Origin of the sequence: Aeromonas sp. QDB11 (genome assembly GCF_027705265.1) — a bacterium.
Taxonomy (GTDB): domain Bacteria; phylum Pseudomonadota; class Gammaproteobacteria; order Enterobacterales; family Aeromonadaceae; genus Aeromonas; species Aeromonas allosaccharophila.
On sequence record NZ_JAPDBM010000001.1, the window covers coordinates 1 to 56,554 of the forward strand.

Annotated in this window: 54 protein-coding genes and 3 tRNA genes (1 of these 57 cut by a window edge); 13 read left to right on the forward strand and 44 right to left on the reverse strand. The window is 59.0% G+C overall.

Going from position 1 to position 56,554, the window contains the following annotated elements; translation table 11 throughout:
* Positions 1–211, forward strand: a 211-nt coding sequence (locus OKC40_RS00005) for a hypothetical protein (protein ID WP_270793780.1), incomplete at its 5' end; no start/stop codon positions are given.
* Between the two features lie 10 nt (positions 212–221).
* Here the strand turns inward: OKC40_RS00005 and gmhB are convergent.
* From gmhB to OKC40_RS00115, 22 genes are all read right to left on the reverse strand, one after another.
* The gene (gene gmhB, locus OKC40_RS00010; RefSeq protein ID WP_234604637.1) at positions 222–764 is read right to left on the reverse strand and encodes a D-glycero-beta-D-manno-heptose 1,7-bisphosphate 7-phosphatase; all 543 of its coding nucleotides are present in this window, start codon (positions 762–764) and stop codon (positions 222–224) included.
* 113 nt (positions 765–877) lie between these two features.
* A complete protein-coding gene (tuf, locus tag OKC40_RS00015) occupies positions 878–2,062 on the reverse strand; it encodes an elongation factor Tu (protein ID WP_042657281.1) in 1,185 nt (394 codons plus the stop codon).
* A 54-nt stretch (positions 2,063–2,116) separates the two neighbouring features.
* Positions 2,117–4,222 (reverse strand): elongation factor G, encoded by a 2,106-nt coding sequence (gene fusA, locus OKC40_RS00020; protein ID WP_042058265.1) that lies wholly within the window; start codon positions 4,220–4,222, stop codon positions 2,117–2,119.
* A gap of 75 nt (positions 4,223–4,297) precedes the next feature.
* Positions 4,298–4,768 carry a 30S ribosomal protein S7 gene (rpsG, locus tag OKC40_RS00025; protein ID WP_010675949.1) on the reverse strand — a complete coding sequence of 157 codons (471 nt, stop codon included), beginning with the start codon at positions 4,766–4,768 and terminating at the stop codon, positions 4,298–4,300.
* Between the two features lie 93 nt (positions 4,769–4,861).
* The gene (gene rpsL, locus OKC40_RS00030) at positions 4,862–5,236 is read right to left on the reverse strand and encodes a 30S ribosomal protein S12 (protein ID WP_005306278.1); all 375 of its coding nucleotides are present in this window, start codon (positions 5,234–5,236) and stop codon (positions 4,862–4,864) included.
* 182 nt (positions 5,237–5,418) lie between these two features.
* Positions 5,419–5,697 (reverse strand): sulfurtransferase complex subunit TusB, encoded by a 279-nt coding sequence (gene tusB / locus OKC40_RS00035; RefSeq protein WP_270793781.1) that lies wholly within the window; start codon positions 5,695–5,697, stop codon positions 5,419–5,421.
* A gap of 7 nt (positions 5,698–5,704) precedes the next feature.
* Positions 5,705–6,064 (reverse strand): sulfurtransferase complex subunit TusC, encoded by a 360-nt coding sequence (gene tusC, locus OKC40_RS00040; protein WP_042058261.1) that lies wholly within the window; start codon positions 6,062–6,064, stop codon positions 5,705–5,707.
* 8 nt (positions 6,065–6,072) lie between these two features.
* Entirely contained in the window at positions 6,073–6,465 is a 393-nt protein-coding gene (gene tusD, locus OKC40_RS00045; protein ID WP_021229315.1) for a sulfurtransferase complex subunit TusD, read from the reverse strand.
* Between the two features lie 84 nt (positions 6,466–6,549).
* Positions 6,550–6,930 carry a RidA family protein gene (locus OKC40_RS00050; protein WP_042019309.1) on the reverse strand — a complete coding sequence of 127 codons (381 nt, stop codon included), beginning with the start codon at positions 6,928–6,930 and terminating at the stop codon, positions 6,550–6,552.
* Positions 6,931–6,954: 24 nt separating this feature from the next.
* A complete protein-coding gene (locus OKC40_RS00055) occupies positions 6,955–7,671 on the reverse strand; it encodes a helix-turn-helix transcriptional regulator (RefSeq protein WP_005339902.1) in 717 nt (238 codons plus the stop codon).
* A gap of 194 nt (positions 7,672–7,865) precedes the next feature.
* Positions 7,866–12,170, reverse strand: a complete 4,305-nt coding sequence (rpoC, locus tag OKC40_RS00060) for a DNA-directed RNA polymerase subunit beta' (RefSeq protein WP_042058256.1) — start codon at positions 12,168–12,170, stop codon at positions 7,866–7,868.
* 91 nt (positions 12,171–12,261) lie between these two features.
* The gene (gene rpoB, locus OKC40_RS00065) at positions 12,262–16,290 is read right to left on the reverse strand and encodes a DNA-directed RNA polymerase subunit beta (protein ID WP_075112886.1); all 4,029 of its coding nucleotides are present in this window, start codon (positions 16,288–16,290) and stop codon (positions 12,262–12,264) included.
* A 224-nt stretch (positions 16,291–16,514) separates the two neighbouring features.
* Complete coding sequence (rplL, locus tag OKC40_RS00070) at positions 16,515–16,877, reverse strand: 50S ribosomal protein L7/L12 (RefSeq protein ID WP_033135318.1); 363 nt, start codon at positions 16,875–16,877, stop codon at positions 16,515–16,517.
* A 51-nt stretch (positions 16,878–16,928) separates the two neighbouring features.
* Positions 16,929–17,429: a 50S ribosomal protein L10 gene (rplJ, locus tag OKC40_RS00075; RefSeq protein WP_033135317.1), complete on the reverse strand. Its 501-nt coding sequence runs from the start codon at positions 17,427–17,429 to the stop codon at positions 16,929–16,931.
* A 256-nt stretch (positions 17,430–17,685) separates the two neighbouring features.
* On the reverse strand, positions 17,686–18,387 hold the full coding sequence (rplA, locus tag OKC40_RS00080) for a 50S ribosomal protein L1 (protein ID WP_042058253.1): 702 nt from the start codon (positions 18,385–18,387) through the stop codon (positions 17,686–17,688).
* Between the two features lie 4 nt (positions 18,388–18,391).
* Complete coding sequence (rplK, locus tag OKC40_RS00085; RefSeq protein ID WP_026456244.1) at positions 18,392–18,820, reverse strand: 50S ribosomal protein L11; 429 nt, start codon at positions 18,818–18,820, stop codon at positions 18,392–18,394.
* 134 nt (positions 18,821–18,954) lie between these two features.
* Positions 18,955–19,506, reverse strand: coding sequence for a transcription termination/antitermination protein NusG (nusG, locus tag OKC40_RS00090; RefSeq protein ID WP_042058251.1), 552 nt, complete (start codon positions 19,504–19,506; stop codon positions 18,955–18,957).
* A gap of 9 nt (positions 19,507–19,515) precedes the next feature.
* Positions 19,516–19,887, reverse strand: a complete 372-nt coding sequence (gene secE, locus OKC40_RS00095) for a preprotein translocase subunit SecE (RefSeq protein WP_005306322.1) — start codon at positions 19,885–19,887, stop codon at positions 19,516–19,518.
* A 60-nt stretch (positions 19,888–19,947) separates the two neighbouring features.
* Positions 19,948–20,024, reverse strand: a tRNA-Trp gene (locus OKC40_RS00100).
* Between the two features lie 53 nt (positions 20,025–20,077).
* Complete coding sequence (tuf, locus tag OKC40_RS00105) at positions 20,078–21,262, reverse strand: elongation factor Tu (protein WP_042657281.1); 1,185 nt, start codon at positions 21,260–21,262, stop codon at positions 20,078–20,080.
* Between the two features lie 172 nt (positions 21,263–21,434).
* A tRNA-Gly gene (locus OKC40_RS00110) sits at positions 21,435–21,509 on the reverse strand.
* A 38-nt stretch (positions 21,510–21,547) separates the two neighbouring features.
* Positions 21,548–21,632: transfer RNA gene (locus OKC40_RS00115), tRNA-Tyr, on the reverse strand.
* 263 nt (positions 21,633–21,895) lie between these two features.
* On the opposite strand from OKC40_RS00115, the gene coaA reads away from it, so the two are divergent.
* A complete protein-coding gene (gene coaA, locus OKC40_RS00120; RefSeq protein WP_042063823.1) occupies positions 21,896–22,834 on the forward strand; it encodes a type I pantothenate kinase in 939 nt (312 codons plus the stop codon).
* An 80-nt stretch (positions 22,835–22,914) separates the two neighbouring features.
* Here the strand turns inward: coaA and birA are convergent, their stop codons facing one another.
* Positions 22,915–23,880 carry a bifunctional biotin--[acetyl-CoA-carboxylase] ligase/biotin operon repressor BirA gene (gene birA, locus OKC40_RS00125; RefSeq protein ID WP_270793782.1) on the reverse strand — a complete coding sequence of 322 codons (966 nt, stop codon included), beginning with the start codon at positions 23,878–23,880 and terminating at the stop codon, positions 22,915–22,917.
* Positions 23,877–24,914 (reverse strand): UDP-N-acetylmuramate dehydrogenase, encoded by a 1,038-nt coding sequence (gene murB, locus OKC40_RS00130; protein WP_270793783.1) that lies wholly within the window; start codon positions 24,912–24,914, stop codon positions 23,877–23,879. The genes birA and murB overlap by 4 nt, the downstream gene beginning before the upstream one ends.
* Positions 24,915–25,041: 127 nt before the next feature.
* Here murB and OKC40_RS00135 point away from each other — a divergent pair, with 127 nt between their 5' ends.
* The gene (locus OKC40_RS00135; RefSeq protein WP_042657286.1) at positions 25,042–25,695 is read left to right on the forward strand and encodes a potassium channel family protein; all 654 of its coding nucleotides are present in this window, start codon (positions 25,042–25,044) and stop codon (positions 25,693–25,695) included.
* Positions 25,692–27,047, forward strand: a complete 1,356-nt coding sequence (locus OKC40_RS00140) for a TrkH family potassium uptake protein (RefSeq protein WP_270793784.1) — start codon at positions 25,692–25,694, stop codon at positions 27,045–27,047. Before OKC40_RS00135 ends, OKC40_RS00140 begins: the two co-directional genes overlap by 4 nt.
* Before the next feature lie 106 nt (positions 27,048–27,153).
* On the opposite strand, the gene OKC40_RS00145 is transcribed toward OKC40_RS00140, so the two are convergent.
* From OKC40_RS00145 to OKC40_RS00155, 3 genes are all read right to left on the reverse strand, one after another.
* Complete coding sequence (locus OKC40_RS00145; protein WP_270793785.1) at positions 27,154–29,130, reverse strand: DNA topoisomerase III; 1,977 nt, start codon at positions 29,128–29,130, stop codon at positions 27,154–27,156.
* A 67-nt stretch (positions 29,131–29,197) separates the two neighbouring features.
* Entirely contained in the window at positions 29,198–29,695 is a 498-nt protein-coding gene (locus OKC40_RS00150; RefSeq protein WP_013724182.1) for a response regulator, read from the reverse strand.
* A 55-nt stretch (positions 29,696–29,750) separates the two neighbouring features.
* Positions 29,751–31,718 (reverse strand): ATP-binding protein, encoded by a 1,968-nt coding sequence (locus OKC40_RS00155; RefSeq protein WP_270793786.1) that lies wholly within the window; start codon positions 31,716–31,718, stop codon positions 29,751–29,753.
* A 277-nt stretch (positions 31,719–31,995) separates the two neighbouring features.
* Between OKC40_RS00155 and OKC40_RS00160 the strand changes: the two genes are divergently transcribed.
* Both OKC40_RS00160 and torA read left to right on the forward strand, forming a co-directional pair.
* Positions 31,996–33,126, forward strand: coding sequence for a NapC/NirT family cytochrome c (locus tag OKC40_RS00160; RefSeq protein ID WP_270793787.1), 1,131 nt, complete (start codon positions 31,996–31,998; stop codon positions 33,124–33,126).
* Between the two features lie 23 nt (positions 33,127–33,149).
* Positions 33,150–35,630, forward strand: a complete 2,481-nt coding sequence (torA, locus tag OKC40_RS00165) for a trimethylamine-N-oxide reductase TorA (protein WP_270793788.1) — start codon at positions 33,150–33,152, stop codon at positions 35,628–35,630.
* A 96-nt stretch (positions 35,631–35,726) separates the two neighbouring features.
* Here the strand turns inward: torA and OKC40_RS00170 are convergent, their stop codons facing one another.
* Genes OKC40_RS00170 through OKC40_RS00185 form a run of 4 tightly spaced genes read right to left on the reverse strand, consistent with a single transcriptional unit; the run spans position 35,727 to position 38,592 of the window.
* Positions 35,727–36,188: a hypothetical protein gene (locus OKC40_RS00170; protein ID WP_033114845.1), complete on the reverse strand. Its 462-nt coding sequence runs from the start codon at positions 36,186–36,188 to the stop codon at positions 35,727–35,729.
* Between the two features lie 41 nt (positions 36,189–36,229).
* The gene (locus OKC40_RS00175; protein WP_042063812.1) at positions 36,230–37,579 is read right to left on the reverse strand and encodes a sensor histidine kinase; all 1,350 of its coding nucleotides are present in this window, start codon (positions 37,577–37,579) and stop codon (positions 36,230–36,232) included.
* On the reverse strand, positions 37,576–38,232 hold the full coding sequence (locus OKC40_RS00180; RefSeq protein ID WP_005339826.1) for a response regulator transcription factor: 657 nt from the start codon (positions 38,230–38,232) through the stop codon (positions 37,576–37,578). The genes OKC40_RS00175 and OKC40_RS00180 overlap by 4 nt, the downstream gene beginning before the upstream one ends.
* Positions 38,233–38,253: 21 nt before the next feature.
* The gene (locus OKC40_RS00185) at positions 38,254–38,592 is read right to left on the reverse strand and encodes a PepSY domain-containing protein (protein WP_194494704.1); all 339 of its coding nucleotides are present in this window, start codon (positions 38,590–38,592) and stop codon (positions 38,254–38,256) included.
* 63 nt (positions 38,593–38,655) lie between these two features.
* Here OKC40_RS00185 and OKC40_RS00190 point away from each other — a divergent pair, with 63 nt between their 5' ends.
* Entirely contained in the window at positions 38,656–38,904 is a 249-nt protein-coding gene (locus OKC40_RS00190; protein WP_058051998.1) for a PepSY domain-containing protein, read from the forward strand.
* Here the strand turns inward: OKC40_RS00190 and msrQ are convergent.
* Both msrQ and msrP read right to left on the reverse strand, forming a co-directional pair.
* Positions 38,901–39,527 (reverse strand): protein-methionine-sulfoxide reductase heme-binding subunit MsrQ, encoded by a 627-nt coding sequence (gene msrQ / locus OKC40_RS00195; protein ID WP_270793789.1) that lies wholly within the window; start codon positions 39,525–39,527, stop codon positions 38,901–38,903. The genes OKC40_RS00190 and msrQ overlap by 4 nt on opposite strands.
* Complete coding sequence (msrP, locus tag OKC40_RS00200; protein WP_270793790.1) at positions 39,518–40,519, reverse strand: protein-methionine-sulfoxide reductase catalytic subunit MsrP; 1,002 nt, start codon at positions 40,517–40,519, stop codon at positions 39,518–39,520. The genes msrQ and msrP overlap by 10 nt, the downstream gene beginning before the upstream one ends.
* A gap of 368 nt (positions 40,520–40,887) precedes the next feature.
* Here msrP and OKC40_RS00205 point away from each other — a divergent pair, with 368 nt between their 5' ends.
* The gene (locus OKC40_RS00205) at positions 40,888–41,370 is read left to right on the forward strand and encodes a DUF1097 domain-containing protein (RefSeq protein WP_042063807.1); all 483 of its coding nucleotides are present in this window, start codon (positions 40,888–40,890) and stop codon (positions 41,368–41,370) included.
* Between the two features lie 128 nt (positions 41,371–41,498).
* Here OKC40_RS00205 and OKC40_RS00210 read toward each other — a convergent pair whose 3' ends face one another.
* The 4 genes from OKC40_RS00210 to cydH all read right to left on the reverse strand — a co-directional run bounded on the left by OKC40_RS00210 (position 41,499) and on the right by cydH (position 44,896).
* Entirely contained in the window at positions 41,499–42,779 is a 1,281-nt protein-coding gene (locus tag OKC40_RS00210) for a sigma 54-interacting transcriptional regulator (RefSeq protein ID WP_005339807.1), read from the reverse strand.
* Complete coding sequence (locus OKC40_RS00215; RefSeq protein WP_410487654.1) at positions 42,776–43,303, reverse strand: hypothetical protein; 528 nt, start codon at positions 43,301–43,303, stop codon at positions 42,776–42,778. The genes OKC40_RS00210 and OKC40_RS00215 overlap by 4 nt, the downstream gene beginning before the upstream one ends.
* Positions 43,300–44,700 carry a sensor histidine kinase gene (locus tag OKC40_RS00220; RefSeq protein ID WP_270793842.1) on the reverse strand — a complete coding sequence of 467 codons (1,401 nt, stop codon included), beginning with the start codon at positions 44,698–44,700 and terminating at the stop codon, positions 43,300–43,302. Before OKC40_RS00220 ends, OKC40_RS00215 begins: the two co-directional genes overlap by 4 nt.
* Positions 44,701–44,803: 103 nt before the next feature.
* A complete protein-coding gene (cydH, locus tag OKC40_RS00225) occupies positions 44,804–44,896 on the reverse strand; it encodes a cytochrome bd-I oxidase subunit CydH (protein ID WP_111807323.1) in 93 nt (30 codons plus the stop codon).
* 124 nt (positions 44,897–45,020) lie between these two features.
* Between cydH and OKC40_RS00230 the strand changes: the two genes are divergently transcribed.
* Positions 45,021–45,590: a 2-amino-4-hydroxy-6-hydroxymethyldihydropteridine diphosphokinase gene (locus OKC40_RS00230; RefSeq protein ID WP_270793792.1), complete on the forward strand. Its 570-nt coding sequence runs from the start codon at positions 45,021–45,023 to the stop codon at positions 45,588–45,590.
* Here OKC40_RS00230 and OKC40_RS00235 read toward each other — a convergent pair.
* The gene (locus OKC40_RS00235; protein ID WP_270793793.1) at positions 45,516–46,220 is read right to left on the reverse strand and encodes an SDR family oxidoreductase; all 705 of its coding nucleotides are present in this window, start codon (positions 46,218–46,220) and stop codon (positions 45,516–45,518) included. The two genes, OKC40_RS00230 and OKC40_RS00235, sit on opposite strands and share 75 nt — an antisense overlap.
* Before the next feature lie 161 nt (positions 46,221–46,381).
* On the opposite strand from OKC40_RS00235, the gene OKC40_RS00240 reads away from it, so the two are divergent.
* The gene (locus OKC40_RS00240; protein WP_005341894.1) at positions 46,382–46,786 is read left to right on the forward strand and encodes a CBS domain-containing protein; all 405 of its coding nucleotides are present in this window, start codon (positions 46,382–46,384) and stop codon (positions 46,784–46,786) included.
* On the opposite strand, the gene OKC40_RS00245 is transcribed toward OKC40_RS00240, so the two are convergent.
* Positions 46,783–47,319: a DUF2301 domain-containing membrane protein gene (locus OKC40_RS00245; protein ID WP_005357578.1), complete on the reverse strand. Its 537-nt coding sequence runs from the start codon at positions 47,317–47,319 to the stop codon at positions 46,783–46,785. The genes OKC40_RS00240 and OKC40_RS00245 overlap by 4 nt on opposite strands.
* A 93-nt stretch (positions 47,320–47,412) precedes the next feature.
* Here OKC40_RS00245 and OKC40_RS00250 point away from each other — a divergent pair, with 93 nt between their 5' ends.
* Complete coding sequence (locus OKC40_RS00250; protein ID WP_111807318.1) at positions 47,413–48,177, forward strand: substrate-binding periplasmic protein; 765 nt, start codon at positions 47,413–47,415, stop codon at positions 48,175–48,177.
* Positions 48,178–48,185: 8 nt separating this feature from the next.
* On the opposite strand, the gene asnC is transcribed toward OKC40_RS00250, so the two are convergent.
* Positions 48,186–48,647, reverse strand: a complete 462-nt coding sequence (asnC, locus tag OKC40_RS00255; protein ID WP_033135290.1) for a transcriptional regulator AsnC — start codon at positions 48,645–48,647, stop codon at positions 48,186–48,188.
* Positions 48,648–48,801: 154 nt separating this feature from the next.
* Here asnC and asnA point away from each other — a divergent pair, with 154 nt between their 5' ends.
* Positions 48,802–49,794 (forward strand): aspartate--ammonia ligase, encoded by a 993-nt coding sequence (gene asnA, locus OKC40_RS00260; RefSeq protein ID WP_075114223.1) that lies wholly within the window; start codon positions 48,802–48,804, stop codon positions 49,792–49,794.
* 393 nt (positions 49,795–50,187) lie between these two features.
* On the opposite strand, the gene clpB is transcribed toward asnA, so the two are convergent.
* From clpB to rluD, 3 genes are all read right to left on the reverse strand, one after another.
* Entirely contained in the window at positions 50,188–52,761 is a 2,574-nt protein-coding gene (gene clpB / locus OKC40_RS00265; RefSeq protein WP_270793794.1) for an ATP-dependent chaperone ClpB, read from the reverse strand.
* 200 nt (positions 52,762–52,961) lie between these two features.
* On the reverse strand, positions 52,962–53,699 hold the full coding sequence (pgeF, locus tag OKC40_RS00270) for a peptidoglycan editing factor PgeF (protein ID WP_270793795.1): 738 nt from the start codon (positions 53,697–53,699) through the stop codon (positions 52,962–52,964).
* 110 nt (positions 53,700–53,809) lie between these two features.
* Positions 53,810–54,790 carry a 23S rRNA pseudouridine(1911/1915/1917) synthase RluD gene (gene rluD, locus OKC40_RS00275; RefSeq protein WP_042657303.1) on the reverse strand — a complete coding sequence of 327 codons (981 nt, stop codon included), beginning with the start codon at positions 54,788–54,790 and terminating at the stop codon, positions 53,810–53,812.
* A gap of 117 nt (positions 54,791–54,907) precedes the next feature.
* On the opposite strand from rluD, the gene OKC40_RS00280 reads away from it, so the two are divergent.
* On the forward strand, positions 54,908–55,663 hold the full coding sequence (locus OKC40_RS00280; RefSeq protein WP_042063791.1) for an outer membrane protein assembly factor BamD: 756 nt from the start codon (positions 54,908–54,910) through the stop codon (positions 55,661–55,663).
* Positions 55,664–55,808: 145 nt separating this feature from the next.
* Here the strand turns inward: OKC40_RS00280 and OKC40_RS00285 are convergent, their stop codons facing one another.
* Positions 55,809–56,554, reverse strand: the 3' portion of a protein-coding gene (locus OKC40_RS00285; RefSeq protein WP_182970199.1) for a CoA-disulfide reductase. The gene runs 583 nt beyond the window's last position; the window shows 746 of its 1,329 coding nt (coding positions 584–1,329); its start codon lies off the right edge, out of view; the stop codon is at positions 55,809–55,811.

Genomic DNA, 56,554 nt, shown 5'->3' on the forward strand with positions numbered 1-56,554 from the left:
GCTGCGGGAGTGGAATTCTACTCAACCGCCTTCTCGAGTCAAGCCTTATTTTCAAAGGCTTTTCGAGGTTATCGACTCAGGCTTTGCGTTTCCGCTTGCCCTGTCGATGGAGGCGCATTATAGGGAGCTGAATCTTTCTGGCAAGCAGATAATTGCAAAAAGATGGCTTTCATCGCTCGTTCGCTCACAAAGCCACCGATACGCATGTTAAGCGAACAAAATCAGCCCGCAACGGGCACTGAAATGGCGAAATCATGCAGGTTGTCATAGGTGGCATCAGCCAATGCGATACCGGCATCGGTCACCGGTTTGCCCGTTTTGACCAACACTTTATGCCCGACTTTAGCATTGGCGGCCGCTTTCAGATCAGAAGGCTTGTCACCCACCATATAGGAACGGCTCATGTCGATCCCCAGCTCTTGTTGTGCCAACAGCAGCATGCCGGGTTCCGGTTTGCGGCAGTCACAGGGGGCTCCGTGATCCGGGTGATGGGGGCAGAAGTAGATGCCATCGAGATCCACATCCCGATCCGCCAGTGACCAATCCATCCATTCTGTCAGATTCATAAAGTCATCTTCACTGAAGTAACCGCGGGCGATTCCGGACTGGTTGGTGACGACAACCAACAGATACCCTTTCTTCTTTAACAGCTGCAGGGCGTCGATCACCCCAGGCAGAAAATGGAAATCATCGACCTGACTCACATAACCAGTGTCTTCATTGATGACACCGTCACGATCCAGAAAAATGGCGGCTTTGCTCACGGAAACTACCTCTATCAATGGTTTCGCCCAGTATCTCACAGGGCATAAATAGCCCCAAAAATAAAAGGGGTGGCCGAAGCCACCCCTTTTCATGTTTGTATATAACGAATCGATTAGGCGATTACGCTAGCTACAACACCAGCACCTACGGTACGGCCACCTTCACGGATAGCGAAACGCAGGCCGTCGTCCATTGCGATCGGCGCAATCAGGGTAACAACCATTTTGATGTTGTCGCCTGGCATTACCATTTCAACGCCTTCCGGCAGCTCGATGGTACCGGTCACGTCGGTAGTACGGAAGTAGAACTGCGGACGGTAGCCTTTGAAGAACGGGGTATGACGACCACCTTCTTCTTTGGACAGGACGTACACTTCAGATTCAAACTTGGTGTGCGGCTTGATTGAACCCGGCTTGGCCAGGACCTGACCACGCTCTACGTCTTCACGCTTCACGCCACGCAGCAGTGCGCCGATGTTCTCGCCTGCACGACCTTCGTCCAGCAGTTTGCGGAACATTTCAACACCGGTACAGGTGGTAGAAACGGTATCTTTGATACCAACGATTTCTACAGTCTCACCCACTTTAACGATACCGCGCTCTACACGACCGGTAACTACGGTACCACGGCCAGCGATAGAGAATACGTCTTCGATAGGCATCAGGAACGGCAGGTCAATTGCGCGCTCCGGCTCCGGGATGTAGGTATCCAGGTGGTGAGCCAGCTCGATGATCTTCTCTTCCCATGCAGCATCGCCTTCCAGCGCTTTCAGCGCGGAACCACGAACTACCGGCAGGTCATCACCCGGGAAGTCATATTCGGTCAGCAGTTCACGAACTTCCATCTCAACCAGTTCGAGCAGCTCTTCGTCATCAACCATGTCACACTTGTTCATGAACACGATCATGTACGGGATACCAACCTGACGACCCAGCAGGATGTGCTCACGAGTCTGCGGCATCGGGCCGTCAGTCGCTGCTACTACCAGGATCGCGCCGTCCATCTGGGCAGCACCGGTGATCATGTTTTTAACGTAGTCGGCGTGACCCGGGCAATCTACGTGTGCGTAGTGACGGGTAGCGGTGTCGTATTCTACGTGGGAGGTGTTGATGGTGATACCACGCTCACGCTCTTCCGGTGCCTTGTCGATCTGGTCGAAGGCGAAAGCTTTACCACCGAAGTGCTTGGCCAGCACGTTGGTGATAGCTGCAGTCAGGGTGGTTTTACCGTGGTCAACGTGGCCGATGGTGCCGACGTTTACGTGCGGTTTGTTACGCTCAAATTTTTCTTTAGACACGACGTAGTCCTTCTAGGTTAAACCCGCCTACCGTCGTAGGCGGGGAATCTTAAATTACTTGGATTTGCGCTCTTCGATCACGGCTTGTGCAACGTTGGTCGGTGCATCGTGATACTTGGCGAATTCCATGGCGTAGGAAGCACGACCTTGGGTAGCGGAACGCAGTGCAGTTGCATAACCGAACATTTCGGCCAGCGGCACCAGAGCACGTACGATCTTGCCGGACGGGCCATCTTCCATACCTTCGATCAGGCCACGACGACGGTTCAGGTCACCGATAACGTCGCCCATGTAATCTTCCGGAGTTTCAACTTCTACTTTCATGATCGGTTCAAGCAGAACCGGGTTGGCTTTCATGAAGCCAGCCTTAAAGGCCATGGAAGCAGCGATTTTGAACGCCAGTTCGGAAGAGTCGACATCGTGGTAAGAACCGAAGTGCAGACGCACACCCAGATCCATAACCGGGTAACCAGCCAGCGGACCAGATTTGAGCTGCTCGCGGATACCTTTATCAACACCCGGGATGAATTCACCAGGAATGACACCACCTTTGATGTCGTTGACGAATTCGTAGGCTTTGCCTTCTTCCAGCGGGTACATGTCGATCACAACGTGACCGTACTGACCACGACCACCAGACTGCTTGGCGTGCTTACCTTCGATATCCTTGACGGTGTTACGAATGGTTTCACGGTAGGCAACCTGCGGCTTACCTACGTTCGCTTCAACCTTGAACTCGCGACGCATACGGTCAACGATGATATCCAGGTGCAGCTCACCCATACCGGCGATGATGGTTTGACCTGACTCTTCGTCAGTCCATACGCGGAAGGACGGATCTTCCTGAGCCAGACGGCCCAGTGCCAGACCCATCTTCTCTTGGTCAGCCTTGGTTTTCGGCTCAACCGCGATAGAAATTACCGGCTCCGGGAATTCCATACGCTCGAGGATGATCGGTGCGTTCTGGTCACACAGGGTGTCACCAGTGGTCACGTCTTTCAGACCGATAGCAGCAGCGATGTCACCAGCGCGTACTTCTTTGATCTCTTCGCGCTTGTTGGCGTGCATCTGAACGATACGGCCAAAACGCTCGCGCTTGTCCTTGACGGAGTTCAGCACGGTGTCACCGGAGTTAACAACACCGGAGTAGACGCGGAAGAAGGTCAGGTTACCAACGAACGGGTCGGTAGCGATCTTGAACGCCAGAGCAGAGAACGGCTCGTCATCAGAAGCGTGACGCTCGTCTTTGGTCTCGCCGTCCATTTTCAGGCCGTCGATAGCAGCTACGTCGGTCGGAGCCGGCAGATAGTCAACAACGGCATCCAGCATTGCCTGTACGCCCTTGTTCTTGAACGCGGAGCCACAGGTTACCAGGATGATTTCGTTGTTCAGCACACGCTGACGCAGAGCTTTCTTGATCTCTTCCTCGGTCAGCTCTTCGCCGCCCAGGTATTTTTCCATCAGGTCTTCAGACGCTTCAGCAGCGGCTTCAACCAGATTCATGCGCATTTCTTGCGCCTGTTCCAGCAGCTCAGCCGGGACGTCTTCGTAATCGAAGGATACGCCCTGGTCAGCTTCGCTCCAGTTGATGGCTTTCATCTTGACCAGGTCAACAACGCCCTTGAAGTTCTCTTCGGCGCCGATGTTCAGCTGAAGGGGAACCGGAACGCCTTTCAGACGGGTCTTGATGTGCTCAACGCAGCGCAGGAAGTTAGCACCGGTACGGTCCATCTTGTTGACGAACGCGATACGGGGAACCTTGTACTTGTTAGCCTGACGCCATACGGTTTCAGACTGTGGCTGTACGCCACCTACGGCACAGTACACCATCACGGCACCGTCCAGAACACGCATTGAACGCTCTACTTCGATAGTAAAGTCAACGTGGCCCGGGGTATCGATGATGTTGATACGGTGCGGTTGGAACTGTTTACCCATACCGGACCAGAAAGCGGTGGTCGCGGCGGAGGTGATGGTAATACCACGCTCTTGTTCCTGTTCCATCCAGTCCATGGTGGCAGCGCCATCGTGAACTTCACCGATCTTGTGACTTACACCGGTATAAAACAGTACGCGCTCGGTAGTAGTAGTCTTACCGGCGTCAATGTGAGCGGAGATACCGATGTTACGATAACGCTCAATGGGGGTTGTACGAGCCATTGTCATCCTCTTACTAAGGCGCTTGTCCCTAGATAATTAAAGGTGCGCAGAGCCAAAAGACCCTGCGCAAGCGGATTACCAGCGGAAGTGAGCGAAGGCTTTGTTCGCTTCAGCCATACGGTGAACGTCTTCACGTTTCTTGACAGACGAACCCTTATTGTCAGCGGCATCCAGCAGCTCGCCAGCCAGACGCTGAGCCATTGATTTTTCACCACGTTTACGAGCGGCATCAACCAACCAGCGCATTGCCAGGGCATTGCGACGTACCGGACGAACTTCTACCGGCACCTGATAGGTTGCACCACCGACGCGACGAGATTTAACCTCGACCGCCGGACGAATGTTATCCAGAGCGACTTCGAACAGGGCCAGGTGCTCTTTGCCAGATTTGGTGGCAATGATGTCCAGGGCGCCATAAACGATGGCTTCTGCAACAGATTTCTTACCGTCAACCATTACTACGTTGACAAATTTAGCCAGCAGCTCTGATCCGAACTTGGGATCTGGCAGGATTTTACGCTGACCAACAACACGACGTCTTGGCATTTCAAATTCTCCGTAACTTCAGGGATTACCCAAAACTAGAAAGCTATCTAACTAGAAACGAATTAACGTTTGGCCTTACTTAACGGAGAACCATTAAGCTTTAGGACGCTTCACGCCATACTTGGAGCGAGCCTGCTTACGGTCTTTAACACCGGCACAGTCCAACGCACCACGAACGGTGTGATAACGAACACCTGGCAAATCTTTTACACGACCGCCACGGATCAGAACAACAGAGTGCTCTTGCAGGTTGTGACCTTCACCACCGATGTAGGAGGTGACTTCGAAGCCGTTGGTCAGACGTACACGGCATACTTTACGCAGTGCAGAGTTAGGCTTCTTCGGGGTGGTGGTATATACACGGGTGCATACGCCACGCTTCTGAGGGCACGCTTCCAGCGCCGGCACGTTGCTTTTCACAACGAGCTTGATGCGTGGCTTGCGAACCAACTGGTTAATAGTTGCCATCAAAAGGCTCCTGATAATGACTTCATAAACGTGTGGAAAATCCTCCCCGCAGATACGGGGACGCGAAATTTTATGCCCTGTTGTCTGGGGAGTCAAGATTTATACAATTTGCGTCACAAAAGGGCAATTCGGATCCGTTGAATTTCATGACACGACCTTGAATTCTCTTGAAAATGTGCTTCTCAACCGCCCCAGGTGCGCGGGGAACCTTTTTGCGCAATCAGTGCCACCAGACCCGCCATATCGAGCACATTGCCCACCCGATGCTGCAAACCGCGAGCTTGCAGGTCTTCCTGCATCACATAAAGCGGGATACCCGCCAACTGCTCGCTCCACTGGGGAGCCGATGCCGCTATCACGGCATCCTGCATCAGTACCAGCTCATCCTCGGGCTGGAGGTATGAGAGCGCCTGTGCCAAAGCCTGACTCTGAAAGGGGGAGTTCAATATCAGATGCAACATGGAGACCTCAAAAGCTGATGTGAGTCGAACATTGTGCCCAGCGCCGAGCCAGTTCCTGGCGCGGCAGACTCTCGACCGGGATCAGCAGATCATCCACTGTCAGGCCACGTTCTGCCAGCGAGTCAGCACAAACATAGACCTCTTCGATGTCGTAGAGTTCCAGCATTTTGAAGGTGGGCGCGTAGTGGCGCTGCAAAATGGCGGCCGGCTGCTGCTCCTTGAGCAGTTGCAGCACACCGTCCCCAATCAGGAAGAGGGCCAGCTCATCGGTCATAGCCGAGGTGGCCAGCAGGGCATCCAACCCTTCCCGACCGGCGGCATGGCCATGGGGGCCACGACTGCAGATAAAGGCGATTTTCTTGCTCATGACTCCCCCTAGAACTGAACCAGCCGATCGGCAGTAAGTGCCGCCTCGGCCAACTGGCCCAGACCGCTCAGGCAAAATGGCGCTTGCAGATTGAAGTGCACCTGCCCTGCCCCCTTGGCCTCCTGCTCATCGAGCACACCGCGCCGCATGGCGGCGGCAACGCAGACGTCGATACGGATCCCCTGCTCTTCTGCCAGCTCTCGCCACAGACGCACCAGGTCGGTCTCATCGGATGCAGGTAGATGCAGACCGTTGCCGTTGCAGACCCCATCCTGATAGAAGAACAGGTGGGACAAGGTATGCCCCTGCGCCAACAGTGTGCGGGCAAAGCGATAGGCTGTGCTGGCCGACTGGGTGCCATAGGCGGGCCCCGTGACCAGGATGGCAAAACTCAGACTCATAGCAGGACTCCTGTGCTGACCCGGTCCATTTTACGCCAAAAACAAAAAAGCCCCTGCCAGGAGGGGCTTGCTGCGATCTGTTGATCAGAGATGGGCAATCGCCTCAACCTCGACCAGCACATCTTTCGGCAGACGGGCCACTTCCACGCAGGAGCGGGCTGGCGCTGCATCACCAAAGTAGCGGGCATAGACCTGGTTGAAGGCAACGAAGTTGTTCATGTCGCTCAGGAAGCAGGTGGTTTTGACCACGTTGCTGGCATCGGCACCGGCAGCATGCAACACAGCAACCAGATTCTTCATCACCCGTTCGGCCTGCTCTTCGATGCCGCCAGCCACGATTTCCATGGTGGCAGGATCGAGCGGGATCTGCCCGGAGGTGAAGATCATCTCGCCAACCTTAGTAGCCTGAACATACGGACCAATCGCGGCAGGCGCCTTGTCGGTTGCAATCACTTCTTTAGCCATTCATCTATCCCCTTCTGGAATGAGTTACTCGTTTTCGTCTTCACCCTGCTTGCGCTGTCGGATGTAAAGATAAACGGTATGTTTTGAAATATTGAGTTTGTCCGCCACCAGATTGATCGAATCCTTGATGTCGAAAATGCCCTTCTCGAACAGCTGGGTCACGATGAAGCGGTTCTTGGCATTGTTGGCCACGGTGGGATCGCGGTTGATCTCGTCGATGGTGTTATCCACCGTCTGGGCAACCAGCTCTTCCACACTGTTGGCGAAGGTCTCTGGTGACTGACGAGCCGCCTGCTGGGGCGTCGGGAAAAATTCGGCCACGAACTCGTGGAAAGGCGCGTTGATGTGCAGGTTGATGCAGATAAGCCCCACTACTTGCCGCTCGCTGTTGCGAATGGCAATGGTGCTCGACTTCATCAGAGCGCCGGTGCGGCTGCGCGCAAAATAGCTCTGGGTGTAATCCTGGCCGGTGCTCTCGATATCCTTGAGCATGCGCAGGGCGAGATCGGTGATGGGCGCCCCGAGGGTGCGTCCGGTATTGAAGCCGTTGGCGATCTTGATCACCGACTCGTGCAGATTTTCCAGGGAGTGGAGGACCACTTCACAATGCTTGCCGAACAGCTCGGCCAAGCCATCGATGAGCCCATCGTATGAGCGCAACAATTCCCTGTCTTCATCTGTAAAAGTGCGGCTGATCAGCTGTTCTTCGGGAAGCATCGCTTCCTCGATACCGACAGTCATGTTCTACCCCTGTAATAACCATTCAACTTTCCCGAGTTTTAAATTGCAGGGGAGTAAAGTCAACTTTTTTTGATTTTTTACTCTACAACTTTGCTCTGGATCATCCTGAAACCCGCGTGGCGTCTACCTTTGCCGAGGAATTGGCCAACAAAAAGGGCTCCTTGAAGGAGCCCTTTTCAATCACGGATGACGAGTTACTCTTCGTCGAAGCTACCGGCTGCGTTCAGCAGATCCGCCAGGTTCTGTTGAGCTTCATCAGCGGTCACCTGCGGGGTACCAACAGCACGAGCTGCGGCTGCACGCTGGTTGATCCGGCTATGGTGGTAGGCAAAGCCGGTACCAGCCGGGATCAGACGACCCACGATGACGTTCTCTTTCAGACCACGCAGTTCATCACGCTTGCCACCAACAGCGGCTTCGGTCAGAACGCGAGTGGTTTCCTGGAAGGAAGCCGCAGAGATGAAGGACTCGGTGCTCAGAGATGCCTTGGTAATCCCCATCAGTACATGACGGAAGGTCGCAGGGGTCTTGCCCTCGGCAACCAGCTTACGGTTGGCAATCTTCACACGAGCAACTTCAACCTGTTCGCCTTCGATCAGATCGGTATCGCCAGCGCTCAGGATCTCGCACTTGCGCAGCATCTGACGAACGATGACTTCGATGTGCTTGTCGTTGATCTTAACGCCTTGCAGACGGTAAACGTCTTGCACTTCGTTGGCGATGTAGTTGGCGACCGGGCTGATACCGCGCAGACGCAGGATGTCGTGAGCAGACTCAGGACCGTCCGCCAGCACTTCACCCTTCTCAACTTTTTCACCTTCGAACACGTTCAGGTTACGCCACTTCGGAATCATCTCTTCGTAGACGTTGCCACCATCGGTCGGGGTGATGACCAGACGGCGTTTGCCCTTGGTCTCTTTCCCGAAGGAGATGGTACCGGAGATCTCGGCCAGAATTGCCGGTTCCTTCGGTTGACGTGCTTCGAACAGATCCGCAACGCGCGGCAGACCACCGGTGATGTCCTTGGTACCGCCGGATTCTTGCGGGATACGCGCTACCGCGTCACCCACACCCACGTTGGCACCATCTTCCAGGTTCACGATCGCCTTGCCCGGCAGGAAGTACTGGGCGGCTACATCGGTACCCGGGATCATCACGTCTTTGCCGTTCAGGTCGACCAGTTTAACGGTCGGACGCATCTCTTTACCGGCACTCGGACGCTCGTTGACATCCAGTACGACGATAGAAGAGAGACCGGTCAGCTCGTCGGTCTGACGAGTGATGGTCACGCCATCGATCATGTGTTCGAACTGCAGGCGACCTGCCACTTCGGTGATGATCGGGTGGGTGTGCGGATCCCAGTTGGCAACGGTCTCGCCAGCGTTCACGGCCTGGCCGTCCTTCACTTCCAGCACGGAACCGTAAGGCAGCTTGTGGCTTTCCTTGGTACGGCCCATGTCGTCCATGATGGTCAGTTCGGTAGAACGGGAGGTGATAACCAGTTTGTCATCGCTGTTGTGAACGAACTTGGCGTTCTGCAGCTTGATGGTACCGGTGTTCTTGACCTGGATGCTGTTCTCGGCAGCAGCACGGGATGCCGCACCACCGATGTGGAACGTACGCATCGTCAGCTGGGTACCCGGTTCACCGATGGACTGGGCGGCGATAACACCGACAGCCTCACCTTTGTTAACCAGATGACCACGGGCCAGATCACGGCCGTAGCAGTGAGCACAGTTACCGAAGTCAGTTTCACAGGTGATGGCAGAACGTACCTTCACGCGGTCAACCGAGTTTTGCTCCAGCAGGTCACACAGCTGCTCGTCGAGCAGGGTGTTACGTGCTACCAGCACCTCATCTTCAGTACCCGGCTTGATCACGTCATCGGCAACCACACGGCCCAGCACGCGCTCACGCAGCGGCTCGACGACGTCGCCACCTTCGATCAGCGGAGTCATCCACAGACCTTCGGTAGTGCCGCAATCGTCCTCGGTGATCACCATGTCTTGTGCCACGTCTACCAGACGACGAGTCAGGTAACCGGAGTTCGCAGTCTTCAGTGCGGTATCCGCCAGACCCTTACGAGCACCGTGAGTGGAGATAAAGTACTGCAATACGTTCAGACCTTCGCGGAAGTTCGCGACGATCGGCGTCTCGATGATGGAGCCATCCGGCTTGGCCATCAGGCCACGCATACCGGCCAGCTGACGGATCTGGGCGGCGGAACCACGCGCACCAGAGTCGGCCATCATAAAGATGCTGTTGAACGATGCCTGCTCTTCTTCTTCACCCAGCGAGTTAACGTTACGCTCTTTGGACAAGTTCTCCATCATGGCCTTGGAGACGCGCTCGTTGGCGCTGGCCCAGATATCGATAACCTTGTTGTAACGTTCGCCCGCAGTCACCAGACCGGACAGGAACTGGTCCTGGATCTCGGCAACTTCGGCTTCGGCTGCCGCAATGATGTCTTTCTTGGCATCCGGGATGACCATGTCATCGATACCAACGGAAGCACCGGACAGGGCCGCGTAGTGGAAACCGGTATACATCAGCTGGTCAGCGAAGATAACGGTATCCTTCAGGCCCTGCTTGCGATAGCAGGTGTTCAGCAGACGGGAGATGAGCTTTTTGCCCAGCGCCTTGTTGGATACGGATTTGATCCAGTTCTGCGGATTGGCATCCAGGTCAGCCTGCTCTGCAGCAGTCAGCACCTTCGGCTCGTCGATCAGGGCGTATTCCATGCCTTTCGGCAGGATCAGGCTCAGGATCGCACGACCAACGGTGGTGTTCTTCATCTCGGTGTGTTCACGCAGAGAACCGTCTTCCTGACGCAGGTATTCGGTAATGCGTACTTTCACACGAGCATGCAGATCGGCCAGACCGGCGCGATATACTTTCTCGGCTTCTTTCGGGCCGGCCAGCACCATACCTTCGCCTTTGGCGTTGATACGGGCACGGGTCATGTAGTACAGACCCAAGACCACGTCCTGAGAAGGAACGATGATCGGCTCACCGGAGGCAGGCGACAGGATGTTGTTGGTAGACATCATCAGCGCACGCGCTTCCAGCTGGGCTTCCAGAGTCAACGGTACGTGGACCGCCATCTGGTCACCATCGAAGTCCGCGTTATACGCAGCACAAACCAGCGGGTGCAGCTGGATTGCCTTGCCTTCGACCAGCGTCGGTTCGAATGCCTGGATACCCAGACGGTGCAGGGTCGGTGCACGGTTCAGCAGCACCGGGTGTTCGCGGATCACTTCGTCCAGGATATCCCAAACGACAGCTTCCTCGCGCTCCACCATCTTCTTGGCGGCCTTGATAGTGGTCGCCAGACCGCGGGTTTCCAGCTTGCCATAGATGAACGGCTTGAACAGTTCCAGCGCCATTTTCTTCGGCAGACCGCACTGATGCAGGCGCAGGGTCGGGCCTACGGTGATAACGGAACGACCAGAGTAGTCGACACGTTTACCCAGCAGGTTTTGACGGAAACGACCTTGCTTACCCTTGATCATGTCGGCCAGGGATTTCAGCGGGCGCTTGTTGGAACCGGTGATGGCACGACCGCGACGGCCGTTATCCAGCAGCGCATCGACGGACTCTTGCAGCATACGCTTTTCGTTGCGCACGATGATGTCCGGAGCAGCCAGATCCAGCAGACGCTTCAAGCGGTTGTTACGGTTGATCACGCGACGGTACAGATCGTTCAGATCGGAAGTCGCGAAACGGCCGCCGTCCAGCGGTACCAGCGGACGCAGGTCCGGCGGCAGCACAGGCAGCACTGTCATGATCATCCACTCCGGCTTGTTGCCGGACTGCAGGAAAGCTTCCATCAGCTTCAGACGCTTGGTGGTCTTCTTGCGCTTGGTCTCGGAGTTGGTTTGATCCAGCTCCTCGCGCATGGTTTTGACTTCACCTTCCAGATCGATAGCGCGCAGCAATGCCAGGATTGCTTCGGCACCCATCTTGGCGTCAAATTCGTCGCCCCACTCTTCCAGCGCATCCAGGTACTGCTCTTCAGAGAGCATCTGGCTGCGTTCGAGGTTGGTCATGCCCGGCTCGATTACCACGAAAGATTCGAAGTAAAGCACGCGCTCGATGTCGCGCAGGGTCATGTCCAGCAGCAGACCGATACGGGACGGCAGGGACTTCAGGAACCAGATGTGGGCAGTCGGGCTGGCCAGCTCGATGTGGCCCATACGCTCACGACGGACCTTGGTCTGGGTCACTTCAACGCCGCACTTCTCACAGATCACACCACGGTGTTTCAGGCGCTTGTACTTGCCGCACAGACACTCGTAGTCCTTCACCGGTCCGAAGATGCGGGCGCAGAACAGACCATCACGTTCCGGCTTGAAAGTCCGGTAGTTGATGGTCTCAGGCTTTTTGACCTCACCGAATGACCAGGAGCGGATCATGTCAGGAGAGGCCAGACCGATCTTGATACTGTCAAACTCTTCGGTCTTGGTCTGAGCCTTCAAAAACTTGAGTAAGTCTTTCACGTGTTTCCCCTGTCAGGAGTCTAACCTCGGCGCCCCGGCTGCCAAAACAGCGGGGCGCCCACGTCAATTCTCGAACAATAAGAGCGAGCTCTTACTCTTCGTCCAGCTCGATGTTGATACCCAGAGAGCGGATTTCCTTCAGCAATACGTTGAAGGATTCGGGCATGCCCGGCTCCATACGGTGGTCGCCATCCACGATGTTCTTATACATCTTGGTACGGCCATTCACATCGTCAGACTTGACGGTCAGCATTTCCTGCAGGGTATATGCCGCACCGTAAGCCTCCAGGGCCCACACTTCCATCTCACCGAAACGCTGACCACCGAACTGAGCCTTACCACCCAGCGGCTGCTGGGTAACCAGGCTGTAAGAACCGGTAGAACGCGCGTGCATCTTGTCGTCGACCAAGTGGTTCAGCTTGAGCATGTACATGTAACCAACGGTTACTTTACGCTCGAAGCGGTTACCGGTACGGCCATCGAACAGATCAATCTGACCGGATTCCGGCAGATCGGCCAGCTTCAGCAGGGCTTTGATTTCGCGCTCTTTGGCACCATCAAACACTGGAGTAGCGACCGGCAGACCCTTACGCAGGTTACCCACCAGGATACGTACGTCGTCGTCAGACAGTTCGGCGATGTTCACTTGCTGGGTGTCCTTCTCGCCCAGGTCATAGACCTGTTGCAGGAAGTTGCGCATCTCGTGCAGCTCGCGCTGCTCTTTGACCATGCGATCGATCTTCTCGCCGATACCCTTGGCTGCAAGGCCCAGGTGCACTTCGAGGATCTGACCGATGTTCATACGGGATGGTACGCCCAACGGGTTCAGTACGATGTCGACCGGACGGCCGAACTCGTCATGGGGCATATCCTCGACCGGACAGATCTTGGAGATAACACCCTTGTTACCGTGACGGCCCGCCATCTTGTCACCCGGCTGGATGCGACGCTTGACTGCCAGATAAACCTTGACGATTTTCAGTACGCCCGGTGCCAGATCATCACCCTGGATAATCTTGCGACGCTTGTTCTCGAATTTCTTGTCGAACTCGGCTTTCAGCTCAACGTGCTGTTCAGCGATCTGTTCCAGTTCAGTCTGCTTGCCTTCGTCTTCGATGGCCAGTTCAAACCACTTGGAGCGATCGAGCTTGTTCAGACGATCTTCGCTGTAACCGGCGGCCAGCAGCAGGTTGCGGGAGCGGCCGAAAATGCCGTCTTCCAGGATCTTGAACTCTTCAGTCAAGTCCTTCTTCGCTTCCTTCAGCTGCATCTCTTCGATTTCTTTGGCACGCTTGTCTTTTTCCACGCCATCGCGGGTAAAGACTTGCACGTCAACCACGGTACCGTACACACCGTTCGGTACACGCAGGGAGGAGTCCTTCACATCGGAGGCCTTCTCACCGAAGATGGCGCGCAGCAGCTTCTCTTCCGGCGTCAGCTGGGTCTCACCTTTCGGGGTTACCTTACCGACCAGAATGTCGCCGCCCTTCACTTCGGCACCCACGTAGACGATACCGGACTCGTCCAGCTTGGACAGAGCGGCTTCACCCACGTTCGGGATGTCAGCAGTGATCTCTTCCGGACCCAGCTTGGTGTCACGGGAGATACAGGCCAGTTCCTGGATATGGATGGTGGTCAGGCGATCTTCCTGAACAACACGCTCGTTCACCAGGATCGAGTCTTCAAAGTTGTAACCGTTCCACGGCATGAACGCGACGCGCATGTTCTGACCCAGCGCCAGTTCACCCAGATCGGTGGACGGGCCGTCAGCCAGTACGTCGCCAGCCATAACCGGCTCACCCAACATCACGCAAGGACGCTGGTTGATACAGGTGTTCTGGTTGGAACGGGTGTATTTGGTCAGGTTGTAGATGTCGATACCGGCTTCGCCTGGCATCAGCTCATCTTCATTGACCTTCAGGACGATACGGGAGGCATCGACATAGTCGATTACGCCGCCACGCTTGGCCACTACGGTTACACCGGAGTCAACGGCCACAGCGCGTTCCATACCGGTACCTACCAGCGGCTTGTCAGCACGCAGAGTCGGTACAGCCTGACGTTGCATGTTTGAACCCATCAATGCGCGGTTCGCGTCATCGTGTTCCAGGAACGGGATCAGAGCCGCTGCCACAGATACGATCTGCTGCGGGCTCACGTCCATATACTGGATCTGGTCGGCGTTCATAAAGGTGGATTCACCTTTGTGACGGCACGGGATCAATTCATCTTTCAGACGGCCATCTTCGGTGGTCGCGGCGTTAGCCTGTGCGATCACGTACTTGCCTTCTTCAATAGCAGACAGGTAGTCCACTTCGTCGGTGATCACACCGTCAATGACCTTACGGTACGGGGTCTCGAGGAAACCGTACTCGTTGGTACGAGAGTACACGGACAGAGAGTTGATCAGACCGATGTTCGGACCTTCAGGAGTCTCGATAGGGCACAGACGACCGTAGTGAGTCGGGTGTACGTCTCGGACTTCAAAGCCGGCACGCTCACGCGTCAAACCGCCCGGGCCCAGCGCGGAAATACGACGCTTGTGGGTCACTTCGGAGAGCGGGTTGTTCTGGTCCATAAACTGGGACAGCTGGCTGGAACCAAAGAACTCTTTGACTGCGGCGGAGATCGGCTTGGCGTTGATCAGATCCTGCGGCATCAGGGTGTCCAGGTCGCCCAGGGAGAGACGCTCCTTGACCGCACGCTCGACACGCACCAGACCGACGCGGAACTGGTTCTCGGCCATTTCACCGACAGAACGGATACGACGGTTACCCAGGTGGTCGATATCGTCCACTTCGTCGTTGCCGTTACGGATGTCGATCAGGCGCTTCATGACTTCAACGATGTCGTCTTTGGTCAGTACGCCAGCGCCAGTCTCGTCTTCACGACCCAGACGGCGGTTGAACTTCATCCGACCTACGGTAGACAGGTCGTAACGCTCGGCGGAGAAGAACAGGTTTTCGAACAGCTGTTCTGCAGCTTCGCGAGTAGGCGGCTCGCCCGGACGCATCATGCGATAGATCTCGACCAGCGCTTCCAAACGGTTGGAGCTGGAGTCGACACGCAGGGTCTCGGACATGTAGGCACCGTGATCCAGTTCGTTGGTGAACAGAACCTCGAAGTGCTTGAAGCCGGCTTGGGACAGGTTGGCGATCGCTTCCAGGCTCAGTGCCTGGTTGGCGGTCACGACCATCTCGCCAGTTTGCGGATGTGCGTAGTCCTTGGCAGCAACTTTGCCAACAACATACTCAACCGGTACCTCAATCTGGGTAACGGCGTCTTTTTCCAACTGACGGATGTGACGCGCAGTCACACGACGACCGGTCTCAACCACCACGGCGCCATTGGCCACGATGTCAAAGGTCGCAGTTTCACCACGCAGACGCTCCGGCACCAGATCCATCATCAACTTGCCATCTTTTACTTCAAAACCGATGGTCTCGAAGAAGGTGGCCAGGATCTGTTCGGAAGTGAAGTCCAGAGCGCGCAGAATAATGGATGCTGGCAGTTTGCGACGACGGTCGATACGGACAAACAGGTTGTCTTTTGCATCGAACTCGAAGTCCAGCCAGGAGCCACGGTAGGGGATAACGCGAGCGTTATACAGTACCTTACCGGATGAATGAGTTTTGCCTTTATCGTGGTCGAAGAAGACGCCCGGGCTGCGGTGCAGCTGGGAGACGATAACCCGCTCGGTACCATTGATAACAAAGGTGCCGTTCTCGGTCATGAGCGGAATTTCGCCCATGTATACTTCTTGTTCCTTGATGTCTTTGACGGTGCCGGCAGCTGCTTCACGATCGTACAGAACCATACGAAGCTTGACACGCAGCGGCGCGGAGTAGGTCACTCCACGGATCTGGCATTCTTTTACGTCAAATACCGGCTCACCCAGGCGATAGCTGACATACTGAAGCTCAGCACTACCGGAGTAACTGGTGATCGGGAAAACGCTACGGAAAGCGGCCTCTAGGCCATATTCACCTTCCGGGTCAGCCTCGATGAACTGCTTGAAGGAGTCCAGCTGAATGGACAACAGATAAGGCGTGTCCAGTACCTGGTCTCGCTTACCGAAGTCCTTACGAATGCGTTTTTTTTCGGTATAAGAGTAAACCATAGGGTTCCTCAGCTCGCTGATAAGTGACCCACTCTGTCCCGCAGGACAGCTCTGTCTCAACACCGTTTTGTGTTGGCCCGGACGAATGGAAACAGTCCGGATTGCTGGTGCACCGAGAGTCGTAAACGGTGTGAAATGCTCTCAGTCTACAGCGCAAAAAGGCTGGTGAACAAATATTCACCAGCCCTAGCCTGTTTTATCAGGCTAATCTACATAAATGCAGATTATTTGATCTCAACAGAAGCACCAGCTTCTTCAAGCTGCTTCTTCAGAGCTTCAGCTTCGTCCTTGGACACGCCTTCTTTCAGGTTAGCCGGGGCAGCTTCAACCAGATCTTTGGCTTCTTTCAGGCCCAGACCGGTAGCGCCACGAACGGCTTTGATGACGGCAACTTTGTTGGCGCCAGCAGCGGTCAGAACTACGTCGAACTCGGTTTTCTCTTCTACTGCTTCAGCAGCCGGACCGGCAGCAACAGCAACAGCGGCAGAAACACCGAACTTCTCTTCCATAGCTTCGATCAGCTCAACAACTTCCATTACAGACATGGAAGCAACGGCTTCGATGATTTGGTCTTTAGTGATAGACATGACAAAAATTCCTGATGTTGAATAAACTCAAACAGCCTAGATAGGCGAGAATCAAGCAGCAGCTTGCTTCTGATCACGCACAGCAGCGATGGTACGAACCAGCTTGCCAGCAGAGGCTTCTTTCATAGTCGCCATCAACTTCGCAATCGCTTCGTCGTAGGTCGGCAGCGTGGCCAGACGATCAATTTGTGCTGCGGCGATAAACTCACCGTTAAAAGCGCCAGCCTTGATTTCGAACTTTTGGTTCGCTTTGGCAAACTCTTTGAACAGACGAGCGGCAGCGCCCGGGTGTTCGTTAGAGAAAGCAATCAAGGTAGGACCGGTAAATGCGTTGTTCAGGCACTCGAATTCGGTACCTTCAACTGCACGACGCAGCAGGGTGTTACGCACAACGCGCATGTACACACCAGCTTCGCGAGCGGTTTTACGCAGGACGGTCATCTTATCTACAGTCACACCGCGAGAATCGGCTACAACTGCAGACAGAGCGCCTTTGGCAGCTTCGTTGACTTCAGCAACAATTGCCTTTTTGTCTTCGAGTCCCAATGCCATTGGCTTAACTCCTGGATTGAATCCGGGTCTATTGACCCAGTACAGACACATCCCCCCTACCTTTACAACAGAGGGGAACGATGCGGTAGCAGGATTCCAGAAGAGAAAGAAACTTTCTCGCTGGGTTTCCGGCACCGTCTACGCAGGAAACATTAAGGCTTTTCAGCCTCCTGCGGTCTTGGACGGAGGTCGAAACCCCCAACCAATCAAGGCGCAAAATTATAGATTAAATTTTGCGCCTTGTAAAACCCATCAATTAGGCCTGAGCTTCCAGAGAAGCTTGGTCTACGGCAACACCGGCACCCATGGTGGTGGAGATGCTGACTTTCTTGATGAAGATACCTTTGGCGGAAGAGGGTTTGCCTTTTTTCAGGGCAACCAGCAGAGCTTCCAAGTTTTCTTTCAGCTGAACTTCGTCGAAAGAAACCTTACCCAGAGTGGTATGGATGATACCATTCTTGTCGTTACGGTAACGAACCTGACCGGCTTTGGCGTTCTTGACCGCTTCAGCAACGTTAGGGGTTACAGTACCGACTTTCGGGTTCGGCATCAGGCCGCGCGGGCCCAGGATTTGACCCAGTTGACCAACAACGCGCATGGCATCCGGGGATGCGATCACGACGTCGAAGTTCATCTCGCCTTTCTTAACCAGATCGGCCAGGTCATCCATACCTACCAGGTCAGCACCGGCAGCTTTAGCTGCTTCGGCGTTGGCACCTTGAGTAAATACGGCAACGCGTACATCACGACCGGTACCGTGCGGCAGTACAGTAGCACCACGTACGTTCTGGTCAGATTTACGAGCGTCGATACCCAGGTTGACAGCAACGTCAACGCTTTCAACGAACTTGGCGGTAGCCAGTTCTTTCAGCAGGGCAATGGCTTCGTTGATGGAGTACTCTTTGGTACCGTCAACTTTTTCGCGAATAACGCGCATACGCTTGGAAAGTTTAGCCATTGTCTTAATCCTCCACTACCAGACCCATGGAACGAGCGGAGCCTGCGATGCAACGTACTTTTGCATCCAGATCGGCACCGGTCATATCCGGTTCTTTGGTCTTGGCGATTTCTTGCAGCTGGGCTACGGTCACCTTACCAACCTTGTCTTTGTTCGGCTTGGCAGAACCAGACTTGATACCAGCAGCTTTCTTCAGCAGGAAGGAAGCAGGCGGAGTCTTGGTTTCGAAGGTGAAGGAACGGTCACTGTAAACGGTGATCACGACCGGAGTCGGTGAACCTTTTTCCAGCTTCTCTGTACGAGCGTTGAACGCCTTACAGAATTCCATGATGTTCACACCGTGTTGACCCAGTGCAGGACCAACGGGAGGAGACGGGTTGGCTGCACCAGCAGCAACCTGCAGCTTGATATAAGCTGTGACTTTCTTAGCCATTAGGAAATTACCTCAAAAATGGGTTCTAGCGCCTCGGAGACTTGCTCCTGCAAACGGCTCCCCAACTAATAAAGGGGCAGCGAATTATAGAGATAATCGCTGCCCCTGACAACCGTTAAACGTACAGAATTCAATCAGCCCTTTTCGACCTGACCAAAATCCAGTTCAACAGGAGTAGAACGACCGAAGATCAGTACAGAGACCTTCACGCGGCTCTTCTCATAATCGACCTCTTCAACGGTACCGTTGAAGTCGGCAAACGGACCATCAGCAACCCGCACCATTTCACCCGGTTCAAACAGGGTTTTCGGACGCGGCTTGTCGTGGGCATCCTGCAGACGGTTCAGGATGGCATCGGCCTCTTTGTCGGAGATCGGTGCCGGACGGTCGGAAGTACCGCCGATGAAGCCCATTACGCGCGGTACGTTACGCACCAGGTGCCATGTAGTTTCATCCATCATCATCTGGACCAGGACATAACCCGGGAAAAACTTGCGCTCACTCTTGCGCTTCTGGCCAGCACGCATCTCGACCACTTCTTCGGTCGGGACCAGTACTTCACCGAACATGTCTTCCATGCCATGCATCTTGATATGTTCGCGCAGGGACTTGGCTACACGGCCTTCATAGCCGGAAAAAGCCTGCACGACATACCATCTCATACGTTGTTCACGTTGTTCAGTCATGGCTTATCCTTACACACCGGTAATCAGGTTGACCAACCAGACCAAGGCACCGTCCAGAACGAACAGCAGCAGCCCCATCACGGCGGTCACCGCCAGCACAATCAGGGTTGTCTGAATGGCTTCCTGACGGGTCGGCCATACGACCTTGCGGACTTCCAGGCGAGACTCACGGGCAAATGCCAGTGTTGCCTTTCCCTTGGTGGTTTGCAGGGCTACTGCACCGGCAGCAGCAATGACAACGACCACACCCAGGGCGCGGACGGCAGCGACAACATCGTTGAGCAGGTAATTACCCACTACAGCGGCCGCCAGGATAATGAAAACCAGGCCCCAAAGCAGGGTATCCTTGCTTCCGCCCTGGCTCTCAGAACTAACACTCATACAACCCACCTGTATCTGACGTAACCAAAGACACAAAAGCCCCGTACGAGACGAGGTATATGGCAGGGGCGGCAGGACTCGAACCCGCAACCATCGGTTTTGGAGACCGCTGTTCTACCAATTCGAACTACGCCCCTACACAAGAAAGCCCCTATTATAGGGGCTTTGCTTTATTTATGTAAGCCAAAGATTAAGCGATTACGCTAGCTACAACACCGGCACCTACGGTACGGCCACCTTCACGGATAGCGAAACGCAGGCCGTCATCCATTGCGATCGGCGCAATCAGGGTAACAACCATTTTGATGTTGTCGCCTGGCATTACCATTTCAACGCCTTCCGGCAGTTCGATGGTACCGGTCACGTCGGTAGTACGGAAGTAGAACTGCGGACGGTAGCCCTTGAAGAACGGGGTATGACGACCACCTTCTTCTTTGGACAGGACGTACACTTCAGATTCAAACTTGGTGTGCGGCTTGATTGAACCCGGCTTGGCCAGGACCTGACCACGCTCTACGTCTTCACGCTTCACGCCACGCAGCAGTGCGCCGATGTTCTCGCCTGCACGACCTTCGTCCAGCAGTTTGCGGAACATTTCAACACCGGTACAGGTGGTAGAAACGGTATCTTTGATACCAACGATTTCTACAGTCTCACCCACTTTAACGATACCGCGCTCTACACGACCGGTAACTACGGTACCACGGCCAGCGATAGAGAATACGTCTTCGATAGGCATCAGGAACGGCAGGTCAATTGCGCGCTCCGGCTCCGGGATGTAGGTATCCAGGTGGTGAGCCAGCTCGATGATCTTCTCTTCCCATGCAGCGTCGCCTTCCAGCGCTTTCAGCGCGGAACCACGGACTACCGGCAGGTCATCACCCGGGAAGTCATATTCGGTCAGCAGTTCACGAACTTCCATCTCGACCAGTTCGAGCAGCTCTTCGTCATCTACCATGTCACACTTGTTCATGAACACGATCATGTACGGAATACCAACCTGACGACCCAGCAGGATGTGCTCACGAGTCTGCGGCATCGGGCCGTCAGTCGCTGCTACTACCAGGATCGCGCCGTCCATCTGGGCAGCACCGGTGATCATGTTTTTAACGTAGTCGGCGTGACCCGGGCAATCTACGTGTGCGTAGTGACGGGTAGCGGTGTCGTATTCTACGTGGGAGGTGTTGATGGTGATACCACGCTCACGCTCTTCTGGTGCCTTGTCGATCTGGTCGAAGGCGAAAGCTTTACCACCGAAGTGCTTGGCCAGCACGTTGGTGATAGCTGCAGTCAGGGTGGTTTTACCGTGGTCAACGTGGCCGATGGTACCCACGTTAACGTGCGGTTTATTACGCTCAAATTTTTCTTTAGACATGATCGTCCCTCTAAACTAACGCTGAGTACGCGGTGGCAAGCTAACCACAGAACAGTTTATATGATGGATTTGAATCTGGTGGGGAAGAGAGGCTGGTGCTGACAGGCAGATTCGACTGCCGACCTCACCCGAGGGTGTAGCTCTTGGTATCGCTTGAGCCATATCAGCATCTTGGAGCGGGCAGCGGGAATCGAACCCGCATCATCAGCTTGGAAGGCTGAGGTAATAGCCATTATACGATGCCCGCATTTCTCTAACCCAAAGAACTCAAACCGCAGAGAAATATGGTGGAGGGAGAAGGATTCGAACCTTCGAAGGCAGAGCCGTCAGATTTACAGTCTGATCCCTTTGGCCGCTCGGGAACCCCTCCAGATGCCAGATTGTCACAACGGTAATTCTGCTTGCACCCGTTGTTTTTATCGCTTTTGCACGGCAAATAGACGACAGACAGTCAAGCGTCGCGCATTTTATTGTAAGGTTTTGGGGGATGCAACCATTGAACCCGGCAAAATATGCTTTATTGCCGGGAAGTTTGCAAAAAAGCGGGGGCAAACAAGCCAATCCTGCTGCGTCCCTTGTCGCTCCCCCCCCCTTGGTGTATGGTCGCCGTGCCCAAGAAACAGTGATGACACCATGACGACAGAGCATAACCCCTATCTGCAATTCACCCGCGATCAATGGGCGTTATTGCGCGATTCGGTCCCCCTGACCCTGACCGAACACGATCTGCAGACCCTGCGCGGGATCAACGAGAAGGTGTCATTGCGGGAAGTGGAAGAGATCTACCTGCCCCTCTCCCGCCTGCTCAATCTCTATGTCAAAGCCAAGCAGCGTCGCAGCCGGGTACTGGAGCAGTTCCTCGGCCAGTCCCGCGGCAAGGGTACCTATATCATCAGCATTGCCGGCAGCGTGGCGGGGGGCAAAAGCACCACGGCCCGTATTCTGCAGGCGCTGCTGGAGCGCTGGCCGGAACATCCGCGGGTAGAGCTGGTCACCACCGACGGCTTCCTCTATCCCAACAAGGTACTGGAAGAGCGCGGCCTGATGCGCCGCAAGGGGTTCCCGGAATCCTACGACATCCGCCATCTGGTGGAGTTTGTCGCCAATATCCGCGCCGGCCACGAGAAGGTAGAAGCACCGGTCTACTCCCACCTTATCTACGACATCATTCCCGATGAGAAGAAGGTGGTGGAGCAGCCGGACATCCTGATCCTGGAAGGACTCAATGTGCTGCAAAGCGGCATGGACTACCCCCAGGAGCCCCATCGGGTCTTCGTGTCGGACTTCGTCGACTTCTCCATCTATGTGGATGCCGATGCCGAACTGCTGCGCACCTGGTATATCGAACGCTTCCTCAAGTTCAGAAGCGGTGCCTTCTCGGATCCCGACTCCTACTTCCATAACTACGCCAAACTGGCGGAGAGTGAGGCGACCCGGATTGCCAGCAATATCTGGCAAGATATCAACTATCTGAATTTGCAGGAAAATATCCTGCCAACTCGTGAGCGTGCCAACCTGATCATGACCAAGGGCCATGAGCACGCCATCGAGCAGATCAAGCTGCGCAAATGATGACAGCGGTTGCCGGATAACGAAGAGGGGGCCCGCAGGCTCCCTCTTCTATTTGGCATCATCAGCGGCCTTGCTGTCCCTCAGTCGCCCCGGCGCAGGGAGAGCTCGCCCCCCAGATAGAATTTGACCCCTTCACCCGTCTCCAGTCGCAGGGCGCCGCGATCATCGATGCCACGGGCGATGCCGCGGATCTCCTGATCTCCCATCAACAGACGCACCGGGCGACCGGCAAAGTGATCGAGCCGGTTCCAGTCATCGACAAAGCTTGCCAACCCATGCTGCTCAAAGGTGTGCAGCGCCTGCTGCAGATGGACGAGCATTCGGGCCGCCAGCTGATTGCGATCCACCAGTTCCGGATTGATGTGGCGCAGCTCGGCCCAGGCCTGATCGATCTTCTCCCCTTCGCGGGCAGGCATTGCCAGATTGAGACCGATGCCGATCACCAGATGACAGCTGGCGCCGGCACTACCGCTCATCTCCACCAGTATCCCCGCCAGCTTGCGGCCCTGATAGTAGAGGTCGTTCGGCCACTTGAGCTCGACGCCCTGATAGCCAAGGGATTCCAGCGCCTCGACCACAGCAACACCGACCGCCAGACTCAGCCCCATGGCTGCCGCCATGCCTTGTTCGAGTCGCCAGTACATGCTGAGGATCAGCTGGCAACCGAACGGCGAAATCCAGGGTTTGCCACGGCGACCGCGCCCGGCTGTCTGGCACTCGGCCAGACAACTCTCGCCGGAGCGCAGCTCATTGACCCGATCCAGCAGAAACTGGTTGGTCGAGCCAATGACCGGAAAACAGTGCACCGGCGCCATCGGAGCCAGCGCTTGCAAGGTGGCCTGATCATAAAGCGCCATCGGCACCGCCAGCCGATAGCCCTTGCCGGTCAGGCTGAACAGATCCAACCCCAGCTCCTTGAGCGCCGCCATGTGTTTGCTCACCGCCGCCCGGCTGATGCCCAGCTGCTCGCCCAGCTGTTCGCCGGAGTGAAACTGGCCGTCGCTGAGCAGAGTGATCAGGGTCTGTCTGATGGGAGTCAACGTCATGAGAGCACCTCGTCGAGCCAGGTTTCACCGTGCGCGCCCATAAAGCGCACCTCGTGCTCCAGTACCACGCCAAACTTTTGTTCCACGCTATCACGGACATGGGCCGCCAGCGCGATCAGCTCCATGGCGCTGGCGCCCCCCAGATTGACCAGCACCAGCGCCTGCTCCTGATGAACGGCGGCGCGGCCGATGGCGAAGCCTTTCAGGCCGCACTGATCGATGAGCCAGCCCGCCGCCAGCTTGGCCTGCCCTTCTCCGGCCGGATAGCAGGGCATCTGCGGATAGCGCGCCTTGAGATTCTCCGCCAGCGCCGCAGGCACCACCGGATTCTTGAAGAAACTGCCCGCATTGCCGAGCACGGCGGGATCCGGCAGTTTGGCCATGCGGGTGGCACAGACGGTATCGAAGATGGCCTGCGCAGAAGGCGTGTCACCGAGCGCCGCCAGCGGGCCATAGCCCAGCACCGGCTGCCACGCCTTGGGCAGTTTGAGCCCGACTGCGGTGATCAGATGGGAATCCTGATACTCGTGCTTGAAGATGCTGTCGCGATAACCGAAGCGGCACTCTGCCGCCGCGATCCGCTCAATCTCGCCACTCTGCCAGTTGAACGCCTCGACATAGGCGCAGAAGTCAGCCAGCTCGACCCCGTAGGCACCGATGTTCTGCACCGGCGCCGCACCGACCGTACCGGGGATCAGCGCCAGATTCTCCAGCCCATACCAGCCCTGCTGCAGGCAGTGGCGTACCAGCTGATGCCAATCCTCACCCGCCGCCACATGCAGCAACCAGTGATCGCCACCATCTTCAGCGGCAATCCCCTTGAGCCGGTTGAGCACCACCAGACCGAGAAAATCGGTGGTGAAGAGCATGTTGCTGCCGCCGCCCAGATTGAGGCGCGGCAGCTGGTTGAGCTGCGGATCGGCACGCAGGGTCGCCAGATCGGCAACCTGCTCCACCTCGGCCAGCCAGAGGCAATAAGCATCGAGGGCAAGGGTGTTGAGCTTCAACAAGGAGGCGTTGGCATTCAGTTTCATCGGTCTATCCCGGCTTGGTGCAAGGACGCAGTCTACCTCAAGTTACCCCATGACGAAAAACCCGAGCCCTTTTCGGGGCAATAACAGTGGTTTACAGTAGACGGCTTCAACTGTTGAGGAACAACTCATGAATAACCAGTTTGCCGTCATCGGCCTTGGCCTGTTTGGCAGCGCGCTATGTGAAGAGCTGCAACGGCAAGATGCCGAAGTGCTGGCCATCGATATTGACGAGAGCAAGACCCGCCAAATCGCCGCTCTCTGCAATCACGTCATCGTCGCTGATGCCACCGATGAGGCCACAGTCGCCGAACTGGGGCTGGCCAATTTCGATATCGTCTTCGTCGCCATCGGCGATAACCTGGAGACCAGTATCCTCACCACCCTCGTCCTGAAAGAGGCGGGCGTGAAGAAGGTGTGGGTCAAGGCGCGTGACAAGTTCCACGCCAAGATCCTGCAGAAAGTGGGCGCCGACAAGGTGATCAACCCGGAGTGGGACATGGGCCGCCGGGTCGCCCAAAGCATGCTGGACAACCGGCTGTTCGACTATCTGGAACTGGGCCACAACATGGTGCTGACCGAGTTTGTCATCGGCCTGCCGCAAAATGGCAAGGCGCTCGGGGACCTTCATCTGCTGCAACAGAGCGATTTCCAGTTGCTCGCCATCAAGCGCGGTGAAGTGCTGCACAACGTGCTGACCGGCAAGATGGAGCTGCAACTTGGCGACATCCTGATCCTCGCGGGCAACAAGCACGCCATCGACCACTGGCTCGAAACCCTATGATCAACTGGCGCAGCAGCTACGCCTTTGCGCTGCATCGGGAGCAGGACTCCCGCTGGAGCGAGGCAAGGCTGATCCTCGGCAGCTTCCTGTTCATCCTGCTGGTTGGCACCATCTTTCTGGTGCAACCCTCCAGCCACAATGGCGAGGTCACCTTCGTCAACGCCCTGTTCACCGCCACCTCGGCCATCAGCGTGACGGGGCTTGGCGTGGTGGACACCGGCAGTGCCTTCACCCTGCAGGGGCAGATTTTCCTGCTGATGCTGATGGAGATCGGCGGACTGGGCCAGATGACCATGACCCTGCTGCTGATCGCCATCTTCAGCAAGCGGGTCGGTCTGCGCCAACAGGTACTGGCCAAGGAGGCGCTGGGACAGGAGGGCTCGGTCAACATCATCCAGCTGGTCAAACGCATTGTGCTGTTCGCCTTTATTGCCCAGTTGATCGGCACCGGCATCATGGCTATCCGCTGGGTGCCCGAGATGGGGTGGGTGCACGGCCTCTATGTCAGCTTCTTCCACGCGGTCTCGGCCTTCAACAACGCCGGCTTCTCGCTGTTTGCCAACAATCTTATGGACTATCGAGACGACCCCATCATCAGCCTGACCATCGCCGGTCTGCTGATCCTCGGGGGGATCGGCTTTACCGTCATCGTCGATCTGGTGCGTAACCGCCGCTGGCGCAAGCTGAAGCTGCACAGCAAGCTGATGCTGCTGATGACCCCGGCGCTGCTGCTGGCCGGTACCCTGATGTTCTGGCTGCTGGAGCACAACAACCCGGGCACCCTCGGCAAGGCAGGTATCAGTGGCCAGCTGCTGGCGGCCTTCTTCCACTCTGCCAGTGCCCGTACCGCCGGTTTCAATACCATCGATATCGGGCTGATGACCCCGGCGGCGCTGCTGTTTCTGATGATGCTGATGTTTATCGGTGCCGGTGCGACCTCGACCGGTGGCGGTATCAAGGTGACCACCTTCGCAGTGGTGCTGCTGGCGACCAAGGCGTTTCTGACCAAACGGCCCCATGTCACCGCTTTTGGCCGCACCCTGTCGCCCCAGATAGTGACCCGATCGCTGGCCATCATCATCGTCAGCACCATGGTGCTGATGCTGGCGATGTTCCTGCTGATGGTGACCGAGGATCTGCCATTCGACAAAATCATGTTCGAGACCATCTCGGCATTTGCCACCGTCGGCCTCTCTACCGGCATCACCGCCTCCCTGAGCGAGCCGGGCAAGCTGATCCTGGTGCTGGTGATGATCTGCGGCCGTCTCGGTCCCCTCACTCTGGCCTTTATGCTGGCCCGCCCGGTCGAGACCCGCATCCGTTATCCGGAAGAAAACGTCTACACCGGCTAAGTGGTGCCCTGCCATTACCGCGATAAAAAAGAGAGAGGGGCACATGGCCCCTCTCTCTTTTCCGCTGGCGGCTTTGGCACATCAGCCAGCAACGTCCCTCACACGGTCAAGCCACCTTGCTTCTGGCTGTGCGCTTGCCCGTACTCTTGCGAGGAGCGGCACCAGCGCCGCTGGCCGCCGGACTCTTGCGCTTGGTAAAACGCCGCTTGCTGGCACCCGGCGCCTCCTTCGGCAGGGCGCTGAAGCTGGCGCCGGAGTCCTGCCGTGCCCCCTCAATCAGGCCGTTGAGCTGCTCGGTGAGCGGCCCCATAAACTGCTGGTAGCTGCCGTGACGCTCGGCGATCTGGCCGAGGCTCTGCTCCCACAGCGCCGTCATATCCGGCGTGGTGGCGGTGGCGGGCAGCGCCTGCACCAGCGCCCGTCCGGTCGGGGTCGCCTTGATGCTCTTGCCTTGGCGCACCAAAAAGCGGCGCTTGAACAGCAGATCGATGATGCCCGCCCGGGTCGCCTCGGTGCCGAGGCCATCGGTGTCGCGCAGAGTTTTGCGGATCTCGGGATCTTGCACATAGCGGGCGATGCCGGTCATGGCCGCCAGCAGGGTGGCATCGGTAAATGACTTGGGCGGCTGGGTCATCTTCTCCAGCAGTTCGCCCCGCTCGCACAACAGTTGCTCTCCCTCTTTCAAAGCCGGCAGGGTGCCCGCCTTCTCTTCGTCGTCATCCTCCTCCACCCCGAGCAGCGCCTTCCAGCCCGCTTTCAGAATGCGGCGCGCCTTGGCCTGAAACAGGCCACCGGCGATGCGCAGCAGCACCTTGCTGTCGTTGTATTCGAACGGAGGATAAAACTGCAGCAGGTACTGGCGGGCAATCAGGCCATAGAGCTTCGCCTCGTCGGCCCCCAGCGTGGCGGGGTTGCCCTGCTTCTCGGTGGGGATGATGGCGTGGTGGGCATCCACCTTGCTGTCGTTCCACGCCTTGCTGCGGATCTTGCCATCCGCCTCGCTAACCGCCTTGGCCAGCGTGGGCGCTGTGGCGGCGATGGCGCCGCGCACCTGCTCGGCCCGCTTGAAGTGGTCGGTCGGCAGATAGCGGCTGTCGGAGCGCGGATAGGTGATGAGCTTGTGGCGCTCGTAGAGACTCTGGCAGATGTCGAGCACCCGTTTGGCATCCATGCCGAACCGCTTGGCGGCATCGATCTGCAAGCTGGAGAGGTTATAGGGCAGCGGTGCCGCCTGCTTGCGGGCCTGCTCCTCCACCGATTCGACCTGTGCGGGTTGGCCGTTGATCCGGCTCACCACCTTGTCGGCCAGCGCCCGGTTGAGCACCCGCCCCTCCTCGTCCTGCCACGGCAGGCAGGCTTCCGATGGCAGCCACTTGGCGGTGAAACGTTCATTGCCGTCGGTCAGCAGATGGGCCAGCACCTCGTAGAAGGGTTTGGGGACAAAAGCCTCGATTTCGAGATCCCGCCGCACCACCAACCCGAGCAGCGGGGTCTGCACCCGACCGACCGAGAGCAGCTCGCTGCAACCGGCCTTGCGCCCGAGCAAGGTATAGGCACGGGTCATGTTAATCCCATAGAGCCAGTCGGCCCGACTGCGGGCCAGTGCGGAGACCGCCAGCGGCACGAACTCCTTGTTGTCCCGCAGCTTGTCGAGGGCGCGGCGCACCGCAGGCGGGTTGAGATCGCTGATAAGACAACGCTGCACCGGCTTGGTTTTCGGGTAGCCGAGAAAGTCGATCACCTCATCCACCAGCAGTTGCCCTTCCCTGTCCGGGTCACCGGCGTTGACCACGCAGTCCGCCTGCTTGATCAGCCGCTTGATGACGGTGAGCTGGGTTTTGGTCTTGGGCTTGGCCACCAGCTGCCACTGGGCGGGGATGATGGGGAGGTGCTCCATCCGCCACTGCTTGAAGGCGGCGTCATAGGCATCGGGCTCGGCCTGCTCCAGCAGATGGCCGATGCACCAGGTGACCACATCCCCCTGGGCTGTTTCGATAAAACCGTCGCCCTTCTTGTGGGGCTTGGGCAGGGCATCGGCAATGGCGCGGCCCAGCGTGGGCTTCTCGGCGATAAAGAGTCGCATCGGTGGCTACCTGCAATGCTGTATATGCAGACAGTATACAACTGCCACCGCGAAAGCCCAACAGCCCCTATTCGTCGAACGGGTGATCGTGGATGGCGGCAAACAGCCGCGCCTGATTGAGCAGCGGCGCATAGTGGAAGGCATTTTCGCCATCTTCCGCCAGCAGGTAGTCGGTCAGCTGTTCGCGCACCGCCTCTTGCAGGGTCTCCAGCTTCCACGGCTTGGCAAGGTAGTAGTGCAGTCCGCCACGATTGACCGCCTCGACGGTGGCCTCCAGCCCCGCTTGCCCGGTCAACAGCAATTTGCGACTGGCACGGGTGGTGGCACGCCGGTTCAGCTCCACCAGAAAATCGACCCCCAGGGTTCCCGGCATGATGTGGTCACAGAGGATCAGCGCCAGCTTGTTGCCGTCGCTCTCCCACTCCTCCACCACCGCTCGCGCCTCATCGACGCTCTCGGCCGCCTCCAGCTCGAAGTGGGAACGGAACGGGGCGAGATCGTGGATCACCGCATCCAGTACCTCCCGCTCATCGTCCACACACAGGATTAGATAGTGTTTGTTCATTGCTCCTCCTTGGCGACATGGTTTGGCACGCCGCGCGATTGATGCTGGCGACGGCTCAGGCCGCATGCTCCTTGTTGTGGTGAGGCTCGCCCCCGTAACCGGCCTGCCCCATGCCGTCCAGCGGCAAACAGACCCGCATCCGGGTATAGCGGCCCGGCTCGGAGGCCACCTCGATCCGGCCATGATGCTGCTGAACTATCTGCAGCGAAACGCTCAGGCCAATGCCGAGACCGAAATGGCCCTCCCGCTTGGTGGTGAAGTTGAGATCGAAGATCCGCTGCCACAGTTCGGGCTCAATGCCGCAGCCGCTATCCTCGATCTCCACCATGGCCCACTCGGGATCCAGCAATCCGGTGCGAATGGTGAGTCGCCCCGGGCCGCTCATGGCATCCAGACTGTTGGCGATCAGGTTGGTCCACACCTGTTGCAGGGCGATGGGGTGACAGCGTACCAGCGGCAGCGGTTGATACTCCTTGCAGATCTCATGGTGCTTGAGGCGGTTTTCGAAAATCATCAGGGTATCTTCCAGCCCCTCGTGCAGGTCCACCAGCGAGGGTTCGAGCCGATCCTGCCGCGCATACTGCTTGAGGCTCTTGACCAGATCGCCGATGCGACGGGCACACACCTCGATATTGCGCAGGAAGCTGCCGGTCTGCTGGAACAGCTCCAGCCGGGATAGCAGGGCCTCCCGCTCGGCGGCGGTGCGGCTGGCAAACCAGCGCTGCCAGTTCAGCTCGTCATCCAGATTCATCTGCACCGCCAGCCGTGCCTGCTGACGATCGCCAAAGCGCCCCTCCGCCTGCCGGGTCTTGTCACGGATCTCGCTGGTCGAGACCGGCTGGGCGGTCAGCGCCTGACAGAGGGTCTGGTTGCCCAGCCCCTTGATGGGAGCAGGCAGTTCGAGATTGACCAGATCGGGGATGGCAGCTCGCAGGGTCTCGCTGCCACGGATGATGGCCGCCACCGGGTTGTTCAGCTCATGGGCGACACCGGCCACCAGCTGACCCAGCATCGCCATCTTTTCACTCTCCACCAGCTGGGCGTAGGCGGCATCAAGGGAGTTGAGAGTCTGTTGCAGCCGCATCTCGGTACGGATGCTGTTTTGCAGGCGGCGGTTGAAGTGGCGCAGCAGCAGATTGGTAAAGGAGGGGAGCAGTTCGCTGCGCGCCTGCATCACCCGGGAGAATTGCAGCTTGTCGAGCTTGATCACCTCGGCGCCAGTCAGGGTCACCCCGGTGGTGAAGGCGGGTTCGCCGGTGACGAAGGACATGCCCCCCACCAGCGAGCCGGTGCGGTAGTGCACCACCTCCTGATCGATGCCCTGCTCGTCCCGCTTGCGCAGCACCACCTCCCCCTTGGCGATAAACCAGAGGAAGCTGTTGGGCTCCCCCTCGCGGGTCAGCACATGGCCCGGACTGTAGTGGCGGCAGACCCGCGCCTCGTCATTGCCATCGAAAAACTGGTAAAGGCCGTCGATCACCACCCGCGATAGCTCTTCATCGCTGCAGTGGGTGTAATCCATAAAACCCTGCCGATAAGCCGCCAACTGGCGATCGACGTGGACCCGCAGCAACTTCTGGTTGTCGAGCACGGCGGCATAGCTCAGCAGATCAGCCTCGGGCTGGAGCAGCACAAAGTGGCTGGCCTGCTCGATCACCGCCCGACGCAGGCTGCCATCGCGCCAGGGGCGCTGCAGGTAGTAGTCGAGACGACCGAGGTTGACCGCCTCGATGATCGATTTCATCTCCGGCTGGCTGCCCAACAGGATCTTGCGGCACGCCTCGTGGCGGCTGCCGAGGCGGATCAAAAAATCGGCCCCTCGCCCATCCCCCAGCTCGCTGTCACACACCACCACGGCGGGCGGCTGCCCCTTGCGGTCCAGCTCGTCGAGGGCCAGCTCCGCCGACTCCTGCCCGACCACCACCACCAGCGCAAAATGGCCGAGCAGTGGGGTCAGCTCCTGTTCGAATTCGGTCAGCAGCTGCACGTTGGCGGCGACACACAGCAGTGAGAAAGGGCTCATCGGCGACACTCCGTTGTGGCTCACTGTTCACTATATCAACGAATTCTGTGGGGTTTTGCGAGGGGGATAACAGCTGTCGTGGAAAGTGAATAAATTGCTCAATCGACGATTAATTGAATTTAATTCCACTCAACAGTCAATATCAAAACAAAAGACAAAATGTGACGACCATCAAAAAATATAAACCATGATGAAGGTCAACGCCTTATTCCTGTCATTACTACTACTATTGGACTACTACTATGTTGGTAAAAATTGACCGTAGGAAAACGCCGCCATGATTGGAAAACTGATAAGAAAAACCTGGTTCTGGCTCCTGCTGCTCGGGGCCCTGCTGGGTGTCGCGGCACTGGGTATCACCGTGACCGTGCTGCACAAGACCAGCTCCACCGAATTCTGCGTCTCCTGCCACTCCATGCAGACTCCGCTCGCCGAGTATCAGGGCAGCGTCCACTTCCAGAACACCAAGGGGATCCGCGCCGAGTGTGCCGACTGCCACATTCCGGGCAATCCTACCTCCTACCTGTGGACCAAGGTGCGCGCCGTGAAGGATATCTATCACGAAGCGATCGGCACGCTCGACACGCCTGAGAAATATGAAGCCCACAAACTGCGGATGGCCCAGTCCGTCTGGGACGAACTGAAGGCCAACGACTCCGCCACCTGCCGCAGCTGCCACAGCTACGAGGCGATGGACATTCTGGCCCAGCGCCCCAATGCCCGTGCCGAGCACCCTGTCGCCATCAAGGAAGGACAAACCTGTATCGACTGCCACCGCGGTGTCGCCCACATCATGCCTGACATGAGCGGCCTGGCTGCCGCTGGTGCCAGCGAGCTGGCGCAGGCTGCGGCCCAGACTCCGGCCAACGTCACCACCCGTTACGCCATCGCCACCACCCCGCTGTTCCTCGATGCCGCCGCCAAGACCGACGAAGGCACCCTGATGCCCTCCACCAGAGTGGAAGTACTGGCCAACGAAAACGGCCGCGCCAAGGTGCAGATCGAAGGCTGGCAACAGGATGGCGTGAGCGAAGTGTTCTACGCCGCACCGGGCAAGCGGATCCTCAGCGTACTGGTCGGCGATGCCGCCAAGAAAGCGCTGGTCACCGGCCAGAGCGAAACCGACAGCGCCACCAACCTCACCTGGCATCAGGTCAAGCTGACCGCCTGGGTCGACCAGACCCAGCTCATCGGCGATCAGGGCAAGCTGTGGCAATACGCCTCCACCCTGATGTCCAACAACTGTACCGGCTGCCACGGCCTCACCGCGCTGGATCACTTCAATGCCAACCAGTGGATCGGCGTCATCAAGGGGATGGAATCTCGTACCTCCCTGACCCCGGAACAGGCTCGCATGCTGACCCAGTATGTCCAGAAACATGCCAGTGACATGAGCGCGGCCCACTAAGGCTGGAACAGAGGAAAACCGTTATGACTTTTTTCAATGACAAGAAGACCAATCTGTCCCGCCGCAACCTGCTCAAGGGCCTCGGCGCCTGCGCAGCCCTGCCCCTGCTCGGCGGCATTTTTCCCAAGAGTGCGCTGGCGCAAGCCATCAGCACCGCATTGAGCCAGTTCCCGACTCTGGTGCCCGCCCAGAAGGGTATTCTGACCGGCGCCCACTGGGGTGCGTTTGAAGCGGTCGTTGAGGATGGCCGCATGGTGCGCGTCCAACCGGTGGCCGATGATCCGGCGCCGAACGATCTCATCGACATGGCGCCGTTCCAGGTGCACGCCAAGAACCGCATCAAATACCCCATGGTACGCAAGAGCTGGCTGGAGCATGGCCCGGGCGCCAAACCCGAGCTGCGCGGCGCCGACGAGTGGGTGCGAGTGAGCTGGGACAAGGCGATCGAACTGGTGGCCGGTGAAATCCAGCGCGTGCAGAGCGACTTCGGCCCGCAGGCGATCCACGCCGGTTCCTACGGCTGGAAGAGTGTCGGCATGTTCCACAACAGCCGCACCCTGCTGCACCGTCTGATGAACCTCTCCGGCGGTTTCACCGGTTATGCCGGTGACTACTCCACCGGTGCGGCCCAGGTGATCATGTCCCATGTGATGGGCTCCATCGAGGTGTACGAACAGCAGACCGCCTGGCCCAACGTGATCGAGAACGCCGAACTGGTGGTGCTGTGGGGGGTCAACGCTCAGGTCACCCTGAAGAACAGCTGGAACATGCCGGACCACGAGGGTCAGGCTGGCTTCAAGGCGCTGAAAGAGAAAGGCACCCGCGTCATCAGCATCGATCCCATCTACAACGAGACCGCCAAGCTGGTCGGTGCCGAGTGGATTGCCCCGAACGCCTACACCGACGTGGCCATGATGCTGGGTGTGGCCCATACCCTCTACAGCGAGAAGAAGCACGATCAGGCCTTCCTCGATCGCTACACCGTCGGCTTCGACAAGTTCCTCGCCTACCTGCTCGGCAAGGATGACGGTCAGCCGAAGAGCGCCGAGTGGGCGAGCAGCGTCTGCGGCGTCGATGCCAAGGTAATTCGCCAGCTGGCCCTCGACATGGCATCCAAGCGCACCATGATCATGGCCGGTTGGGGCATGCAGCGTCAGCAACACGGCGAACAACCGAACTGGATGCTGGTGACCCTGGCCTCCATGCTGGGCCAGATCGGCCTGCCAGGCGGCGGCTACGGCTTCAGCTACCACTACTCCTCCGGTGGCAGCCCCACCGCCAAGGGCGGCATTCTGGCGGGTATCTCCGCCGGCAACGCACCGAAGAACAGCCCGGTACCGATCCCGGTAGCCCGCATCGCCGACTGTCTCGCCAACCCGGGCAAGACCATCGACTTCAACGGTCGCAAGGTGACCTATCCGGACATCAAGCTGGTCTACGTGGCGGGCGGCAACCCCTTCCACCACCATCAGGACACCAACAACCTGCTGCAGGCGTGGCGCAAGCCGCAGACCGTGATCGTTCACGAGCCCTACTGGACCGCCACCGCCAAGCACGCCGACATCGTGCTGCCGGTCACCACCAGCTACGAGCGCAACGATCTGGAGATGGGGGGCGACTACTCCCAGCGCTATGTATTCCCGATGCACCAGTGCGTGCCGCCCCAGCACGAGTCCCGCAACGACTTCGACATCTTCAGCGCCATCGCCGCCAAGCTGGGGGTGCAGGAGCAGTACACCGAAGGCAAGGACGAGATGCTGTGGCTCAAGCAGATGTATGACGGCATGGCGGCGCAGGCCCGTGGCGCCCGCGTGGCGCTGCCGCCGTTCAACATGTTCTGGGAGTCCAACAACTACATCCGCTTCCCGATCCCCGAGGCCAACCGCCAGTGGATCCGTCACGCCGATTTTCGCGAGAACCCGCTGCTCAACCCGCTCGGTACCCCGTCCGGCAAGATCGAGATCTTCTCCAACACGGTGGCCGGGATGGGTTATGCCGACTGCGCCGGCCATCCCAAGTGGTATGAGCCCAAGGAGTGGGTGAAGAGCGAGGTGGCGGCGCGCTATCCGCTGTCGCTCAACACTTCGCACCCGACCCAGCGGCTGCACTCCCAGCTCGACAACACCCCGCTGCGGGACAAGTTCGCCATCGCCGACCGCGAGGCGATCATGATTCATCCGCAGGATGCCAAGGCCCGCGGCATCGCCCAGGGAGATCTGGTGCGCGCCTTCAACGAGCGAGGCCAGATCCTGGTGGGCGCCCTGCTCTCCGAGGATGTGCGTCAGGGGGTAGTGCGGATCTGCGAAGGGGCCTGGTTTGATCCGGCCAAGCCGGGCGAAGCGGGCAGCATCTGCAAGAACGGCAACGTCAACTGCCTCACCTTCGACGAAGGTTCGTCCAGTCTGGCGCAAGGCAACTGCGGCCACATGGCCCAGCTGCAGATCGAGAAGTACACCGGCCCTGTGCTGGCCAACACCGCCCACGCGGTTCCGGCCAACGGCTAAGGCGATTGCCACCCAATAAAAACGGCGCCATCAAGGCGCCGTTTCTTTATCTGTCTGCCATCTGTCTACCAAAGCGCAGGCATGGTCGGGATGGGTTTAGAACTCCCCTTCCTCCATATACTCCTGCGCGCACTCCACCAGTTGCGGCCACAGCTCTTCCGGCACCCAGGCGTCCGGGTCATCTTCATCCCCGTCGTACTGGCTCCAGAAATAGCGGCGCAGGCCGGAGGCGAACTCGTCGCTGATCTCGGCCAGCTCGGAGAGCGGCCCCAGCCAGGCGATGCGACGCAGGCCGGAGGCGAGATCGTTGATGGCATCCATCAGGGTGCGATCGTCGAAGCTCTGCTCCACCAGCAGGGTGAAGCGCTCGCGCGCCTGTTCAGTCTGATCTTCCTCCAGCTCGCCCACATCGGCCAGCAGGTCGACAAAATCTTCCAGAAGGAACGCGATCAGGCCATCCCTGTCTTCAAACCACTGGATTTGGGCGCCCTTGACCCCCAGCACAGAGGCATCAAACGAATCGTCAAGGTGACACAGTGCCCACGGATCGTCGGTCATGCTTCTCTTCCTCAGGCTAAAATAAATGCCATATGTTATGCCTAGCTCTCGACTCTTGCCACCTTGGGCAACGAGAGAGAGGCGGCCAGACCGCCCAGTTCGGCGCGGCCCATGATGAAACTGCCCCGATAGGCTTCCGCCAGATCGGAGACGATGTTGAGACCCAGGCCCGAGCCCGGTACCTTCTCGTCGAGCCGCACCCCGCGCAGCACCGCTTTGGCGATCTGATCCTCGCTCATGCCGGGGCCGTCATCCTCGATACGCAGGGTGATCCAGCCCCCCAGCTCGGCGCTGGAGATACGCAGCTCGCTGGCGGACCACTTGAAGGCATTCTCCAGCAGGTTGCCCACCATTTCGTCAAAGTCCTGCTCCTCCACCCCGACCGCCAGATTGGCGGGCACCTGCAGATCTACCGTCTTGCCCGGATAGAGACGGGAGAAGGCGCGGCAGATGTACTCCACCCGCGCCCGCACCGGGGTCGAGACCCCGAGGATCTTGGCGGCGCCGGTCACCCGCGCCTTGCCAAGGTGGTAATCGATATGGCGCTGGATCTGGTCGAGCTGCTCGCCGATGGCGGCCTGATCCTCCGGCGGCAACTGGGCCACCTGATTGCGCATGATGCTGAGCGGCGTCTTGAGGGCGTGGGCCAGATTGCCTGTGTGGGATCGCGCCCGCTGCAGCAGCTCGCCGTAGTGGTGCAGCAGTCGGTTGATATCCTCCACCAGCGGCTGGATCTCCAGCGGATAGCGCAGCCGGAACCCCTCCTGATGGCCCTCATGAACCCGTCCCAGTTCACGACGCAGCAGGTGTAGCGGCCGCAAACCATAGACGATCTGGAACATGAAGCCGAGCACCAGACCGGCGGCGGCAAAGCCGAGGCCGAGGAACAGGCTGATCCGGGTCTTGTTGAGGGTCTGGGTCAGGGCGCTGCTGTCCTTGGCCATCACCAGAGTGAACACCCGATCGGAACCGGGCAGCAGCACAGTGCGGGTCATGATCAGCAAGGGTTCACGATTTGGCCCCTTGCCGACAAAGAGGTCGGGATCACCAAACGCCGACTTGAGCCCGTCGCTCTTCAGGGTGGTATCCCACAGGGAGCGGGAGCGCCCCACCACATCGTGGCCCAGCTCCAGCTGCCAGTAATAGCCGGAGTAAGGCTGGCTGAAACGGGGATCCGACATCGGCTCGACCACCACCGGCAGGCCGGTTTTGGCCACCTCCAGCCGGGAGAGCAGATCATAGAGCTGCAGGCGCAGACCGTCGGCCTCCGCCTCCTGCCAGTAGTTGCGCATCATGGTCTGCAGGCTGAAGCCGGTGGCGAACAGAAACAGCCCGCACCACACCAGCGCGATGGCGAGCAGTCGCCCCCGCAGGGTTCTCACCAGCCTCATTCGTTGATCCGGTACCCGAGGCCGCGCACTGTTTCAATCAGGTCAGGGTTGGTTTTCTTGCGGATCCGGCCGATGAACACCTCGACGGTGTTGGAGTCGCGGTCGAAATCCTGGGCATAGATGTGGTCGATCAGCTCGCTGCGCGACACCACCTTGCCCCGGTGCTGCATCAGATAACCGAGCACCCGGAACTCGTGGGCGGTCAGCTTGATGGGGGTCCCTTCGTACCACACCTGAGACGCGGCCATGTCGAGGCGCACTCCGCCAATCTCCAGAATGGAGCTGGCGTTGCCTGCCGCCCGGCGCACCAGCGCATGGACCCGTGCCACCAGCTCGGCCACCTGGAACGGCTTGGTGAGGTAGTCATCGGCACCGGCGTTGAGCCCTTCGATCTTCTCGTGCAGCTGACCACGGGCGGTCAGTACCAGCACCGGGGTATCGATCCCCTTGCTGCGCCACTCTTTCAGCACGCTCAGCCCATCGCGCCCCGGCAGGCCGAGGTCGAGAATGATGGCATCGTAGGGTTCGGTCTCGCCGAGGAAACCGGCCTCGTTGCCGTCGTGGCAGAGATCGGTGACAAAGCCGGAGAGGCGCAGCTGTTCGGCCAGCTGGCCGGCCAGGATTTTTTCGTCTTCAACAATCAGAATTCGCATGAACAGGCTTCCACACAGGGGTTATTCATCATCCTCGACCGGGGGCTTGGGCGGTTCGAACAGCCGCTCCAGATGGTGGCCCTTGGCCCACACCAGCTCAAGGTTGTCGGCCCGATAGGCCACCTTGATCACGCTGTTCTCCCGATCGATGACTCGCAGTTCATAGAGCCAGATACCATCCTCTTCCCCCAGATCCACCCGCAACACCCGCACCGGCAATCTGGCCGCCACCTCCATCATTTCATGGAAGGGCCGAACCCGTCCCTCATGGACAGCTTGCTGCAGCATGGCTTCATCAGGCGTGACCGCCTGTGCCAGCACCGGCAGCAATAACCCGAGCAGAGGGAGCGCTCTATTCATGGATGATTCATCTCCAAAAACCTAACATAATGGCGTTTATAGTCTGCCAGCCATGAATCCGGAATGAATATGATCCCGCGCAGTGTCCTGCTGATCCTTTGTCTGTTGAGTGCCACAAGCTGGGCGGCCCAGAGCCGTCTCGACATGGCCGGGCTGGTCAAACTCCTGCTGGCGCAAGGGTATCACGACATTCGGGAAGTGGAGCTGGAAGGGGACAAATTCGAGGTCAAAACCCTCAATCGCCAGGATCAGAAGGTGCATCTCATCGTCGATGCCTACACTGGCGAGATCAAACAACAAGAGGCCGATTAGGCCTCTTTTGCATTCCAGCGTCCCCGCATGGGGCGCAGCAGCTTATCTTTCCTCGGCCAGAGCAGGGCGCAGGCCAGCAGCAGGTAGATGAGGGGCTCCCCCCAACCGCTCTTGAGCGACCACCAGTAGTGCACCGGCACCAACAGGGCGATGGCATAGACCCAGTTGTGCAGCTTCTGCCATGCGGCGCCCATTCTGCGCTGCAATGCGGGCAGCGAGGTGATGCTGAGGGCGGCCAGCAGCAGCAATGCCACCATCCCCACCACTATGTAGCTGCGCTTGACCAGCTCGCCACCAATCAGCCCCCAGTCAAACTGCAGATCCAGCCCCAGCCACGCCATGAAGTGGAGTAGCGCCCAGGCAAAACACCAGAGCCCGAGGGGGCGGCGCAGCTTGATGAGCTGCCCCTGCCGCCAGCGCTTGGCCAGCGGCGACACCAGCAGGGTGAGCAGCAGCAGGTTGAGCGCCCCCTTGCCGAGGTAGTGGATCAGCTCGGGCACCGGATCGCCCCCCAACAAGCCTGCCGGAATGGCAAACCCGAGCCAGAGCAGGAAGCCGAGAGCGCCCAGATGCACCAGTGCCCGCAAGCCGCTGATATGGGCCGGTTTCAATCTCAGTACCATTGGCGCAGATCCATCCCCTGATAGAGCGAAGCGACTTCATCACCATAGCCGTTGAACATCAGGGTCGGCTGACGTTTGGCGCCAAACACGCCGCCCTCGCCGATAAAGCGCTCGCTGGCCTGACTCCAGCGCGGGTGATCCACCTGCGGATTGACGTTGGCGTAGAAGCCATATTCGTTGGGCGCCAGCAGGCTCCAGGTGGTCGGCGGCATCTCCTCCACCAGCCGGATCGAGACGATGCTCTTGATGCTCTTGAAGCCATACTTCCACGGCACCACCAGCCGGATCGGCGCGCCATTCTGGGCGGGCAGGGTCTTGCCATAGAGCCCCATCGCCAGGAAGGAGAGCGGGTGCATCGCCTCGTCGATACGCAGCCCCTCCACGTAGGGATACTCGATGCCGCCCCCCAGACTGGAGGCTTGGCCCGGCAGCTGTTTCGGGTCAAACAGGGTTTCGAAGGCGACAAACTTGGCACGACTGGTGGGCTCGGCGCGGCGGATGATCTCCGCCAGCGAGATACCGTTCCAGGGCAGTACCATGGACCAGGCTTCGACGCAGCGCAGCCGGTAGATCCGCTCCTCCAGCTCGCTCTTGTTGATGAGATCCCACACATCGAGGGTAAAGGGCTTGGCCACCTCCCCCTCCACCTTGAGGGTCCAGGGTTCGGGTTTGAGGTAATGGCCGTTGCTGGCCGGGTCGGACTTGTCGGTACCCAGCTCATAGAAGTTGTTGTAACTGGTGGCCTTCTCTTCCGGTGTCAGCACCAGATTGGCCGGTCGCTCCGCAGGCTTGCTGTTGAGCGGCCTGGTGGCTAATTGGGGGGCATCCTCTTTACCGCGCAGCAGGTCTAGCACACCGGCCTGAGTGGGAAACGCCAGGGTAGCAGCGCCCAGACCCAGCCCCTTGAGAATAAGGCGGCGATCCTGATAGACGGCTTCCGGAGTGACATCCTGTTCGGTGAGGGGGTGAGCGGCACGACGCTTGATCAACATGAAAAACTCCCGGGGCTACATAAGGCGATATGGATAAGACCCGCCCCGGCAGATTTTTATTTCACACAAATTTACATCATGTGGTGCAGGGGCAGTGCCTTGGCCATGGTGCCGACCAGAAACAGGACTACGAACACCAGCAGGGGAACGATCACGTTGGGCGCCATCAGACTCACTCCATGAGCAGGACAGGGCCTCTAACTATGGCCGAGGGTTTGGCCGGTCACCAATGAATTTTTTTCGCGAGCGCAAGCGTATTCCTGAGTTGAAAAGGGTGATGAAGATCACACACAATTCTGCCCCCGCTTGCCGCCCCGATTGCCGGGGGTAGGCTGCCCATTTTGCGAAGCCAACTGAAGAGTCGCCCCATGAGCCCACTGATCGCCATCGCCATCACTACTGGAATTCTCTCCGCCGTCTGGGGCTGGATTGCCGTCGCGTTCGGCCTTATCTCCTGGGTCGGCTTTCTCGGCTGCACCAGCTATTTCGCGTCAAGCGGCGGCTACAAGGCGCTGCTGCAGACCATCTTCTGCAACACCAGCGGCATGCTGTGGGCGCTGCTGCTGATCCATGGTGGTGACCTGTGGGGTGCTGGCGTGGCGGGCTATGTGATGACGGGGGTGGTGGCAACCCTGATGTGCGTGCAGGCCAAGCAGCAGTGGCTCGGCTACATTCCCGGCACCTTTGCCGGTTGCTGTGCCACCTTCGGGGCGGCTGGCGAGTGGCGGCTGATCCTGCCTTCCCTCATCATTGGTGCCTTGTTCGGCTACCTGATGAAGGCGAGCGGCCTCTGGCTCTCCCATAAAACCCAGAAAGCCGATGCCGCTCCGGCTGTGATTGATCCCGCCTGATTTCATTCACTCGCCAGATCATCGGCGCACCCTTGAATTCAGCTACCCGATGAAGGCGAGCGGCCTCTGGCTCTCCCACAAAACCCAGAAAGCCGATGCCGCTCCGGCTGTGATTGATCCCGCCTGATTTATCCCTTCGATTTAAAGTTTGCTGCTTCGATACCGTGCCGATTCAATAACTTGTAAAAATCGGTACGGTTTCTGCCCGCCATGTTGGCCGCCAGAGTCACGTTGCCCTCGGTGGTGCGCAGCAAACGGATCAGATACTCCTTCTCGAATTCGGCCCGCGCCTCGTTGAACGAGGGGATGCCGCCGCCACCGCCGCTCAGGGCGGACTCCACCATGGAGACCCCGATCACCGGGCTGCAACAGAGGCTGGCGAGCTGCTCCACCACGTTGCAGAGTTGGCGCACGTTGCCGGGCCAGGCCGCGGCAGCCAGCATCGCCAGCGACTCGGGCGAAAAACCCATAGCGGCGCAGTCGCTGTGGCGGCTACGGTAATCATCGAGCGCCTGACGGGCCAGCAGGGGGATATCCTCGCTGCGGGCACTGAGAGACGGCAAGGTGATATTGGCGACATTGAGACGGTAGAAGAGATCTTCCCGAAAGCGCCCCTCCTCCATCGCCTTGACCAGATCCTGATGGCTGGAGCTGAGCACCCGCACCTCCGGCGTGCCCTGACCATACTCCTCCATCACCTGCAGCAGCTTGGCCTGCAGAGATTCGGAGAGGCTGCCAATCTCGTCGAGAAACAGGGTCGCCCCCTTGGCCTGCTCAAACAAACCGGACTGGCCATCTTCACCAAACAGCTGCAAGTCGAGTGACGCCCACGGAATGGCGGCACAGTTGATGGTATGGAGCGGCTTGTCGCGCCGCTGGCTGGCCTGGTGCAGCGCCTGCGCCATCGCCCCCTTGCCGGAGCCTGACGGCCCCATGATCAGCACCGGCACCTCCATGGTCGCAATGCTGTGGGCCTGGATCAGCAGCTGTTCCAGCTGGGGATTGCGGGTCAGGATCAGCGACTGCCACTCCTGCTGCTGTTTCGGCCGCGTCAGACTCAACGCATGTTCAATGGTGGCGAACAGCTCATCCTTGTTGATGGGTTTGGTCAGGAAGCTGAATACGCCGGAGCGGGTCGCCTGAATGGCGTCCGGGATAGTGCCGTGGGCGGTCATGATGATCACCGGCAACCCCAGCCACTGGGCCTGGATCCGCTCGAACAGCGCCAGACCGTCCATGCCGGCCATCCGCAGATCGCTCAGCACCAGATCGGCCCGTTGCTGACGCAACCGGTCGAGGGCCCCTTCCGCACTGTCGGCGGTATCCACTTCATAACCCTGACTGCGCAGCCGCATGCTCATCAGTTTGAGCAGGCTGACGTCGTCATCCACCAACAGGATCCGGCTCATGGTATTACCTCACGATTCTCGTTCAGCTTGCGCTGGTTGAGCTGGTCGTCGATAGCGGTCAGCTGCTCGATCTGGCGGCGCAGCCGCTGGATCTCCTGACTCTGGTCATCGCGACGGCTGTCGCGAGCCAGCAGCTGCTCGCCGAGGGCGATCCAGCTACGTAAAAAGGCCTGCGCATCGAGACCCAGTTCGGGCAGCATCTGCTTCAGGCGCGCCAGACCGGCGGTGCGATTGGCCACAGATTCGGCGGGGTGGGAGTCCACCATCGCCAGACTGACCCGGCTCTCCAGATCGTCAACCCCTTTCAGACGCTGACGCTCCTGCACCCGTTGCTGGGGGTGACTGGCCAGCAGCCAGTCGGAGTATTGCAGACGCACCTGCATCTCCTTGTTGGCAAACTCCATCCGCTTGGCAAAAGCGATATCGGAGGACTCCCGCTGTGCATGTTGCGGCAGCAAGGAGCAACCCGCGAGCAGCCCTGCCATCAGAGCTGGAAATACGCGTTGTATCTTCATAGTCCTCATTTCAACGTCAACCTGAAACAGACATCCGCCTGTTCATCCTCTACCAGAACCAGTTCCCCCCCCAGGCTGTTGGCAGACTCGCGGGCGATGGAGAGGCCCATGCCCGAGCCTTTCAAGAGACCTTGCCGCACTGTGCTGCCTTGCTCGAAGGGTTCAAAAATGCGTTGCTGATCGGCCACGGGGATCTTGGGCCCCTCGTTGGCCACTTCCAGCCAGCTTATCTGTTCATCCTGCCCTGCCCTGATCCAGATATTGCCCCCGCTGGCGCCGTAACTGACGGCGTTGGAGAAGAGGTTATCGAGGATCAGCCGTAGCCGGTAGGGCTCCGCCCACAGGGTAACCGGCACGGTCGGCAAGTGTACACGGATCTGCTTGGACTCCAATGCCAGCCGGTACTCTGCAGAAAGTTCCGACAACATCGGCAGCAGGGGGACGGGCTCCAGTTCGAAGGCCTCCTGCTGACTGAGCCGGTTGAAGTCGAGCAGCCGCTCGATCAGGGTCTGCAAACGCCGACTGTTCTCGTCGAGCATCTGGCAGATCTCCAGCTGATCCGGCGTCAAAGGCCCGACCAGCTGCTCGCAGAGCAGATCCGTCCCCTCCCGCAGCACCGCCAGCGGCGTCTTGAGCTCGTGGGAGACATGGCGCAGGAACTGGTACTTCTGCAGCTCCAGCTCCTTGAGTTTGTCGTGCAGCCAGACGATCCGCTCCCCCAGCAACACCAGCTCGGCGGGGCCGTCAACCGGGCTGGGATCGGGTTCGACCCCGGCCCCCAGACTCAAGATGCGCGACTCAATCTGTCGTACCGGGTGGATGATGAGGTAGGTGAAGATAAAGACCAGCAGCAGGCTGATGGCCGCCACAACACCGCTCACCCACCAGAGTTCGCGGGTCAGCTCCGCGATGGTCAGTTGTACCCGATCGATGTGCTCATCAACCCGGCTGCGGGTGACCACTTCGAGCTGCTTGTTGGCATCGTTGAACTGCTCGAGCTTGTCGCCCGCCACCGCCGTCCGGGCCAGCGCGGCATCCTGCAAACTGTCGAGCCAGGCCAGCCCCTGATCGAGCCCGCGGTAGAGCTGGCCATCGGAGATGGAGCTGCGATGCTCCGCCAGCAGCACCCGATACCCGTCGAGTTGCTGCTGGTAGCTGGTGAGACTGCGCCGGTCCCCCAGCACCGCGAAGCGGCGCAAGGTGCGTTCGATATCGATGGCTTGCGCCGTCAGCAGGGTGGCACGGCGGGTATCCTTGACCGCCCGCACCATCTCGTCGTTGGTGAGCTGGCTGAGGTGGGCAAGGGCGGTGCTGTTGTGCCAGATCATCCCGCCCAGCGGCATCAACACCAGCGCGAATCCCATCAATACCACCTGCAGCAGGGAGCGTGGGCGAACCTTGGTCATCATCTCTTCTCTTGCATTCTCACCGGTGCGCCAGCATAGCCGCACCGTCCCAAAAAACAAAACCGGCCAACAGGCCGGTTTGGATTATCTGGATTGCGGTGATTCACGCCAGCGCGACAGAGGCCAGACAGATAATCAGGATCATCGCCAGCGCGCCCGAGGCGGTCAACAGCGCCCATTTCAGCTCCACACTCATGCAAACCTCCTTTCTGCCAATCAGTGCCGGATCACAATAGATAAAACAATGTTAAGCCATAGTTAATCCGATAACCGTGAGCTGCGTATACATTTCAGATGAGCCCAACCCCGGGAAGGTGAGCATGTTCTATCTGTGTAGCATTGGTTCCAATCTTGACCCGCATACCCATGTCAGCCGCGCGCTGGCCGAGCTGCTTGCGCACGTCGGCCCCCTGCAGCTGAGTTCGGTGATCCGCACCAAGCCGGTGGGAATGCACTCCAGCCACGACTTTCTCAACTGCCTGCTGGTGGTGGAGAGTCCACTCGATGCCGTCCGCCTCAAGCAGCGCTTTATCGCCCTCGAGGTGGCTCACGGCCGGGATCGCAGCGATCCGCTCTGCAAGGTGCACGATCGCCCGCTCGACATCGATATTCTGGCCAGCAACACGCACGGCGACTTTGCCACGGCAGAGGTCGATTCCTATCTGGCTGAGCTGCTGGCCGAGCTCTACGGCCATGGCGAGGTGCATGACCCCAAGGTGGCGCTGCAGGTGGCGCTTCACGGCCCCTCGGACAAGCCCAGCAAGGGCTTGCTGACCCGGCAGGTCGGGCTGGGGCCGCTGGTGCTCGGCAACCCCTCAGAGGGTAGCCAGCGCGCGCCCGCCATCCACCTTGATGCTGGCCCCCGTCATATAACTGTTCCCCATCAGTAACTGCACCGCCTGCCAGATGGGCTCAAGCCCCCCCTCCCGCGCCAGCGGTGTTTTCGCCAACACCTGCTGGCGCCATGCCTCGTCATGCTCGTCGAGAAACAGGATCGGCCCCGGCTCTATGGTGTTGACCCGCACCGTGGGCGCCAGCTCGCGGGCAAAGCTCATGGCCAGCGAATGAGCGCCCGCCTTGGTCGCCACATAGCTGGCAAAACGGGGGGCCGGGGCATGGATATAGATATCGGTGATGTGAATGATGCTGGCGTTGGGATTGCTGGCCAGCTGGGGCGCCAGAGCCCGGTTTAGCTGGAAGGGGGCCGCCATGTGCACCCGGTAGAACTGCTCGAACTGGGCCAGCTGCGCTGCCGGATCGGCCGCCTGCGGCTCGAAGGCCGAGGCGTTGTGGATCACCAGCGCCAGATCCTGATCGGCCGCCAGCACCTCGATCAGCTTGCCAACGTCCTCTTCCCGGCCAAAATCCGCCTGCACCAGCTCGACCCCCAGCGCTGCCAGCGTGGCCAGCTCCGGCCGCTCGCTGCGATAGCTGCCCGTCACCTGCCAGCCCGCCGCCACCAGCTGTTCACAGAGATAAAACCCCAGTCGACGGCCGCAGCCCGTAACCAATGCACGCATACGCTCTCCTTTCCCTTTCATGGTCTTGCATGAACGAAGCCCGCCTGCCAGCGGATCACCGCCGATGGCTTGTGCCTATCAATCCCTGCGGCACAAGCCATTGGTCGCGGGCCACCCGGCCGCGGCATAGTGGCGGCATCCCCTCTTGCGGAGTCACCACCATGCTGAAAGTACACCACCACATGGGTCGCCTGACCCACTCCCTCACCGCCGGACTCGGTCTGGCCGAGGCGCTGGATCGCCTGCATCAATCCGGCCTTGGCGGCTTGCCGGTGCTGGATGAGCAGAAACGGCTGATCGGCTTTCTCTCCGAACAAGACTGCATCCCCAGCCTGCTCACCGGCAGCTACCACTGCGACACCCGTACCCGGGTGGAGGATCTGATGAACCGCACGCCCCTCTCGGTCGGGCCGGATGACAGCATTCTGGAGCTGGCTCGCCAGATGGCCGATGCCAAGCCCAAGATCTACCCGGTGCTGCAACAGGGCAAGGTGATCGGCATCATCAGCCGCCGTCAGGTGATGCAGGCCCTCAACCAGCAGATGAAGGTGTGTCAGCAAACCTAGATCTGGTAACGCCCCTTGTCACCGATATCGAAGTGCAGGGGCATCCGCCACTTGGCCAGCGCCAACAAAGTCAGCAGGGCCCCGCAGACCAGCGCCACCAGTGCGGCGGCCCACTCCACCCGCAACCACTCCAGCAGCCATAACGCCGGCAGCAGCACAGGAACCAGCTTGATGCCGGGAATGGCGAAGCAAAACTGCTCCTTGAACGCCAGCCCGGAGAGCGTCGCCAACGCCGCGCCCAGCACCAGCGCATCCGGCGCCCCCACCGCCGCCAGGGCCAGCGCGCCCCAACCAAATCCCTGCAGAATCAGGCGAATCCGCTTGTCGTAGATATGCAGCGAGAAGCCGCAGATTGCGCTTGCCACTGCCAGCGACATCAACCATTGTGCCGACGGGAGCAGTGCCATCCCGCTCAGCAGCGCCGCACCGCGGCAAAGCAGCAGCAGGGCAGCCGCACTCAAGCCAAGGCGGTAGAGCGAGACGGTCAACTTGTCGATCCCGTCCAGCGGGCTCTCGATTTCAGGGTTTGCCATAACCATAAACAGTCGCTTCTAACGGATCAGGTGTTACCCAATATACTGGAATCAGGTTCTGGAATATCTTCAAACGGGCTCAGGAGACGTAGTTTGCGTGTGATCCCCCTGCTTTTGTTGCTGTTTCCACTCGGATTGCCGGCCAAGGAGCTGGTGATCTGCGGCACCATGGAGCCCCCGCTCAAGTTTCTCGATGCCGATCAGAAACCCCGCGGACTCGATATCGATATCGTCACCGCCATCTTCGACAAGCTGGAGACGCCATTCCGGATCGAGCTGGCCGATTCGGGGGCCCGCCTCACCCGCAATGCCGAAACCGGCGCCTGCGACCTGGTGATGACCCACTCCTACAAGGCGGAGCGGGAGAGTTATCTCATCTACCCGCAGCAGGCCCATATTCGCCACAGCTGGCACTTCTTCGTGCGCAAGACCGACCTGCTGAAGATCCGCTACGAGACGCTGGCCGATCTCAAACCCTGGCGCATCGGGGTGACCAAGGATTTCTCCTATACCCCTGAACTGGCGGCGGCGATGACCGACCCGGCCTATCAGTTCCAGGAGATCACCATGAACCAGCTGCAACTGCGCAAACTGCTGGCCGGACGGATCGATACCGTGCCGATGCCGCTGGTCACCGCCTTCACCCAGATCAAGGAGGAGGGGCTGACGGGCAAGGTCGATTACCTGCCCAAACCGCTCAAGAGCAGCCCCTACTTCAACACCTGGACCCGCGCCAGGGCCGACGAGAATACGCCCGCCCAGATGGCCGCCTACGATGCCGAGCTGCTGCGCATGAAGCGCAACGGCAGCCTCAAGGCCCTCTACGACAAGTACGGCATCCCCTATATCGAACCCTGATCAACGGGTCAGGGCTTCACATCCCGCAGGATCGGGTTTTGCAGCGAAATTAACGTTTCAGTGGACTGGATCTCGTCGATGGTCTGGATCTTGTTGATCAACACGATCTGCAGCTCGTCGATGGAGCGGGTCATCACCTTCATGAAGATGCTGTAGTGACCCGTGGTGTAATAAGCCTCCACCACCTCGTCCAGCGCCTGCAGCTTGGCCAGCGCCGAGGGGTAATCCTTGGCGCTCTTCAGATTGATCCCGATAAAGCAGCAGACGTCATAGCCCAGCTTCTTCGCGTTCACCTGCACCCGCGTCCCCTCGATGATCCCCGCCTGCTTCATCTTCTCCACCCGCACATGGATGGTGCCCGGACTGACAGCCAGTTGTTTCGCCAGTTCGGCGTAAGGGATCCGCGCATTCTCCATCAGGGCGGTGAGGATGGCCTGATCGAGATTATCGATCCGGTAATTTTCCGGCATTTTTTTGCACTCCCGTTGGCGATATCTCATTAAACAACGGCTTATTTTGAAGAAAAAAACACGTAAAGCCTATTTCTATTATCGAATATTGAATTTAGCCGCCAATCTGTTGAAGAATCACCACATCCAACGGGGTTTGAAACAGGAATTCAGCATGAAACAGCACTACATTCGCAGCCAACAGCAGATCAGCTTCGTCAAAGAGATGTTCTCCCGCCAACTCGCCCAGCAACTGGGTCTGATGGAGGTGCAAGCCCCCATTTTGAGCCGGGTCGGTGATGGCACTCAGGACAACCTCTCTGGCCACGAGAATGCAGTGCAGGTCAAAGTGAAAACCCTGCCGGAGCACAGCTACGAAGTGGTGCATTCACTGGCCAAATGGAAGCGCCAGACTCTGGGCCGCTTCGGCTTCGGCCCGGGCGAAGGCATCTACACCCACATGAAGGCGCTGCGTCCGGATGAAGACAAGCTCACCCCCATCCACTCGGTCTACGTGGATCAGTGGGATTGGGAGAAGGTAATGCCGAGCGAGCGCCGCGATCTGGCCTATCTGCAGGAAACCGTGCGCGGCATCTGGGCTGCCATCAAGGCCACCGAGCGCGCCGTCTGTGCCGAGCATGAGCTGACCCCCTTCCTGCCAGCCGAGATCCAGTTCCTGCACAGCGAAGAGCTGCTGACCCGCTACCCGGACCTCGATGCCAAGGGGCGCGAGCGCGCCATCGCCAAAGAGCTGGGGGCCGTGTTCCTGATCGGTATCGGTGGTGCCCTCTCCCACGGCGAACGCCACGATGTGCGCGCCCCGGACTATGACGACTGGAGCAGCCACAGCGAGCTGGGTCTGGCGGGTCTGAACGGGGACATTCTGGTGTGGAACCCGGTACTGCAAGACAGTTTCGAGATCTCCTCCATGGGGATCCGGGTCGACGCCGAGGCGCTGCGCCGCCAGCTGGCCATCACCGGTGACGAGGACCGCCTGCAGTACGACTGGCACCAGGATCTGCTGGCCGCACGGATGCCGCAAACCATCGGCGGCGGCATCGGCCAATCCCGTCTGGCCATGCTGCTGCTACAAAAAGAGCATATCGGGCAGGTTCAGGTTGGTGTGTGGCCCTCTGAAATGAAGGCCACCATCCCGGGCATGTTGTAAGCCGGTTTTCTCGTAAAGGAGCATATCGACAAACAGGCACAAGTCGGCGTCTGGCCATCAGAGATGAAGGCTGCCGTACAGGGCATGCTGTAAACAAGTTGATTTCATCGGTCTGGCCTGCACGCCATCGCGAGCGGGTCAGCCCTGAAGGTGTGTGGCGGTGCGGACTGAACGAGCGCAGTCCGGACATGCTGTAAGCCGTGTGGCCATCCCTGATGGCACGCGGCGAAACCGGGGCTTGCCCCTGCGACCCGCTCAACCCACGCCAGGTCGCGTCACTACATTCCTCCCGGCAATCTTCGGATTGCCGTTTTTTTTGCGCCCGAATCCCCGCCGCCAGATATGACAACGCCAGCCCGAAGGCTGGCGTTGCAAACATCGACACGAGATCGGTTACTGGGTCATGGTGAGACCGTTGCTGTCGGCCCCCAGCAGCAGTTTTTTGCCCGGCACGATGCGACCGGAGAGCAGCGCCTGCGCCAGCGGGTTTTCCACCTTGTGCTGGATCGCCCGCTTGAGGGGCCGTGCCCCGTAGACAGGGTCGAACCCGGCATGCACCAGCTTCTCGAGCAGCGCTTCGCTCACCTCCACCTCGTAACCCTGAGCCTCCAGTCGGCCCATCAGGCTCTTGAGCTGGATGCGGGCGATGGACTTGATGTGATCCTCGCCGAGCGGGTGGAACACCACCGTCTCGTCGATCCGGTTGATAAACTCCGGCCGGAAGCTGCGGGTCAGCACCTCCATCAGCATGGCCTTCATCTCGTCGTAATCCTTCTCGGAATGGTGCTCCTGAATGAGATCCGACCCGAGGTTGGAGGTCATGATCACCACCGAGTTGCGGAAATCGACGGTGCGGCCCTGACCATCGGTCAGGCGGCCATCATCGAGCACCTGCAACAGGATGTTGAACACATCCGGGTGCGCCTTCTCCACTTCGTCCAGCAGGATCACCGAGTAGGGGCGACGGCGTACCGCCTCGGTCAGATAACCGCCCTCTTCGTAACCCACATATCCGGGAGGCGCCCCCACCAGACGGGCCACGCTGTGTTTCTCCATGAACTCGGACATGTCGATACGCACCATGGCATCCTGGGTATCGAACAGGAACTCCGCCAGCGCCTTGCACAGCTCGGTCTTGCCCACCCCGGTGGGCCCCAGGAACAGGAAGGAGCCGATGGGGCGGTTCGGATCGGAGAGACCGGCACGGGAGCGGCGAATGGCGTTGGAGACCGCTTCGACCGCCTCCTCTTGCCCGATCACCCGGCTGTGCAACTGCTCTTCCATCCGCAGCAGCTTGTCACGCTCCCCTTCCAGCATGCGGGCCACCGGAATGCCGGTCCAGCGCGCCAGCACGTCTGCTATCTCCACGTCGGTGACCCGGTTACGCAGCAGGCTGGTCTCCTGCATCTCGGCCTGGGTGGCGAGATCCAGCTGTTTCTCCAGCTCGGGGATGCGGCCATATTGCAGCTCGGACATCCGGCCCAAGTCGCCTGCGCGGCGTGCCACATCGAGATCCTGACGGGCCTGCTCCAGCGCCGCCTTGATGTGCTGGGTACCGGCGAGAGCGGCCTTCTCAGCCTTCCACACCTCGTCCAGCTCGTTGTATTCCCGATCTTTTTCGTCAATCTCCTGATTGATCAGCTCCAGACGCTTGCGGCTGGCGTCATCGTCCTCCTTCATCAGCGCCTGCTGCTCCAGCTTGAGCTGGATGATGCGCCGCTCGAGGCGATCGAGCGCCTCCGGCTTGGAGTCGATCTGCAGCCGGATGCTGGCCGCCGCCTCGTCAATGAGGTCGATGGCCTTGTCCGGCAGCTGGCGATCCGCGATATAGCGGTGGGACAGCTGGGCCGCCGCCACGATGGCGGGGTCGGTGATCTGCACATGGTGGTGCAGCTCGTAACGCTCTTTCAGACCGCGCAGGATGGCGATGGTGTCCTCCACGCTCGGCTCTTCCACCAGCACCTTCTGGAAACGGCGCTCAAGGGCCGCATCCTTCTCGATGTACTGACGGTACTCATCCAGTGTGGTGGCACCGACGCAGTGCAGGTCGCCACGGGCCAATGCCGGTTTCAGCATATTGCCCGCATCCATGGCCCCTTCGCCCTTGCCGGCGCCGACCATGGTGTGCAGCTCGTCGATAAAGAGGATGACGTTGCCCTCCTCCTTGGCGAGATCGTTCAGCACGGCTTTGAGCCGTTCTTCAAACTCGCCGCGATACTTGGCACCGGCCACCAGCGCCCCCATATCGAGGGAGAGCACCCGCTTGTTCTTCAGCCCCTCCGGCACTTCACCGTTGATGATGCGCTGGGCCAGCCCCTCGACGATGGCGGTTTTACCGACACCGGGCGCACCGATCAGTACCGGGTTGTTCTTGGTGCGGCGTTGCAGCACCTGAATGGTACGGCGGATCTCGTCATCCCGGCCGATCACCGGGTCGAGCTTGCCGATTTCGGCCCGCTCGGTCAGATCGATGGTGTACTTCTCCAGCGCCTGGCGATTCTCCTCGGCGTTGGCATCCTCCACCTTCTTGCCGCCACGCACCTTGTCGATGGCCGCTTCCAGTTTCTCTTTGGTCAACCCCTGGGCACGCAGCAGCTCGCCCAAGTTGCCCTTCTCGTCGAGAGCCGCCAGCACGAACAGCTCGGACGAAATGAACTGATCCTTGCGCTGCTGGGCCAGTTTGTCGCAGACGTTGAGCAGGCGACCGAGGCCGTTGGAGAGCTGAACATCCCCCTCCACCCCGCTCACCTTGGGCAGGCGATCCAGCTCCTCGCCGAGGCGGGAGCGCAGAGAATTGATATCCATCCCGGTCAGGGTGAGCAGTGGACGAATAGAGCCGCCATCCTGATTAACCAGCGCGGTCATCAAGTGGACGGGTTCGATAAATTGGTGGTCACGACCCAGAGCCAAAGACTGGGCATCGGAAATAGCAATCTGGAATTTGCTGGTCAGGCGATCGAGGCGCATTGCACTCCCCCTTTCAAGACGGACGCCGCTTGCGCGGCAAACAACATAACTTTCTGAGATGAAAGATGAGGCCCGTACGGGCTATTTCAAGGGCATGGGCTGGTTATTTTTTCTGCAAAGCGGGGAGAAGGCAGGATCCCCGCCTCTCTCATACGGATTTGGTCTTGAGAGAGACGGGGTATTACTTGGCGGGTAATTGCTTAGCGGGCCAACCAGATGAGGGAGGCCATGCGGCCGGTCTGACCATCGCGACGATAGGAGTAAAACTGCTCGCTATCGCTGAAGGTACAGTGCTCGCCGCCATAGACAGCATTCACCCTGGCGCGGGCCAGCCGCAACCGCGCCAGCCGGTAGATATCCGCCAGCCATTTCCCCTCATTGGCGGAAGGCACGAACGCAGCAGCCGCTTCGGCCTGCTCCGCCATAAAGGCCTCGCGCACCTCGCCACCCACTTCAAACGCAGCGGGGCCGATGGCCGGGCCAAGCCAGGCCAGGATCTCGCCCGGCTCGCAGCCCATGGCGGCGATGCTCGCCTCCAGCACCCCCTCTTTCAACCCACGCCAGCCAGCGTGGGCCGCAGCCACCACGGTACCGGCCCGATCGCAGAACAGCACCGGCAGACAGTCGGCAGTCATCACGATGCAGGCCAGCTGCGCCTCATGGGCACAAGCTGCGTCGGCATCCGGCGCCTGCTGATAATGGTTGCTGACCGGATGTACGACGGTGCCGTGCACCTGATTGAGCCAGTTAAGGGGGCCGGGGATGGCGGAGGCCTGCTGCAAGCGGGCGCGATTGGCTTCGACCCTGGCAGGTTCATCCCCCACGTGAGCCCCCAGATTGAGGCCGGCAAAGACCCCGTCACTGACACCGCCATCCCGGGTGGTCGACAAGGCTCTGACGTTGGCAGGTGCAGGCCAATCGGGTTCGATCCATTTCATCTGTGACTCCTTCAATTCACCGCTATAAAAAACGGGGCTCCTGCAAGGGAACCCCGTTTGGCATCTCTTCGGGCCGGATGACGGCAGAAACCGACGCAGGCCCTATTGCATCAGTTCCAGACCAGATCGTCCGGATTGGCGATAGTATCCGCACGCAGCACTTCCATCAGATCCACCATGTCCTGTGGTGTCTCGGAGTGCCACTGCATCACTTCACCCGTGATGGGGTGCGCCAGTTGCAGCATGGTTGCATGCAGCGCCTGACGGTTGAAGCTGCGCAGCATCTGGGTCAGCTCCGGCGTTGCGTTGCGCAGCAGGCGCAGACGGCCACCGTAGGCGGGATCGCCCACCAGCGGGTGCTTGATGTGCGCCATGTGGACACGGATCTGGTGGGTACGACCGGTCTCCAGACGCAGACGCAGACGGGTGTGGCCACGGAACTTCTCGTGCACCCGGTAGTGGGTCACAGAAGGACGACCATTGGGCACTACAGCCATATGGGTACGCTGGGTCGGGTGACGGCCGATGGGCGCATCAACCGTACCACCTGCGGTCATGTGACCGATGGCGATGGCTTCGTACTCACGGGTGATCTGGCGCGCCTGCAGCGCTTCCACCAGATGGGTCTGGGCGGGTACGGTCTTGGCAACCACCATCAGCCCTGTGGTGTCTTTATCCAGACGGTGCACGATACCGGCGCGGGGCACCTCGGCAATGCCGGGGTAGCGGTGCAGCAGGGCGTTGAGGATGGTGCCATCGGGCGTGCCTGCGCCCGGGTGAACCACCAGTCCGGCCGGTTTGTCGATCACCAGAATGTGTTCATCTTCATAAACGATGTTGAGCTCGATCTCCTGGGCATCCCAGCGGGTATCGGCTTCCAGCTCGACATTCACATGCACCTGTTGCCCGGCCAGAATTTTCTCGCGCGGGGTGTTGGCAACCTGACCGTCCAGGGTCACTCTGTCCTGTAAAATCCACTCCTTGATGCGGGTGCGGGAGTAGTCTGGAAACAATTCGGCCAGGGCCTGGTCGAGTCGCTGCCCGAATTGGTGATCCTGGAATTCGCCTGTCAGTTCAATATGCTGGCTCATGTATGGTCTCTTGAGCGGGGGGTATCAATTCGAAATAATCCGGGTATTCTAGCTTTTCTTTTAGCCAAGCATAACGGATACTTTGCCAATTTCGTGGAAATGGACCGGATGTTGTTGATGGGAAAGAAGTCTCACCTGCTGATGTCGCTCGCCTTGGTCGCTACCTTGATCACAGGCTGTTCCAGCACCAAACCCAAGGTACCCGACGAACCGCCGGAGACCCTGTACCAGAAAGCACGCCTCAAACTGGACGTTGGCAATTACGTGCAAGCCACTGAATTGCTGGAGGCTTTGGATTCTCGCTACCCGTTCGGCGCCTACTCCAACCAGGTGCAGCTTGACCTCATCTATGCCTACTACAAGCAGGATGATACCGCTCAGGCGATCGCCAATATCGACCGTTTTATCCGCCTCAATCCGGCGCATAAAAATATCGATTACGTCTTCTATATGCGCGGCCTGACCAACATGGCAGCGGATTACAACTTCTTCCAGAGCCTGTTCGGTATCGATCGGGACGACAAAGACCCGGCTTATGCCCGTCAGGCATTCCAGGACTTCAAGACCCTGCTGCAGAACTACCCCAACAGTGTCTATGCCGCCGATGCCCGTGCCCGCATGATTGGCCTGAAGAATCGTCTGGCCAGATATGACCTGAGCGTTGCCGAGTATTACGTGAAGCGTGATGCACTGGTCGCTGCCGCCAACCGGGCCAAGCTGATTGTCGAAACCTACCCCGACACAGCCGAAACCGAGAAGGCGCTGGAGATCATGGTCGAGTCTTACGACACGCTGAAGATGCCGCAGCTGGCCAAGCATGCCCGCGAAGTGCTGGCCAAGAACTTCCCGGAGAACCGCCTCGGCCGTGGCTGAGTGATACGGAACAACCGGTAACAAAAAACCGATGCCTTGGCATCGGTTTTTTTATCGCTGCAATTTAGCTCCTGATATTACCCGCAGAGGCTCTGCAGAGCAGCGGCAGCGTGACGGCGCCCTCCCTGCGCCGTCATCACAGCTTTTACTTCGCGACATTGCCCGCCACGTTCAGGGCATCCCAGGTGCGGGAGAAGGGCGGCGCGTAGGCAAAGTCCAGCATGCCGAGCTGCTCGGTGGTCACTCCCATGGTGATGGCGACCGCCAGCGCGTCGATGCGGTGTACTGCCCCCTTGCGACCGAGGATCTGGCCACCCAGCAGCCGCTTGCTGCCCGCCTCATAGACCAGTTTGACGTGGATGTCGGACTGGCCCGGGCAGTAGTTGGTGTGGCACTTGTCCTTGATCACCACGGTGCGATAGTCGATGCCCATCGCCTTGGCTTCCTGTTCCGAGAGGCCGGTACGGCCCGCCTCCAGTCCCAGCACCTTGAGTGCCGCAGAGCCGAGAGTGCCCGGGAACGTCTGCTCGGCGCCAGCCAGGTTTTCACCCACCATGCGGCCCAGCTTGTTGGCGATGGTGGCGAGCGGCACATAGACCTGCTGCTGCTTCACGCTGTGCCAGACGCTGGCACAGTCACCGGCTGACCAGACGTTGGCCAGCGAGCTGCGCCCCTGCCGATCCACCTTGATGGCGCCGTTGCCGAGCCGCTCGATGCCGGTGTCGGCCAGAAACTCGGTGTTGGGCTTGACCCCGGTGCAGACCACCACGATATCGGCCTCGTACTCGCCCTGGCTGGTTCGCACGCCGGTCACCCGTCCATCCCCCAGCAAAGCCTCGACTCGCTCACCCAGATGGAGAGAGACGCCCTGCTCGCGCAGTTCGGTTTCGA

What these genes read in the sequence shown, in the direction of transcription:
- tusC (WP_042058261.1), bottom strand. Translation starts at nt 6,064, where the DNA reads ATGAGCAAGAAAATCGCCTTTATCTGCAGTCGTGGCCCCCATGGCCAT.
- OKC40_RS00170 (WP_033114845.1), bottom strand. Translation starts at nt 36,188, where the DNA reads ATGACCGACGATCCGTGGGCACTGTGTCACCTTGACGATTCGTTTGAT.
- OKC40_RS00205 (WP_042063807.1), top strand. Translation starts at nt 40,888, where the DNA reads ATGAGCCCACTGATCGCCATCGCCATCACTACTGGAATTCTCTCCGCC.
- OKC40_RS00055 (WP_005339902.1), bottom strand. Translation starts at nt 7,671, where the DNA reads ATGACTGTCGGTATCGAGGAAGCGATGCTTCCCGAAGAACAGCTGATC.
- OKC40_RS00135 (WP_042657286.1), top strand. Translation starts at nt 25,042, where the DNA reads ATGAATAACCAGTTTGCCGTCATCGGCCTTGGCCTGTTTGGCAGCGCG.
- pgeF (WP_270793795.1), bottom strand. Translation starts at nt 53,699, where the DNA reads ATGAAATGGATCGAACCCGATTGGCCTGCACCTGCCAACGTCAGAGCC.
- murB (WP_270793783.1), bottom strand. Translation starts at nt 24,914, where the DNA reads ATGAAACTGAATGCCAACGCCTCCTTGTTGAAGCTCAACACCCTTGCC.
- OKC40_RS00180 (WP_005339826.1), bottom strand. Translation starts at nt 38,232, where the DNA reads ATGCGAATTCTGATTGTTGAAGACGAAAAAATCCTGGCCGGCCAGCTG.
- cydH (WP_111807323.1), bottom strand. Translation starts at nt 44,896, where the DNA reads ATGAGTGTGGAGCTGAAATGGGCGCTGTTGACCGCCTCGGGCGCGCTG.
- birA (WP_270793782.1), bottom strand. Translation starts at nt 23,880, where the DNA reads ATGACGTTGACTCCCATCAGACAGACCCTGATCACTCTGCTCAGCGAC.
- secE (WP_005306322.1), bottom strand. Translation starts at nt 19,887, where the DNA reads ATGAGTGTTAGTTCTGAGAGCCAGGGCGGAAGCAAGGATACCCTGCTT.
- OKC40_RS00230 (WP_270793792.1), top strand. Translation starts at nt 45,021, where the DNA reads ATGTTCTATCTGTGTAGCATTGGTTCCAATCTTGACCCGCATACCCAT.
- OKC40_RS00210 (WP_005339807.1), bottom strand. Translation starts at nt 42,779, where the DNA reads ATGAGCCGGATCCTGTTGGTGGATGACGACGTCAGCCTGCTCAAACTG.
- OKC40_RS00160 (WP_270793787.1), top strand. Translation starts at nt 31,996, where the DNA reads ATGATTGGAAAACTGATAAGAAAAACCTGGTTCTGGCTCCTGCTGCTC.
- tuf (WP_042657281.1), bottom strand. Translation starts at nt 21,262, where the DNA reads ATGTCTAAAGAAAAATTTGAGCGTAATAAACCGCACGTTAACGTGGGT.
- OKC40_RS00280 (WP_042063791.1), top strand. Translation starts at nt 54,908, where the DNA reads ATGGGAAAGAAGTCTCACCTGCTGATGTCGCTCGCCTTGGTCGCTACC.
- OKC40_RS00190 (WP_058051998.1), top strand. Translation starts at nt 38,656, where the DNA reads ATGAATATGATCCCGCGCAGTGTCCTGCTGATCCTTTGTCTGTTGAGT.
- msrP (WP_270793790.1), bottom strand. Translation starts at nt 40,519, where the DNA reads ATGTTGATCAAGCGTCGTGCCGCTCACCCCCTCACCGAACAGGATGTC.
- msrQ (WP_270793789.1), bottom strand. Translation starts at nt 39,527, where the DNA reads ATGGTACTGAGATTGAAACCGGCCCATATCAGCGGCTTGCGGGCACTG.
- OKC40_RS00235 (WP_270793793.1), bottom strand. Translation starts at nt 46,220, where the DNA reads ATGCGTGCATTGGTTACGGGCTGCGGCCGTCGACTGGGGTTTTATCTC.
- OKC40_RS00050 (WP_042019309.1), bottom strand. Translation starts at nt 6,930, where the DNA reads ATGGCTAAAGAAGTGATTGCAACCGACAAGGCGCCTGCCGCGATTGGT.
- rplA (WP_042058253.1), bottom strand. Translation starts at nt 18,387, where the DNA reads ATGGCTAAACTTTCCAAGCGTATGCGCGTTATTCGCGAAAAAGTTGAC.
- asnC (WP_033135290.1), bottom strand. Translation starts at nt 48,647, where the DNA reads ATGCCGGAAAATTACCGGATCGATAATCTCGATCAGGCCATCCTCACC.
- rpsG (WP_010675949.1), bottom strand. Translation starts at nt 4,768, where the DNA reads ATGCCAAGACGTCGTGTTGTTGGTCAGCGTAAAATCCTGCCAGATCCC.
- rluD (WP_042657303.1), bottom strand. Translation starts at nt 54,790, where the DNA reads ATGAGCCAGCATATTGAACTGACAGGCGAATTCCAGGATCACCAATTC.
- OKC40_RS00155 (WP_270793786.1), bottom strand. Translation starts at nt 31,718, where the DNA reads ATGAGCCCTTTCTCACTGCTGTGTGTCGCCGCCAACGTGCAGCTGCTG.
- OKC40_RS00245 (WP_005357578.1), bottom strand. Translation starts at nt 47,319, where the DNA reads ATGGCAAACCCTGAAATCGAGAGCCCGCTGGACGGGATCGACAAGTTG.
- rpoB (WP_075112886.1), bottom strand. Translation starts at nt 16,290, where the DNA reads ATGGTTTACTCTTATACCGAAAAAAAACGCATTCGTAAGGACTTCGGT.
- torA (WP_270793788.1), top strand. Translation starts at nt 33,150, where the DNA reads ATGACTTTTTTCAATGACAAGAAGACCAATCTGTCCCGCCGCAACCTG.
- rplL (WP_033135318.1), bottom strand. Translation starts at nt 16,877, where the DNA reads ATGTCTATCACTAAAGACCAAATCATCGAAGCCGTTGCTTCCATGTCT.
- OKC40_RS00220 (WP_270793842.1), bottom strand. Translation starts at nt 44,700, where the DNA reads ATGACCAAGGTTCGCCCACGCTCCCTGCTGCAGGTGGTATTGATGGGA.
- asnA (WP_075114223.1), top strand. Translation starts at nt 48,802, where the DNA reads ATGAAACAGCACTACATTCGCAGCCAACAGCAGATCAGCTTCGTCAAA.
- OKC40_RS00215 (WP_410487654.1), bottom strand. Translation starts at nt 43,303, where the DNA reads ATGAGGACTATGAAGATACAACGCGTATTTCCAGCTCTGATGGCAGGG.
- OKC40_RS00175 (WP_042063812.1), bottom strand. Translation starts at nt 37,579, where the DNA reads ATGAGGCTGGTGAGAACCCTGCGGGGGCGACTGCTCGCCATCGCGCTG.
- coaA (WP_042063823.1), top strand. Translation starts at nt 21,896, where the DNA reads ATGACGACAGAGCATAACCCCTATCTGCAATTCACCCGCGATCAATGG.
- rplJ (WP_033135317.1), bottom strand. Translation starts at nt 17,429, where the DNA reads ATGGCATTGGGACTCGAAGACAAAAAGGCAATTGTTGCTGAAGTCAAC.
- fusA (WP_042058265.1), bottom strand. Translation starts at nt 4,222, where the DNA reads ATGGCTCGTACAACCCCCATTGAGCGTTATCGTAACATCGGTATCTCC.
- OKC40_RS00185 (WP_194494704.1), bottom strand. Translation starts at nt 38,592, where the DNA reads ATGAATAGAGCGCTCCCTCTGCTCGGGTTATTGCTGCCGGTGCTGGCA.
- tusB (WP_270793781.1), bottom strand. Translation starts at nt 5,697, where the DNA reads ATGTTGCATCTGATATTGAACTCCCCCTTTCAGAGTCAGGCTTTGGCA.
- nusG (WP_042058251.1), bottom strand. Translation starts at nt 19,506, where the DNA reads ATGACTGAACAACGTGAACAACGTATGAGATGGTATGTCGTGCAGGCT.
- OKC40_RS00150 (WP_013724182.1), bottom strand. Translation starts at nt 29,695, where the DNA reads ATGAACAAACACTATCTAATCCTGTGTGTGGACGATGAGCGGGAGGTA.
- tusD (WP_021229315.1), bottom strand. Translation starts at nt 6,465, where the DNA reads ATGAGTCTGAGTTTTGCCATCCTGGTCACGGGGCCCGCCTATGGCACC.
- OKC40_RS00140 (WP_270793784.1), top strand. Translation starts at nt 25,692, where the DNA reads ATGATCAACTGGCGCAGCAGCTACGCCTTTGCGCTGCATCGGGAGCAG.
- OKC40_RS00240 (WP_005341894.1), top strand. Translation starts at nt 46,382, where the DNA reads ATGCTGAAAGTACACCACCACATGGGTCGCCTGACCCACTCCCTCACC.
- rpsL (WP_005306278.1), bottom strand. Translation starts at nt 5,236, where the DNA reads ATGGCAACTATTAACCAGTTGGTTCGCAAGCCACGCATCAAGCTCGTT.
- clpB (WP_270793794.1), bottom strand. Translation starts at nt 52,761, where the DNA reads ATGCGCCTCGATCGCCTGACCAGCAAATTCCAGATTGCTATTTCCGAT.
- rplK (WP_026456244.1), bottom strand. Translation starts at nt 18,820, where the DNA reads ATGGCTAAGAAAGTCACAGCTTATATCAAGCTGCAGGTTGCTGCTGGT.
- OKC40_RS00145 (WP_270793785.1), bottom strand. Translation starts at nt 29,130, where the DNA reads ATGCGACTCTTTATCGCCGAGAAGCCCACGCTGGGCCGCGCCATTGCC.